The organism is Gilliamella sp. HK2 (genome assembly GCF_001690265.1).
In the GTDB taxonomy this organism is placed as follows: Bacteria; Pseudomonadota; Gammaproteobacteria; order Enterobacterales; family Orbaceae; genus Gilliamella; species Gilliamella apicola_C.
The window spans coordinates 1-57,671 of the sequence record NZ_LZGV01000061.1 but is presented as its reverse complement, the minus strand read 5'-3'; the positions used below and the strand labels follow the sequence as shown (position 1 = coordinate 57,671).

The window sequence follows — 57,671 nt, the reverse complement described above, 5'->3', positions numbered from 1 at the left end:
TTAAACTGTTACCTTTACTGTTGGCTAAACCATTCATCTAATTTTTGTTTTAAAGGCTCTAATCCCATGCGCTTAGGCGAGGAAAATGGCGCAACGATAATATCCCCTTGAAAAGGCAAAATGGCTTCTTTAACCATGTTAACTTGTTTTTTTTGTGCTCCAGAAGCAAGTTTATCGGCCTTAGTAAGTAATAACATGACAGGAATATTAACTGAAACCGCCCATTGAATCATCTGTTGGTCTAAATCTTTTAACGGATGCCTTATATCCATTAGGACAACTAACCCTTTCAGACTTTCACGTTTTTGTAGATATTCCCCTAAAGATTTTTGCCATTTACGTTTTATGGCTTCGGGAACTTGTGCATAACCATAACCTGGCAGATCAACTAAACGGCAATTTTCTTCAACCTCAAAAAGATTAATTAACTGAGTTCTTCCCGGTGTTTTACTTGTTCTGGCTAGCGTTTTTTGATTGGTTAATGTGTTAAGTGCACTGGATTTACCCGCATTAGATCTGCCAGCAAATGCCACCTCAACACCACTATCACTTGGTAAATGAGAAATATCAGGCGCGCTTAAAATAAAATGAGTTTTTGCGTAATTTAATGGTCGAATTGTTGTCATAAAAAATACCTTTAAGCGCACAACGGCACTTAATTGATTAAAATGCCGTTACTGTATAGAAAAACTCAAGCATTGACAACTTTTTCGACTGCTTTTGTCAAACGTGCCATCCCTTCTTTTATCTCATCTTCGGATATAATCAGCGATGGGGTAAAACGTAACACATTTGAGCCTGCATTTAAAATCATCACTTTAAACTCGGCCGCAACATTTAACAAATCACGGGCTTTATTATGAAATTCAGGTTGTAACTCAACACCTAATAATAAGCCTTTACCTCGATATTCTCGGAACAATTTGAATTTATCATTGATTTGCTCAAGTTCTTTAATAAATAAAGCTCGTCGAATTTGCACGCCTTCAAGCACTTCAGGAGAATTGATAATATCAAATGCTTCACAGGCCACAGCGCAGGCCAAAGGGTTACCGCCATAAGTTGTACCATGTACGCCAGGATGCATAACAGAAGCAATTTCATTCGTTGTTAACATAGCACTAATTGGAAACCCACCACCTAATGCCTTAGCAGAGGTTAAAATATCAGGTTTTACATCATATTGCTGGTAAGTATATAAACGCCCTGTTCTCCCCATGCCACATTGAACCTCATCAAATACAAGTAGCGCTTGATATTCATCACACAGCTTGCGTACCCCTTGTAAAAATTCAGGTGTTGCTGAGGCTAAACCGCCTTCACCTTGTACGGGCTCTAAAACAACAGCACAAGTATGGTCATCCATTACAGCCTTAACAGCATCCAAATCATTAAAAGGCACATGAATAATATCAGCAGGTTTTGGACCAAAGCCATCAGAATATTTAGCTTGCCCGCCAACCGACACAGTAAAAAATGTACGTCCATGAAATGATTGATAAAAGGCAATAATCTTAGTTTTATAAGGATTGTATTTTTGTATTGCGTAATAACGCGCTAATTTAAACGCCGCTTCATTAGCTTCTGCGCCTGAATTTGCAAAAAAAACACGATCAGCAAATGTGTTATCAATCAGTTTTTGCGCCAACTTTAACGAGGGTTCATTAGTAAAAACATTACTCACATGCCATAGCTTTTCACTTTGCACTTGTAGCGCTTTGACGAGTCTAGGATGACAATGCCCCAGCGCATTTACAGCTATCCCCCCCGCAAAATCTATATATTCTTCACCATGCTGATCCCAAACGCGACTACCGAAACCTTTTACAGGGATAAAATTTGCTGGTGCATAAACAGGTAAAATAACTTTATCGAATAATTCACGGGTCATTTTTGGCTGCATGATTGAATCCTCATTTATTATTAAAGTAGTTTATGTCATTTTAAGTGAATTAATCGCGGTGTAAAGTAAATAATTATTCATTTATTTTATATTAATATTCATTTAATGGCGATTTTAATTTAAAACTTCTACAATTATTTTCTTCTTATCTACAATTATTTTCAGGTATAATCAGCCATCGTTTGCTAATTGTATTTAAAAGAGATAAAAATGAGTCGTGTTATTTATTGCCATTATTTAAAAAAAGAAGCAGAAGGTTTAGATTTCCAACTATACCCAGGAGAGCTTGGCAAACGTATTTTTAATGAAATATCCAAACAAGCATGGCAAGAATGGCTTAAAAAACAAACTATGCTAATTAACGAACATAAACTCAATATGATGAATTCTGAGCACCGCAAAAAAATTGAAGCAGAAATGGTTAAGTTTCTATTTGAAGGCGGAGAGATTCTGATTGATGGATATAAACCCCAAAATTGAGATACAAAATGAAAAAAAATAAAAAAATCATTGCGTTATTCATTATTACAAGCCTTTTAACTGGTTGCCCGAGCCGAAAATCGAATAATAATGATTATTACGCTAAAGATACTAATGCTTTCAATATTCTAATTAGCCAGTATGCCAATAACATTGAACAAATCTGGGGGCCAAAAGAAGTCCTTATTGCAGGTCCTAAAGACTATGTTCAATATGAAGATAATCTGCAAACACGTGTTCATATTAACTTTGTTTCGGGGGTGATCACAATCGAAACGCTGTCTGATTCACCAATAAATAATTTGAAAGAAGCGATAGTTTCAACATTACTGATGTCAGAGCCCGTCGATATTATTCGTCGTGATAAAATTAGCCGAGATTTATCCCAAGATCCATTTTTATACAATCAGGTATTAGATCAAGAGCACCAACCTATCCGTTGGAGTGGTAGAGCCAACAGCTTTGCTGATTATGTATTAGCGAATAATTTGAAACAGCGCAAATCAGGCTCACATCAAATTACTTATGTTGAAATTAAACTGGTTCCTAACCACATCAATCAACGAGCACGAAAATTTTTACCACTTGTCTCTGAAGCGTCTAATCGCCATTTGATTGATGAACGTTTGATTTTAGCTATTATGGAAGTTGAATCAGCATTTAACCCATATGCGGTTAGCCGCACTGATGCACTGGGACTCATGCAAGTACAACAACATACCGCTGGTCGTGATATTTTTAAATTACGTGGCAAATCAGGAGAGCCAAGTCGAAAATTCTTGCTCGATCCTCGTAATAACGTTGACATGGGAACGGCCTATTTATCCTTGCTAAAAACCAAATATCTAGCAGGAATTAATAACCCAACATCATTGCGATATGCCATGATTACATCCTATAACGGTGGGGCTGGTAGTGTATTGTCTACTTTTGATAAAGATCGCAACAAAGCTATCCGTATTATAAACTCAATGACACCACAACAAGTTTATCAAAAATTAGTCACTTCTCATGTTTCTCAAGAATCACGCAACTATCTGATCAAGGTCAGTAGGATTTTAGAAAACAGATAAACACAATAGCATTCCCTCTTTACACATAAACAATTTATACGTAAACAATAAAGAGGGAGGCTTAATGCTAAAAATACCAAACGTCCCCAAAACAAGGCATTTTAGATCTTAAAAACACTTCAGAAAAAGCATTGATTTTATTAAAGTTTTTATTTTTATAAAAATCAACATTTTTACCTAAAAGGCTAACGCTGCGCCTTATTCGGCGTTAGAATGTGCTATCGACTGAACAAGATGCAGTTTTTTTAGAAACAATTCAGTGCCGTTGTCTTAAAACTCAGCAACAGAGCTGAATAGCCATAAGCTATATTCTACAACCATACGCAACCGTGCTAAATTTCGCCATCTCCTGCTCAAATGTTATCATCAACCGTTAATTTTATTTGCAAACGGCAGCCGCTCCAAAGCAAAGCTATTGCAAAAAAACATGCCAAAACAGCAAAAAAAATAGTTAAAAAATAACGTAAAATCAGTTAATTACCATAAAAACAAAAAACTTCAATAAAATCAATTACTTTTCTGAACCATTTTTAAGCGGTTATGTTTATTTTTAAAATAACTAAGATTACGATACGGTTAATCACCGATAAACACTTCATATAAAAAAGATAATAATTTGATAGGTTGTTTTCGTTTTGCATCTTTGTCTATTTATCGGTATAGTGACACCATTTTTATTGCTTGGTTATAAATCATAAAGACAATTTCATGTCTATTTATCAAAAATTTGTTATTATTGTTATTGTTGGAATGTTACAAATTCATTATTTGTATGCGGACGATAATAAGCAACTGCAATCTTTACGCCACTCTATCGAGGAGCAAGAAAAGCGTTTAGCCCAGCAAAAAAAAGAACGGTCAAAGCTTGTCAATGCACTTAAAGAGCAAGAAACCGAAATAGCTAAACTGCTAACTTCTGTGGAAAAAAATGATTTATCATTGAGAAAGCTTGATCAAGAGATTAATAGTTTAGTTAAGCAAATTGAGCAATTAACGATAAAACAAAAACAGCAACGGAGCGTATTAGCCAAACAACTTGAGAGTGCTTTTAAACTAGGTAATATGACAGGGTTAGAACTGATTTTTTCCAGCGAGAAAAGTGAGCGTAATAATCGTATAATGACTTACTATGCTTATATTAATGAAGCAAGGCAACAGCAAATCCAAGCTCTTGAAAATACGCAAGCTCAATTGACTGAAAAGCGTGCACAGTTAGAAAAAAAGCAATCTTCGCATAAAACATTACAAAGTAAGCAGAAAGAACAACAAGCAAAACTTGAAAAAAATCGAGAAAATCGACAAAGTACGATAACCGATCTTGATTCAGCGATGCAAGTTAATCAACAAAAATTAATGGACTTGCGTAATAATGAAGCTAAGTTACAAGCTAAAATTGCCCAGGCAAAGCAAGAAAGCAAGCGCATAGCAGAAGAAGAAATAAAACAAGCAAAAAATATTGAAGAAAAACAAAAAAATAAAAGTTACATCCCTAATCCTGACGAGCAAGCTTTAATGGCGCGTGTTAGTGGTATAGGAAAACCTCAACACCAATTTAATTGGCCAGTTAGTGGTAGTGTTGCACACAAGTTTGGTGAGCGGCTACAAGGGGAATTGTATTGGAAAGGAATGGTGATTAATGCTAAAGATGGTACTCAAGTTAAAGCCATTGCTGATGGTCGAGTTATTTTAGCCAGTTGGCTACAAGGTTATGGTTTTGTTGTAGCACTTGAGCATGGTAAAGGTGATATGAGTTTATATGGTTATAATCAACGCATGTTAGTTGAGGTGGGCGATAGGATCCTCCATGGGCAAGCTATAGCGCTAGTAGGATCCAGTGGCGGTCAACGCACCCCAGCGTTATATTTTGAAATTCGCCGTGATGGTAAGGCGCTTGATCCAAGTGGATGGTTAAAATAGTGCGTTGTTTTATAACTATTTTTATTATGATTGTCTTTGCGCTAAATACACACTCTGTTTGGGCGGCTAAGCTTGCGCTTGTTATTGATGATTTTGGTTATCGTCAGCATAATGAAGAGCAAGTTATTAGGCTTTCGCCTAATATCACTGTTGCTGTGTTACCTAACTCACCAAATGCTGCGCGTATAGCTAATATTGCTCACCAACATGGTAATGATGTAATAATTCATTTACCTATGGCACCACTTAGCAAACAGCGACTAGAAAAAGACACTTTATTTCCATCAATGGACGAAACGCAAATAAGTCGGATTGTAAATAATGCAATTGAGCGTGTGCCACATGCTATTGGTTTTAATAACCATATGGGCAGTTTGATGACAGCAGATCTTAACGGAATGACTAATGTGATGAAGGCATTAAGCGCGCATCCAATGTTTTTTTTAGATAGCAAAACAATTGGCCGAACACAAATAAAAAAGGCTGCTAGTTATTATGATGTTCCAGTGCTAGCGCGTGATGTATTTTTAGATGATGAACAAACTGAGCGAGCAATTAGCCGGCAATTTGATTTAGCCGTCAAATTAGCGCGTAAAAAAGGCGTTGCTATTGTTATTGGGCACCCACATCCACAAACGATTAATGTATTAAAAGCAAAACTTGCTAAGTTACCTGCGGATATTGAATTAGTTAAAGTTGGTAAATTAGTTACATCATCGCCTAATGCAACGCATTATCCAGCTAAATACCAAAGAATATTGAAAAATATTGCGGATAAATGCCAGAATATTATTGATAAATGCAAAGAACGATTTGAAGAATTATCAACCCATGCTACCGAGAATGAATAATCACGGTTTCTTTTCTAACGTTCGATGGCGAATTTGTACTTGTTTATTTTGTGCCTTAAAAAATTCAGCTAATTGTTCAACAATAAAGACCGAACGGTGTTGCCCTCCTGTACAGCCAATAGCAATGGTTAGATAACTGCGGTTATTTTTTTCTAACAGCGGTAGCCATTGATTTAAGTAATTAGCAGTTTGAGAGATGAAATTTGAGACTTCTTCATACCTTAATAAATAGTCTTTAACAGGTTTGTCTAATCCTGTTAGTGGACGCAAACTAACTTCCCAATGAGGGTTAGGTAAAAACCTAACATCAAACACAAAATCCGCATCAACAGGTAAACCATGTTTGAAGCCAAATGATTCAAAAATGATCGTTAATTCTCGTTCTTTTTTACCTAAAATACGCGATCTTAATATATCAGATAGTTCATGAACCGAAAGATTATCGGTATTAATAACTAGGCTTGCATGCGATTTTAACGGCTCTAGATATTTTTCTTCTAAATCGATGGCTTCTTCAAGAGAATATTGTTGATTAGTTAATGGGTGCGTACGTCGAGTTTCGCTATAGCGCCGAATTAAGGTATTTGGGCTACAATCAAAAAAAATAATTTCGGGTGTAACTGATGCGGGTAAGCGTTGAAAGATATCACTATTAAAATCAAATTGTTCAGGTAAATTTCGGATATCAATGCTAACAGCAACAGGGGTATTATTGTCTTTTAGTGAATTGGCTAATTGAGGTAATAAAACAACGGGGATATTATCAACACAATAAAATCCCATATCTTCAAGCGCTCGCAAGGCAACGGATTTGCCAGAACCAGAGCGACCACTTACTATCAGTAAAATCACAATATTAACTCCGATATCATTGATGCATTAAGTATATACTGTTTACTTATTAATATGCAATTTTGAGTATACATAATATAGTGAATAATTAATATTCAGTTTTAATTTTACTAATCAATTGTTTTAGTGCTTGACCTCGGTGCGATATTTGGCTTTTCTGTTCTTTGGTTAGTTGTGCCGCTGTACAACCCAATTCAGGCACATAAAAAAGCGGATCGTAACCAAATCCACCGTCGCCTTGTGCTTCAGTTAAGATTAAACCATGCCATTTTCCTAAGCAGATAATTGGTGTTGGATCATTTTCGTGGCGCATAAACACCAGTGCACAATAAAAGTAGGCAGTACGTTTTTCTTTGGGAACATTGTTTAATGCATCCAATAATTTTTGATTATTGCTTTGATCATTACCGTGTTCACCAGCATAACGCGCAGAATAAATTCCTGGTTGACCGCCAAGAGCATCTACCGATAAGCCAGAGTCATCAGCAATGGCCGGCAGTCCTGTTAATTTAGCGGTATGCCGTGCTTTTAAAATAGCATTTTCAATAAATGTTAAACCTGTTTCGTTAGCATCAGGTACATTAAATTGGCTTTGTGCAACAATATCAAAACCGGCATCAGCGAGTAACCGTTGCAATTCATTGACCTTGCCTTGATTATTAGTTGCTAACACAATTTTTTGCATTTTGACTTCCTTTATATTACTTGTTTATTCATTATTGACTTAAGCTAGTTGCAGCCCACGCTGGCTAATTTTATGTTGAATTTTCAAAAATCAGGTTCGCAACTAAATGTCATACTTTCACCTGTTTTAGGGTGATTAATCGTCAACAATTGAGCATGTAATAGTAGCCTTTTTGACATCGCAAAAGCATCAGGATGAGCATAGAATTTATCACCTAAAATGGGATGGCCGATGGCTTGCATGTGAACACGTAATTGGTGCGATCTGCCTGTAAATGGGAATAATTTTATGCGAGTTGTGTTGTCTGGATTTCTGGCTATCACTTGATATTCAGTTAACGCAGGTTTGCCATTTTCTAAATCAACCATTTGCCTTGGACGATTAGGCCAATCACAAATTAATGGTAACTCAACACGACCAACATCTTGCTCAAGATGTCCATGTACGACCGCGATATAAATTTTTTTAGGGATACGTTCTCGAAACTGTTTTTTTATTTCGCGATCAGCTAATTTTGACAGTGCAGCAACCATGATACCGCTGGTTGCCATATCAAGCCGGTGAACGGATTCGACATAGCTATATTTTTGTTGTAAACGATGAATAATGCTATCAATAAATTGTGGTTTATTGCCTGAAACTGACAAAATACCGGGTTGTTTATTGACAACCACGATATGGTCATCTTGATATAAAATGGACAGCCAAGGTTCGATAGGCGGGTGATATTCTAAAAGCATTTATATGTGACAATTCGTAAAATAAAATTGCCACACATTCTAACAAACTCAACAAAAAGTGCCAGTTTTATAAATAAAGTTACTTATTCCAAATTGAACCTTTTGGCGATGGAAATATCTGTGAAATTAATACAGCTAAACCAAAAATCAGGTAACAAGCAAAAATAATAATCATCCATTGTGACATTTCAATAGTTAAAAATGTCCAAATTTTATCGGCACAAGAGCCATAAGCTTTAAACATGCTAGGAAACAACGAGTCTAAGGGAAACCACGAAGGGAATTGAGCGTTAATTGAACAAGTATCACTTAAATTAGGTTCAAATTGTAAATGGGCATGAAATGTTGCTAGCAAAAAGCCTTTATAGGCGCTAACCATCCAAATTAAAATACCGATTAATCGAACAATAATGTTACGAGGAGCAATGAGCCCAACAATGCTAGCTAGCATAATGCCCAAAATAGCACAACGTTGGTAAATACAGAGTGTACAAGGTGCAAGCCCTAAGCTATGTTGAAAATAAAGTGCGGTTATTTCAAAAGCAAGCGTGGAAAAGAACAATAAGAACCAAGCAAATCTACCTTTTGAGTATTGATTAAGCAGTGATAACATACTATTTTATTCCTCCATATTCCGTTATAATCTTTCTTCTTTAATTATACTGAATATAATCTATCTTATTTTTTAATTACGATAGTGTAGTTTATTTTTTTATAATGTAAACGACTTTATTTATTGATAGCGGATTAATCATTTTCTATGGACTCAACAGTTCCACAAACAAAATTACAAGTCTCATTTGTTACTATTTCAGAAGAAAATGCGACACAGCGTATTGATAATTTTTTAATCACCTATTTAAAAGGTGTGCCAAAAAGTATGATTTATCGCATTTTAAGAAAAGGTGAAGTGCGTGTTAATAAAAAACGGATCAAACCTGAATATAAATTAAATATTGGCGATGAAATTCGTATCCCACCGGTTCGAATGACAGAAAAAGCCATGCCAGAAATTTCAACCAAGCTAAATAAAGTCGCCGATTTAGAAAAAGCGATTATCTATGAAGATGATGTCTTATTGGCGATTAACAAACCATCCGGTATTGCCGTACATGGTGGCAGTGGTTTAAGTTTTGGGGTAATTGAAGCATTACGAGCTTTAAGACCTGAAGCAAAGTTTTTAGAACTAGTGCATCGCATTGATCGCGAAACTTCAGGGGTGCTATTAATTGCTAAAAAACGTTCCGCATTAAAATCCTTACACGAACAATTACGCCTTAAACAAATGCAGAAAAACTATTTAGCTTTGGTTAAAGGTAATTGGCCTTCTGACTGCAAAGTCATACAAGCGCCATTGCTCAAAAATGTGTTAAAAAGCGGTGAGCGAGTCGTGAAAGTCGATAAAGACGGTAAGCCATCAGAAACACGTTTTAAAGTTGAAGAGCGGTTTGATTTTGCAACTTTAATAAAAGCAAGCCCCGTTACTGGGCGAACACATCAAATCCGCATTCATACACAATATGCTAACCATCCAATTGCTTTTGATGACCGCTATGGCGATAGACAATTTGATGCATTGTTAGCAGGAACAAAGCTTAATCGATTATTTTTACATGCAGCAAGTGTTAAATTTATTCATCCTAAAAGCTTACAAGAAATGCTATTAAATGCACCAATGGATGATACTTTACAGGCTTGTTTAGTCTATCTTAGAAAAGATAAATATAAGCGAACCGATTCTTAAAATAAACAAGGTAGTAAGTGCGAATGAAAGATATTAATTTATACTTAATTAGACATGGCCAAACGGAATGGAACATTAAAGATCAGATGCAAGGATCTCAAAATTCACCGTTAACCGAACAAGGCATTTTGGGTGCTAAAATAACAGGACAATATTTAAAAGATATTCCTTTTATGCAAGCGTACTCAAGCACACAACAACGTGCGATGGAAACACGCGATTATATTGTTAAAGAAAATAATCTTACTATTCCCACTTTTGAGCTTGCCGATCTACGTGAAATGGATTTTGGCATTTGGGAAGGTAAACATGTCCCTCTGTTGAAAAAGACGTTTCCTGAATTTACGACTTATTTAACTGATCCAGCTAATTTCGACGCTTCAGTTAATCAAGGTGAAAATTATCTTGATATACTAACGCGTATGAAGCAAGGATTAAACACCATTGTTCAAAGCGCGACTCAAGATACGGGTAATATTTTGGTTGTGTCACATGGGACAGTATTACGAATTTTACTTTGTGTGTTAAATGGTGGCGATTGGCGTTTACATCGTGATGAAAATTATTTTCCTCGAATGCTAAATACTAGCATTAGCTTGGTTAATTATAAACAAAGCCATGAGCATCCTGAAGGGGCATTTACGGTAAAATTCTTCAATAATGTAGATCATTTGTCTTAAAAAATAACCTGATTTATCATTTTCTCGACTAATATTATTACAAAAATTAGTCGAGATATGATCATTAAAGCTTGTTATCGTTTATAAACAGCATAACGTTTTTGCAACTGTTTTAATTGATTAATTCTTGCATCGATTTTAGAAATCATTGTTTGATTGCCTTTGGTTTGATTTTTCGCATTTTGTAGTAATTGTATTGATTGTTGGAATTGACCTTCTAATGCAAGTAACTCTGCTTTAGCACTCATTTCTTGAGCCCTTGAACGTGATCCACCATAAGCTGTAACAAGTAAATCCCAACCATTGGTATCATCATTATGGTCAAAAGTGTAACGATGCAATAAAGTGACAGCTTGTTGATAATTTCTATTTTTTATATATGCATTAGCAAGATTCAATTGCAAAGCTGAGCTGTCTGGGGCTTTTTTTAATGCGGCTTGTAAGCGAGTAATGGCTGCATCGTTATTGTTGAGCGCCAAATCAATATCAGTCATTAAATCAATATACCAAATATTATTTGGATCGCGGTCTAATAAGGGTTGTAACTGCTGTTTTGCTTTTTGGTTATTACCACTCAAGTTGTCAGCTAATGCGTTACCATAAATAACAGCTGTTTTAGTTTGTTCGTTATTGATCTTTTTGTAATCTTCAAGTAATCGTTTAGCAGCATTTTTATTTTTAGTTATTAAGATTGCTAATCGCGCTTTTGCTAAATAATAATTTAATGATGGCGATACACTTTTTTTACTGTATTGCATTGAGCGATTGCGAATATCCGTTAATCGACTATTGGGTAATGGGTGAGTAAGTAATATTTCAGGCGCTTTACTACTAAAACGGCTTTGATCAGCCAGCTTTTGTAAAAACTCCGATGAAGCATAAGGATCAAATCCTGCTTTGGCAAGCGTTCTTAAACCGACACGATCAGCTTCTTGCTCATTACTTTGTGTAAAACTAATCATATTTTGAGTTGAGCCTGCCATGGTGCTTGTCATCGCGGCCATGCCAGCTTCCGGATTCGCTAATGTTAGCAATAAAGAGCCTAACGTTGCCCCCCAAACATAAGGACTATTTCGACTTTGATTTTCCATCGCTCTGGCTAAATGCCGTTGGGTGACATGACCAATTTCATGAGCCATTACTGACGCTAGTTGGCTTTCATTATCAGTATCTAATATTAATCGTGAGTGAATAACAACATTTCCCCCAAAAAAGGCAAATGCATTTAGCACATCACTTTTCATAATATAAAAATGGAAAGGCGTTTTTACTGATTCTGATTTAGAGACTAATTTCTTACCTAAATCATTAATATATTGGCTTAAAACAGGGTCGTTTATAATTGGAGCATCGGCTCGCAACATTCGCATATAATAATCGCCCATTTCCATTTCTTGGCCAATACTTAATGTTGTAGCAGCAGCGGTACCTATATCGGGTAGGTTAATATTATCAGCATAAACAATGGACGTGCTTTGTAATAATAACGAGGTAGATAGTGCAAATGCGATGGCTTTTTTTAACATTATTTCAACCCATTGATGTAAGATTTTTATTGATTTATTTTAGCCGAAAAAAAGAACAATATCACTTTGAATTTATACTCAACATTTTCTTTGTTAAGTATTTGTGGATGTTTATTTTTGAAAATTAAAAGTAGTTTTGTAAAAAAATCACCTTACGCTAGTCGTTAATTAGTATTGGCTTTATGGCAGCTAAATAATAACAATACAACAGTAATAAGCTAATTACTGTTGTATTGAGGGTAATGATTCCCAATTTTATTATGTTTTATAACTAGTTATCAAGTTATCTTAATGTTAAGCTAGCTTGCAACGAGTTTTGATAAATTCAATAATATTATCAACTTTTACCATTTCTTTATCGCCACCAGCACGGTGTTTATATTCCACTTCGCCATTATCAAGATTACGCTCACCAATGACAATGGTATGAGGTATACCGATCAATTCAGCATCAGCAAACATAACACCAGGACGTTCTTTACGATCATCAAAAAGCACTTCAATGCCAGCGGCTTGCAAATCTGCGTAAAGCTTTTCGGCTGTCGCTTGCACTTTTTCTGATTTGTGCATATTCATTGGAATGATCACAACACTAAATGGCGCAATAGCTTCTGGCCAAATAATACCTCGATCATCATGGCATTGTTCAATAGCTGCCGCTACAATACGACTAACCCCAATACCATAGCATCCCATAATCATCACATGGTTTTGCCCATCTTCGCCTTGCACTGTCGCTTTCATAGCTTGTGAATATTTTGTGCCAAGTTGGAATATATGCCCAACTTCAATGCCACGTTTGATTTGTAATGTACCTTTGCCATCAGGACTCATATCGCCTTCAACCACATTACGGATATCTTCAATACGTGGTAGGGAAACATCACGCTCCCAATTAATGTTAAAATAGTGTTTGTGATCAATATTAGCGCCTGCGCCAAAATCGCTCATAACAGCAACATCACGATCGATAATAATTGGCATGTTTAAATTAATTGGACCTAATGAACCAGGACCGGCGTTAACTAAAGCACGAATTTCTTCTTCGGTTGCAAATTCAAGGGGTGAAGCAACGATATCAATTTTTTCCGCTTTGATTTCGTTTAAAGTATGATCGCCTCGAACTAATAATGCCACTAACTGATGACCGCTTTCTTTAGTTGCTTTTACCATTAGGGTTTTTACCGTTTTTTCAATTGGCAAATTAAACTGCTGAACTAATTCATCAATCGTTTTTGCATTGGGAGTATCAACTAGTTCCATCGCTTTAGTTGGCTCTGCACGTTGTTGTGTTGGTGCTAAAGCTTGCGCCATTTCAATATTAGCGGCATAATCTGACTCTGTTGAGAAAACAATATCATCTTCCCCACTATCCGCTAGCACTTGGAATTCATGAGACCAATTACCACCAATCGATCCAGTATCAGCACGTACTGCTCTAAAGTTTAAGCCTGCGCGTGTAAAAATAGCGCTATAGGCTTTATACATATCATCATAAGTTTCTTGTAATGATTCTTGTGAAGTATGGAAAGAATAAGCATCTTTCATAATAAATTCACGCGAACGCATCACCCCAAAGCGAGGACGAACTTCGTCACGGAATTTAGTTTGAATTTGATACACATTAAGAGGTAATTGTTTATATGAGCTAACTTCATTACGCAGTAAATCAGTAATCACTTCTTCATGAGTGGGACCTAATACAAAGTCACGGTCGCCACGATCTTTGATTCGTAATAGCTCAGGTCCATATTGTTCCCAACGACCGCTTTCTTGCCAAATATCAGCAGGCTGTACAACTGGCATTAATACTTCTATTGCGCCAGCTTTATTCATCTCTTCACGGACAATATTTTCTACTTTTTTAAGTACACGGTAACCAGTGGGAAGCCAAGTATATAACCCTGCGGCAACTTTACGGATCATACCGGCACGTAACATTAATTGATGGCTAATGACTTCTGCATCAGCAGGGGTTTCTTTTAACGTAGAAAGAAGATATTTACTGGTTCGCATACATTTATCCTAAAAAATAATTGATGTATTAAATATAATAAAAATGTAGGCTAGTTTAGCAGTACCTTGCATAACACTAAAGTAATTTATTGGCAATTATTGATAGTCAAAAACATTTATAATAAATTAGCCAATATAAACAATACAATAAAATCAATATGAAGAAATTAAATTTATCGCACTTCGTTACCGCCGTTTTTGTAATTTTGGTACTATACCAACCAATTAAATTGATTACCTATTATTTAGTTGATTTTAGTTATGACAAAATAATGGAATATATGTGGATTTATGATGACATGTGCTATTACTCTGGTGAATCAGATAGTGGTGAGTATGATTACAGTAAAGATTGTTCTATTTGCAATCAAATAAGCCCATATAAAAACAATGACATGTATATCCAAAAAGAAGGTAATGGCTATATTGTTGGCCGTGATATGATGAAAAAAATTTATTTGAAGAAAAAACCTGATTATATTTCTTTTGAGCGATTTACAGGAGGTGAGCTGTATGTAAAGGATCTAGAAACAGGTATAACATGTACTTTTTATTCATACGAATAATTTAATAAGAAAGTAAGTGGTTATGAAAATAATGAAACTAAAAAAATTAAAAATATCGCATATTATTTATCTGCTATTAGTCTTTGCTATACTCTATTATCCTGTGAAAATAACCAAATATCATTTAATGGATTTAAGTTATGATGAAATTTTAGATTTTGGCTGGCGAGGAGACGGGTGTAAAACTAAAGATGGTGATTGGGTAGATTCTATCAATTGTCCTTGTGGCACAGGATTGATAGAACCAGATGATTCTTATAAAATTAGTAAAGAAGGGTATTTTTATGACAATGATAAACTCTTTGGAAAAGCAACCCTCAAAAAAAAGCCAAGTTATTTTTCTGACGGTGGAATTTTAACAGGTGGTGAGTTAGAAATTGAGCATTTAGAGACAGGAATAACCTGTTATTATGACTCTGTTTTAGATTAATCGGTCATTGTGCCAATTTGATAATTAATACTTTGTAAAAAACGCTCAGTCGCTTACATTTCATGATTAAAATAATCGCCTAAAGACACACTTTCAGTAATGACCAACCCCCCCATTTTGATAAGCCGATATTTTCCAACCCACTATTAACTTTAGGTACTAAGCACAGTTAAACGTTTGATCTCAACAGATAACATTTTCCAAAATATTTGATTATCACCCTTAACTTTCCTTTTTAATTTGCTTTCAGTTGTCACTAGTTTCGAACTTTTTGAATCAAAATTGATACTTTATTTATTTTTAATTTTACTAAGCATCAAAATAGATACCTGCATAATGTTGATTATATTTAATATTTTTTTATTTATGTGATAACGATCACTTTAGAAAGGTCGTTAAATTGATATCATATGTGCAGAATATTAATTAAGGAGTAGTACCCAATGAGTAAGTTAATGAATAACGAAAATGTTATCAGTTCAAGCAATAAATCAACATTACCAAAATGGCGAAAAAGCGACACACTATGGATGCTTAGTCTTTATGGTACCGCAATTGGTGCTGGAGTGCTTTTTCTACCCATTAATGCAGGTGTTGGTGGATTGATTCCATTATTAGTTATGTTGATTCTTGCCTTTCCAATGACATTTTTTGCCCACCGAGCTTTATGTAGATTTGTTCTATCAGGAAAAAACAGTAATGGCGATATTACTGTTGTTGTAGAAGAGTCTTTTGGGCGCACCGCAGGAATTTGGATAACGGTGCTGTATTTTTTTGCCATTTACCCAATATTATTGGTATATAGTGTTGGTATTACCAATACAGTAGACAGTTTTATGGTTAATCAACTAGGTATGCAGCCAATACCCCGTGCTTTGCTTTCGTTTGTTTTAGTTGCATTCTTAATGTCAATTGTTCATTTTGGTGAAGAGCTGATTGTTAAAGTGATGTCCGTTTTAGTTTTCCCTTTTATTGCGGTTTTAATGATGCTAGCTTTATTTTTAATCCCTGAATGGAATAGCAGTAATTTATCCTTTAGCCTTAATAGTGAAGGTGGACATAGTATATTAATGACACTTTGGCTGGTTATTCCCGTTATGGTCTTTGCGTTTAATCACTCTCCCATTATTTCCTCATTAGCTGTTGCTAAACGTAAAGAATATGGCAATATTTATGCAGAACCGAAATGTACTAAAATTATTGCTGCCAGTAACATAATGATGGTTGTGACTGTTATGTTTTTTGTTTTTAGTTGTGCTCTGTGCTTATCGCCAGCTGAACTTTTAGAAGCAAAAACACAAAATATCTCGACTTTATCTTATTTAGCTAATCGATTTAATTCGCCAGTTATTGAATACATTGGGCCGCCAATTGCTTTTATTGCCATGGCTAAATCGTTTTTAGGTCACTATCTTGGTGGTAAAGAAGGCTTTAACGGTCTTGTGCAAAAAATATTACGTAGCCGCAATAAAACGATTTCAGAAAAGAAACTTGATAAACTAGCCATTGCATTTATGTTTGTAACAGCGTGGGGAATTGCAACAATTAATCCAAGCATTTTAGCGCTTATTGAATCACTTGGTGGACCTATTTTAGCTATATTATTGTTCTTAATGCCTATGTATGCAATTCATCAAATTCCAGCATTGGCAAAATATCGTGGAAAATTAAGTAATGTCTTTATTGTGGTTATGGGATTAGTTGCAATTTCTGCGGCTATCTATAATTTATTATAAAAATGACCTAATAGGTAATAATCACCTATTTAATTAATGTACGTATGAAATCCATCGACATTCGTCGGTGGACAAAATAGTCTGTAGGTTATCCTACTAGTAAAATAAACAACGGGTACAATAAGCATTAACCACTAATGAGAATTAAAAACTTATTTTCGTAATCCCAAACGTGAGGTTATTTGTCGATACCTTTGTTTAGCATTTTATTAGCAAAGATAAATTTACAAAAATATAACTATGCCTATGATATTTATTTATACTTGGCATTAAAAAGGAAAATTATGAGTTCAGTATTTGAAATATTTAAAATTGGTATTGGGCCTTCAAGTTCACATACAGTAGGACCAATGAGAGCGGGTAAAGCTTTTATAGATCAATTAATTAATAAACAAATGATGTCATCAGTGACAAAAATTGTGGCTGATGTTTATGGATCTTTGTCGCTAACAGGTAAAGGGCATCAAACAGATATTGCTATTGTTATGGGATTAGCGGGTGAAAAGCCTGATACTGTAAATATTGATAATATCCCAAATTTTATCGAAACACTTAGCCAAACGCACCGTTTACCTATTTATAATCATTCCTACGAAATTGATTTCCCATTAGATAGTTGCATGGTATTTCATTCTAAATTTTTACCATTACATGAAAATGGTATGACTTTAAGTGCCTATAATGGTGATACCTTATTATTTCAAAAAACTTACTATTCTGTAGGTGGCGGTCAAATTGTTGAAGAAGAGCAATTTGGACAGCAAGAGCAAGATGCGGTAAAACTGCCTTACCCATTTATTTCGGCTCAAGAATTATTAAAACATTGTGAAGATAATGCCTTATCAATTTCTAGCGTTATGATGAAAAATGAGTTGCAATTGCATACTTATGAAGAAATCGAAAATTATTTTTCTCGCGTTGGACAAACTATTTTGGAATGTATTAATCGTGGAATGAATACTGAAGGTTTATTACCTGGACCGCTTAAAGTTCCGCGTCGGGCATTTTCGTTATATCGTCAATTATCCACCACTAAAGACAAAATTATTAGTGACCCAATGGTAATTATTGATTGGGTAAATATGTTTGCACTTGCCGTTAGTGAAGAAAACGCAGCGGGTGGACGGGTGGTCACTGCACCAACAAATGGTGCATGCGGCATTATACCCGCTGTGCTTGCTTATTATGATAAGTTTATTAATCCAGTTACTCCTGATATTTATATTCGATTTTTCCTAACTTGTGGTGCAATAGGACAACTTTATCAAATTAATGCATCTATTTCTGGTGCAGAAGTTGGATGCCAAGGGGAAGTTGGCGTAGCTTGTTCTATGGCTGCTGCTGGGCTTACTGAACTGTTAGGTGGTAATCCTGAGCAAGTTTGTATGGCAGCAGAAATAGCCATGGAACATAATTTAGGATTAACTTGTGATCCAGTTGCAGGTCAAGTGCAAGTACCTTGTATCGAACGTAATGCTATTGCCGCGGTAAAATCGATAAATGCAACAAGAATGGCTCTAAGGCGAACAACTGCGGCAAAAGTATCTTTAGATAAAGTGATTCAAACTATGTATGAAACAGGAAAAGATATGAATGCAAAATACCGAGAAACATCACGCGGGGGGCTTGCCATCACCGTTCATTGTAGTTAAGTTGAAATTATTTGTTGTGTCAAATTCGCCGATTATACAATCGGCGAAACCTTAAATTATATTTCTTTGAATTATATTTTTTTAAATTATATTACTTTAAATTGTATTTTCTTAAATTGAACTTTCTTAAATTGCCTTTAATGTTTCCAGCGCATGGTATTGACTTTAGAACGCAAAAAATCATTCTCAACCAACACATCCACCTTTTCTTGTTTTATTGTACGGTATTTTCTTTTCCGCTTAAGTTGCTCCATTGATGTTTTATGAATCACTTCATTATAGGCAAGCAAATTATTCAGTTGATCCAGTTCATCTAACCCACGAAGAACCGCAATTAATGTTTGTAATGTAATGGATTCGCCTTGTTCAATGCGTTTTATGGTCGCAATACCGATTTGAGATTTGTTAGCCAGTTCTTGCTGAGATAAATTTTTTTCAATTCTTGCTATTTTTATTCTGCGACATAACATAGCAATCATTTCGGCAGTTTCATTCATAAAATATCTTTTAGGTATGATATGCCACAGTATGTGACATATCATCTACTGTTATTGAATTAATTGTTCGTTTTCATGAGCTTTGATTTGTTGCTTTTCTAAGCTTTCTAAGATCTTTTTATGAATGCCATTAAAGCCACCATTACTCATAATTAAAATGGCATCGGTTGGGCGAGCTGTTTTGGTTATCATTTCAACAAGTAAATCAATATCACCCGTCCAGTGAGCAGGTTGGATACAAGCATCAACAACATCAGCAACTAACCAAGGCAATTGTTCTGGTTGAAAGATAAAGATTTCGTCAGCACGACCTAGTGATGGTGCTAGTTCATCTTTAGATACGCCTAGCTTCATGGTATTTGAGCGAGGTTCAAGAACAGCTAAAATGCGACGATTTGCACCAATTTTACTACGTAATGCCTCTAATGTTGCTAAAATTGCAGTTGGATGATGAGCAAAGTCGTCGTAGATTTCGATGTTATTTATTTCACCATAGAGTTCTAGCCGCCTTTTGGCATTGATAAATGAACTTAATGCTGAACAAGCATCGGCTGGATCAATGCCTACATTATGTGCTGCGGCGATTGCCATTAATGCATTATGCATATTATGTTCGCCCACTAAGGAATATTCCACTTCGCCTACTTTTGCATTGTTATAGTAAACTGCAAAACGACTTGCGTCGTTATTTATGCGCTGTGCTAACCAGCCTGTTTCAGACTCAGTAAAGACTTGCTCGCTCCAGCAACCTTTCGCCAATACTTGTTTTAAATTTACATCTTCTTGTGGTGAAATAATTAACCCTTTACTTGGCACTAAACGAACCAAATGGTGGAATTGTTTTTGAATTGAGCTAAGATCATCAAAAATATCGGCATGATCAAATTCTAAATTGTTCATGATAAGTGTTTTAGGGCAATAATGCATGAACTTGGAACGTTTATCGAAGAATGAACAATCGTATTCATCAGCTTCAATCACAAAAAAATTCCCGTCTCCTAATCGGGCTGATACATCAAAATTACCCGGTACACCACCAATAACAAAACCTTGTTTATAATTTAATTTTTCTAAAATCCAATTGACCATACCCGCAGTTGTGGTTTTGCCATGTGTTCCAGCAACCGCAATAACCCAGCGATCGCGCAAAACGTTATCATGTAACCACTGTGGCGCAGAAATATAAGGAATGTTATTATCTAAGACATATTCAACACAAGGGTTACCTCTAGATAAGGCATTGCCGATGATGACTAAATCGGGTGTAGAGGCGAGTTGTGATGGATCATATCCTTCAATAATATCAATGTGCTCTTTTTGTAACAGTGTACTCATTGGTGGATAAACATTTTTATCTGAACCTGTTACTTTATGGCCTAGCGAGCGAGCTATTAATGCAATCCCAGCCATAAACGTACCACAAATTCCAAGAATATGAATATGCATTTTGAATCCTTAACGTTGCGTAAATTTTATGTTGATGATGTTAGATAACCATCGTAATTAGATGTAAATTAAGCACAATTGTCAAATTATAATCCATTCTAATTGCTTAGGCGATAGGCCATAGATATTTTATCAGTAATTGTGGAGCTTGGTTACCCCGAAATTCATCTACATCCAAATGATAAACTAATTCTACTTTTTTTACCGACTGATCAGGCCATTGTTGTCGATTGACATTAAAACAAACGCCTTCAATAAATGGGCCACCATTTTGTGGCTCTAATACTAATTTAAGGTGTTTGTCTGCAATTAACCGTTGTTGATGAATAACAAATACGCCATCAAAAATAGGCGTATCAAACCCTTCGCCCCAAGGGCCAGATTTTTTTAACAATTTGGCGGTTGCGTAAGTAAAGTCTTGGCTATCTATTTCACCGTCTGTTTCAATAACATGTTCTAGTAAATCAGGATCGACTTGTGTGTTTAAAAGTGCTTGAAAACAACGTGTAAAATGCGCTAAATCTTTTTCGTGAATAGTTAAACCAACTGCCATTGAGTGCCCACCAAAGCTAACGATTAAATCAGGATGTCGCTGATTTAATTCATCAAGTAGATCGCGCAAATGAACGCCTTTAATTGAACGTCCAGAGCCTTTTAAAAAACCATCTTGGGTTGAAGCAAACGATATAACTGGTCGATGATATTTATCTTTTAAACGAGAAGATAATATACCAATAATACCTTGATGCCACTGTTGATGATAAAACACCAGTGCGTTAGGAATTGATATATTTTGCTCTTCAATTTCTTGAATAAACAATAAAGCTTCTTTATGCATTGTTTGTTCAATCAATTTTCTATCACAATTGAGATTATCAAGATCTACTGCTTTATTAATTGCTAAATCATAATTATCACAAAGTAATAATTCAACGCCTAAAGTCATATTATCCATTCTTCCCGCGGCATTTAATCGAGGCGCTATATAATAAGCTAAATCGGTTGATGTAATCGAAGCAGGATCTTTCTTAGCTATATGCAATAAGGCTTTAATACCTTCGCTACAATAACCAGATCGAATTCTGTTTATACCTTGGTGAACTAAAATACGATTATTATGATCAAGTTTAACCACATCAGCAACCGTACCTAAAGCAACTAAATCTAATAAATTCGTCACATTATATTCGGTTAACTTATTGTCCATGAACCAATTTTCTTGCCGTAATTTGGCTCGTAAAGCGAGCATGAAGTAAAAAGCCACACCCACTCCAGCTAAATGCTTAGAAGGAAACACGCAATTAGGTAAATTAGGATTGATTATAGCATCTGCATCAGGTAATCGTTCTGGGCACAAATGGTGATCAGTAATAATCACTGGCAAATTTGACTGCTTGGCAAAATCGACAGCTTCAACAGCAGAAATACCGTTGTCCACAGTAATAATGAGTTGCGCATTTTTTAATAGCGCTTTTTTTACAATTGAAATACTTAGCCCATATCCATCATCAAAACGATCCGGAATGATATAATCAACAAATTGGCACCCCATATTTTTAAGGGCTTTAACGGTTAAAGCAGTACTAGTAGCACCATCAGTGTCAAAATCGCCAACAATCATGATCCGTTGATTATTCTTCATTGCCAAATAAAGAATTTCAACGGCTTTGTTAATGCCATCTAATGTGTCGTAATTGTGCAAATTGCGTGTGGTATAGTCGAGCTCTTGCATACTAGTCACCCCACGTAATGCATAAACTCGCTGTAATAATAATGGAATATCCTCGGAAAATTCTGGAGATCCATCAGGTAATTTGCGATGTCTTAATTTATTTTTTTTCATATTTTGTATGCTAGCACATTAGCGCTAACATTGAGTTTAATATTATATTTCAACAGCGGTAATTAGTTATTTACTTGTTTTTTTTATCTAAAACTTCAAGTAATTTATCTGCTGGTACATAACCAGAAACAAGCTCGCCATTAGGTAAAATAATTGCTGGTGTACCGCTAATTCCAAGTCGCTTCCCAACATTAAATTGTTGGGTAACGTAAGGAATCATACTACTAGCTGGTGAAATTTTATTGCCTTTATAAGCATTTTCAAACGCGGCTTTACGATCTTTCATGCTCCAAATAGATTGCATATTTTTACCAACATCACTTTTATCTCCTGCTCGAGGAAAGGCAAAATAGTGCACCGAAATACCTGCTTCTAAATATTTATCAATATTTTCGTGCAATAATTTACAGTAATGACAAGTGTAATCAGTAAAAACAGAAATGACATATCGTTCATTAGGCGCTTTGTAAACAATGGCATCTTTTGCAATTGTTTGCATTAGTTTAAGGTTATTACTGTTAGCAATATTTTCAAGATTGTCACCTTGAACATTATAAATAGGACCTTGAGTTAAATATTTGCCATCTTCTGTAACATAAAAAATACCATCAGGCGTAGAAACGCTTTTAAACCCTTGTATTGGGCTATTAGTAATTTTTAACTCTTTATTGTCGTAACCTAACTTATTTAAAGTTTTTGTTATATCAGCATTACTCGCTAATACTGAGGTTGAAATTAAAGCTAAAGCTAAACCTAATTTTTTCATTCAATTACCCTTATTTTTTTGAGTATTACGCTCGAGGATGATGTTTACTATGTAACTGTTTTAATCTTTCAGTTGCCACATGCGTATAAATTTGCGTCGTTGATAAACTACTGTGCCCAAGCAACATTTGCACAACACGCAAATCAGCACCGTGATTAAGCAGATGCGTTGCAAAGGCATGACGAAGCACATGAGGTGAAAGTGCTTCAATATTGATACCTGTTAATACGGCATAATATTTAATTCTATGCCAAAAGGTCTGACGTGTCATTTTTTTTCCTAATCGACTAGGAAAAAGAACATCAACAGGCCCTGTTTTTAGAAGATCATTTCTGCCATATTTAAAATAATATTCAAGCCAATAAACCGCTTCTTCACCCAGCGGTACTAAACGTTCCTTATTGCCTTTACCTATCACTCTTACAACACCTTGCCGTAGGCTAACATCACTAATTTCTAAATTCACTAATTCAGATACACGTAAACCGGTTGCATAAAGTACTTCAAGCATTGCTTTATCTCGAAGTTCAATCGGATCGTCTATGCTTGGCGATTCAAGTAATGCCTCCACTTGTGATTCGGTTAAATCTTTAGGTAATTTTTTGGGAAGCTTGGGGGATGATAATACCGCTGAAGGATCATCTGCACGATAGTTTTCTTGATATAAATATTGAAAAAAACGTTTAGTTGCACTAAGTAATCTTGCAGAACTACTTGCTTTATACCCATCTTGCACCCGTTGCATTAAAAATGCTTGTAGATTAACTGTTTGAGCAGACAAAAATGTGACATTTTGTTGTTGTAAAAACTGACTTAATGCCAGCAAATCTAACTTATAAGACGCAATGGTATTTTCAGCTAAATTCCTTTCTAACCATAAAGAATCTAAAAAATGTTCTATTAATATTTTATTTTGGGGCGGGGTGTCGTGATTCGACATCAATATCATCTCTACATTACATTTATTCTGACATTATATACTAACTGCCAATAAGTTGTAGATTTTGTCTATTTGTTATCTTTTAAACAGAGGTAGTTTATGATTTTTTTATTAATTACTATATACTGCACTTTTAGTTGTTTTTTGTACTATTTATATTAAAAGGCATTATGTTAAAACGAACTATTAATATTTTTATTGCGCTATTTGCAATCTCTATTATTGCCATGGAAACTTACATTTATTGGCATACTAAATTTCGTCCTTGGCAACCCGAATCTTCAATAGGGCGATTAATTTATTATTATAGTTTCTTTACAGTTTTATCAAATTTAATGTTAGCATTGAGTTGTTTTTGGCTAGCTATCAATCCTAACTGTCATCGATACAGTTTTAAAGTTATTCGTTTGAATGGATTGGCGGGTGTGATGATAACGACTATTGTATATAACCTAGTGTTAAGAAGCATCCATACACCGCCACCTAATGTATTATTGAAAATTGCGAATGAAAGTTTACATGTGATTATTCCTGTTTTGGGATTATTGAGCTGGTTTATTTTTGGACCATTTCGACGAATTAATTTAAAAGTCATTATGGGGGCGTCATTGTCAATGATTGGCTATGGTGTTTATATTTTTATTCGAGGCTACTATACCAATCTGTATCCATATCCTTTTATTAATGTTGTAAAGATTGGTTATTCCCAAGCACTATTTGCTGTAAGTAAGTTTTTTTTATTATTTTTGGGAATTGCCTTTTTATGTTGGTTGATTGATTACTTAAGGAGTAAAAATGAAACTGTATATTTATGAACATTGCCCTTTTTGTGTAAGAGCTAGAATGATTTTTGGTTTAAAAAACGTGCCAGTTGAACTACAGGTATTGCTTAGTGATGATTTTCAATCGCCAGAGCGTATGATTGGTGAAAAGATGGTGCCGATTTTACAGAAAGACGATGGCAGTTATCTGCCTGAAAGTTTAGATATTGTTGATTATGTCGATAACAATTATGGTGGCAATCCCATTTTAATTGGCGATAGATCAGCAAATATAGCTGAACTCATAAAGCAACTACAGCGATATGATTATAAGTTAGTGTGTCCACGATATATAAAATTAGGTTTAGCCGAGTTTGCGACACAAAGTGCTATTGATTATTTTGTTACTAGTAAAAAGGAAAAAATGGGATCATTTGATCAATGTATGGCACAAACCGATGCACTAGCCGCTGAGGTATTAACTGTGTTAAATAAACTTGAATTGCTAATTATTTCACCAGAAGCATGTAATGGACAATTATCTTTAGATGATATCTGTCTGTTCCCCGTTTTACGAAATTTGACGTGTGTTAAAAGTCTAGTTTTTCCACCTAAGATTAAGGCCTATATTCAATCAATGGCAAAACTCAGTAAGGTTGATTTATTTTTCAGTAAAGCAATTTGATGATTTGTTATGTGTGGTAGGCTATTTTGATTTGATATTAAACCATATTAGTAAAACCATCTTAATAAAACTATAGCAACAGATTTATCGCTACATAACTTGCAATCATAGTAAAAGAGAACAGTAAAAATAGGAATAAAAACTGTTCTCTTTTTAGTTTGCTAATAACTTATTGCAATTAATTATTTTAAATGATTATGTTAATTACCTAATTTAACATCAATCACTTCAATATTATCTTTACCACCATAGATATCATACCAAGGAGTAGCATATTGTTTTAATATTTTGTTAAGATGCTCAACATTTTCGCGGCCAGTTTGATCTAACCAACGTTTTAATCCCTCTTTTCCACCATTTGCATAGGCTGCAACACCTTCAAACCATGTTGCTCGCCCACCAAGAATGCCACTATATTTAGCGCCATTTTCGCCGGCAAAAATGAGCTCTTGATGGAAAGTTTTTGTTGGCACACCAGCGCTTAAATAAATAAAAGGTCGTGTTGCTGCATCGCTAGCTTGTTTAAAGTAATCTGCGGCTTGCTTTTGAGTATAAACCACGACATTGTTGTCGTTAAAGCCTTCGACGTTTTTAAAAAGTACAGGAACTTCGACTTTTAAAATATCGATGTAATATTGTTCTTTAGTAAACTCTTTAATGGTATTAATGACTTTTTGTGGTTTGATTTTTGCAAATTCAGGGCTTTTATCATCGGTTATCACATTATCATAAACAATAGGTTCAACAAAAACAGGAATATCCGCAGCTCTTGCTTCATTACCTAAACGCTCTAAAAATGAGTGCTTTTTATCTAAAATATCTTGAGGATCATCTGGATTATAATAAACCAATACTTTTGCAGCATCAGCCCCTTTTTTTATTAAGCGTTGTAATGAATCCTCGGGCAAAATATCGGGTAGGCGACCTGGTGTATTGGCATCATATCCCGTTTTTTCATATGACATGATTAATCCAGCATTGCTATTTTTTGCCGCCATGCCTTTAAAACCATATTCTTCATCTAACAAAATTGCGCTAACATATTTAGTTAATTCTTGAGAAACAAGCTCCTTAAATTCATACACCATATCAATATGATAACGATCTTTACCAACCGCAGATTCCATCATCTTAACCATTGAACCGCGTTGATCAATCGCTAATGCAGCAATCACGCCATCTTGGTTTGATAGCTGTTGCATACGTGTGAATTTACCACGAGAAATACATTTTCTAGCCATTTTATAGCCTCCATTTAGTTAGTTTTTTTATTATATTGCTTTTTTTTGGTTGTTTATTAATCATTTGTGCTAGTTAAAGCGATATCCTTAATTTAAGCCAATACCATTGTTATCTAATGACATTATGATTGAACTTAAGTTACCACTTGAGTAAATATCGCCTTTAAAAAATAGTTGACTGATTTTCAGCCTATATCAGTATGCTGCATATGTTTATAACAACCCCTTTTTATCACAACACCACCAATTTATTTTTTTCAAATTTCAATGAAAGGCTATGTTCAAGTATAAATTATTAAACAATGAATATTATTTAATAGAATTGTGAAACCACTCATATTTTTCAAAAATAATTCGTTTAGAATGAAAAGCAATTATGTTTTAACTTTAAAATTTATTTAGGAGAAAAAAATGAAGGCAGCAGTAATTAAGCAAGAATGCGATGGTCAAGTTGAAATTAAAGATATTCCAGTTCGCCCATTAGAAGCGGGAGAAGCATTAGTTGACGTTGAATATTGTGGTCTTTGTCATACTGATATCCATGTAGCATCGGGTGATTTTGGCAAAAAACCAGGCCGAGTTATTGGTCATGAGGGTGTGGGAATAGTGACTAAAATTGCTCCTGATGTAAAGAGCCTTAAAATTGGTGATAGAGTTAGTATTGCTTGGTTTCATGCTGGATGTGGTACTTGTGAATATTGTATTTCTGGTCATGAAACATTTTGTCGTAATGCGTTAAATTCTGGATACAGTGTTGATGGCGGTATGGCAGAGCAGTGTATTGTTAAAGCAGATTATGCGGTTAAAGTACCGGAAGGATTAGATCCCGCACAGGCAACAAGTATTACTTGCGCCGGCGTTACAACCTACAAAGGCATTAAAGTTGCCGATACCAAACCTGGGCAATGGCTTGCTGTATTTGGCATTGGAGGTTTAGGAACACTGGCTATTGAGTATGGTAAAAAAGTGTTTAACAATAAAGTGGTTGCAATTAGTAATAGCGATAGTCAATTAGAATTGTGTAAAAAGTTGGGGGCAGATTTAGTCATTAATCCTAAAAAAGTGGATGATGTAGGTGCTTATATTAAAGCGCACACTGAAGGCGGTGTACATGGTGCTGTTGTGACCTCAGTGACGAAAACAGCTTTCAATCAGGCTATTCATTCAGTACGCCCTTTAGGACGTGTTGTTGCCTTAGGTTTGCCTTCGGAAACTATGGACTTGAGTATTCCAAAAACAGTGCTTGATGGTATTCAAGTTTTAGGTTCACTGGTTGGTACTCGTGAAGATTTAGCCGAGGCATTTCGTTTCAGTGCTGAGGGTAAAGTAATACCAATGGTTGAAAAAAGACCATTGGAAGATATCAATGATATGATCGACGAAATGAAAGCAGGTAAAATTCGTGGACGTATGGTTGTGGATATGAAAATGAAGAAATAGAAATCACTTTTCAGTAATCTAGAGAATAAGAAGTCAGCTTCTAGCTGGCTTTTTATTTATGTTATCATTTTTATTTTTAGTGTTTTTAATGAGTTAAAATTAATCCTTCTTGTATTTTATAAATAAATCCCTATTATAAACAAATTTTGCTTATTGATAGATTCAAGGGGATCTTTATGTCAGATCACAATTTAGAAAATAACTTGCGGAAAGATCTTGGTTTAGTTTCTGCATTATCCCTGGTTGTTGGGATGGTTTTAGGCGCTGGTGCATTTATGAAACCACCTTCAGTATTGGAAGTTACTGGCGATTATCATTATGCTTTATTAGCTTGGATTATTGGTGGTGCTATTTCCATTTGTGGTGGATTAACGCTTTGTGAATTAGGCGTCATGTTCCCAAAAACTGGGGGCATGCTTGTTTATTTAGAAAAAATCTATGGCGCTAAAATCGCTCACCTTTATGGTTGGATGATGACAGTTATCTTTTCTCCAGCGTTAATTGGTGCATTAGTCGGTTATTTTAGTTCAGTATTTTGCTCATTATTTGAGATTGAAGACTCATATAAAATGGCGGTAGGTGCAGGAGCATTAGGCTTTATTGCCTTTATTAATGCAATTGGTGTCAAAGAGGCAGGATATTTACAAACCATTGCAACGGCTTGTAAATTGATTCCGATATTACTACTGGCGGTATTTGGTCTTTGGAAAGGCAATGGGCAAGTCGCATTATTTGGTGCTAGTGGTCAAGGTATTGAAACATTTGCGCCTTTTGCTGTTGCTATCTTAGCTACATTATTTGCTTATGATGGTTGGGCACAGGTTGCATCGGTTGCAGGTGAAATTCATAATCCATCTAAAGTATTACCAAAAGCAATCATTTTTGGGATTATCTTTTTAGTGATTGTTTATGCTTGTATCAATATAGCATTCTTTAAAATCTTTCCTGTCAACGAAATGGTTTCATTAGGGCACGATGCCGCCGCGGTTGCTTCACAGCGAATGTTTGGGCATTCAGGAGGTAACTTAGTTGCTGTTGGTATTATGATCTCGATTTTGGGTGGTATTAATGGTTATATCATGACATTATCGCGTACTATTTTTAGCATGGCAGAGCGTGGAACTATTGTTGGTGCACGTTATTTAAGTACAATAGATGAGGATAGCCGTTCTCCTGTTAATGCCATTTCAGTCCTTGTTATTTTTGCATTTTTATATTCGGTTTTGTTAGATGCCGATCGTTTATCTGAAATTTCTATGTTTTCGATTTGGGTATTTTATTTACTAACCTTTGTTGGTGTTATGATAGCCAGAAAAAAATACCCTAATATACCAAGATCTTACAAAGTCATTGGCTATCCAATTATCCCTATTTTAGCCATATTGGGCGCTGTTTATGTGATTTATGGTATGCTAGTTTATCAAACAGAAAATGGGCTAGCATCAATTGTGCTGACGTTAGTTGGTTTACCAATGTACTATTATTATCAACGAAAGAACAAACATAGCGAACTTTCAGTCGGTGAGGTGAAAAAGTACCGTGTAAAAACACAATATACCATTGCTATAGTAGCAATAAGTGTTGTTGCTATATTAATTATTTATGGAAGCATAATTAGTAAATAGCAACCTTATTTCTGGTTAGATGATTTATTTAAGGTTATTTATTTAAAGGAATTGCTTACTCATGTTTTTTAGTCGGTATAAAAGCAACAATAGATGTTTTTTAACTGAAAAGTGTGACTAAAAATAAGTTAAAATTAAGCCATAATGTCTTTGTTGTAAAATAGGGCTTAATTAAATGATGGGCTTTCTTAAAGATGCCTTTTCTGTGTTTTATATAGCCACTAATATAAATAGTGGCTATAGATACTTTAACTAATCCTTTGAATCAATTTTGGGTTTAGCTATGTAATTATAAATAACCAATATAGCAAAGATAGCAATAATAATGCTCATTATGATATCTTTGTTAAACCACTTAGCCATATTACCTAAGATAATTCCAACACCGCAAAAATCGACATCAGAGAAAGTCGTATTTGCAAAACCCAAAGATCCTAGCACAGGCAGTAGCATAACCGGCAAGAATGTGACTAATAGACCATTAGCAAATGCTCCGAGCATTGCCCCACGGCGTCCTCCCATTGCATTACCAAATACCCCCGCTGTTGCACCACAAAAGAAATGAGGAACAACGCCTGGTAATATCAGAACCAGATTTAATTGCCCTAAAACAAATAATCCAATTAATCCACCAAGAAAACTAAATAAAAAGCCGACGAGAACAGCATTTGGCGCATATGGAAAGACAACAGGACAATCAAGAGCGGGTTTTGCATTAGGTACCAATTTTTCTGAGAAGCCTGTAAATGCTGGCACAATTTCAGCGAGAATTAATCGCACACCTTGTAGAATGATAAACACTCCAGCAGCAAATGTAATGGCCTCTATAATCGCATAAACTAAATAATTATCACCTTTACTTAGATTAGTTTCGACATAATCAGAGCCAGCAAATATAGCTAGAATGAGATAAATAATCATCATAGTTAATGAAATTGAAATTGAGCTATCGCGTAAGAAACTTAGGTTTTTAGGTAAATTCATCTCTTCAGTTGAGCGTGAGTTTTTACCTACAACTTGTCCAAGCCAGCCAGCTAGCACATAACCTAAAGTACCAAAATGGCCAAATGCGACATCATCATTACCCGTAATTTTACGCATATGCGGTTGTGCCAAAGCAGGGAAAAAAGCCATGATAAGGCCAAGCACTAACGATCCAGTAAATACCAGTTGCCAGCCTTTAAATCCTGCAACGGTTAAAATAATACTAATCATACAGGCCATATAAAAGGTATGATGTCCTGTCAAAAAGATAAATTTTAAACGTGTAAAACGTGCAACTACGATATTAGCGACCATACCAAATGCCATAATTAATGCCGTTGCTGCACCATATTCATTTAATGCCATAGAAACTATAGCTTCATTATTAGGAATAATACCTTGTAATTTAAAAGCTTGCTCAAACATCATGCCGAGTGGCGTAATTGCACTGATAAGCACGCTTGCACCACCGCTTAATACCAAAAAACCTAAAATTGTTTTCACGGTTCCTTTTACGGTATCAGCAAATGATTTATGTTGGGCTATTAACCCAACCATGGCAATTAAACCCACCAATACGGCAGGTACTTTTAAAATATCAACAATAAATTTTACGATTTCCTGAATCATAGCAACACCTCATAGGTTGTTAATTCTTAGCAAGATGCTCAGCAAGTTTGGATTCTAGATCGTTGATATCAATAATATTGCTTAGTACCACTAATTTATCTGCCGGGATACCCGAACTGGCCGCTAAATCTTTGGTCATAACAAAAATATCGGCTTGATCGGGTGAGATAGATGCAAGATCGGCATGTGTTACTTCGGCATCAACATTTAATTTCTTAAGCACTTTTTTGATATTCATTTCAACCATAAAACTACTACCTAGACCTTGACCACAAACAGCCATAATTTTCATATTATTTATCCTTTTATAAAGTTTAATTAAATTTAATAACGATTGGTTACAGTTAAAATCTGATCGCAATGTTGAGCATTAAAAATGGCTTGCATATCATTTGATTCACCAAATAAGGTTGCCAATTGCGTTAATATTTCAATATGACTAGAACTATCAATTGCTGCTAATAACGTAATTAAATAAACTGGATCATTATCTGCCGAATTGAAATTTACCCCTTGTTTGACTAATAACATTGATAAGCCTAATTGGTTTACACCATGCTCTGGTCTGGCATGTGGCATTGCAATGCCAGGCGCTAACACATAATAAGGTCCAAGTGATTCGTGTAATTCAAAAATTTTTTCAATATAATTAGGAGAAATCGTATTGTTTGCTAATAATGGTGATGCGCAAAGCTGTATAGCTTCTTTCCAATCATTTACAGAATCAACAATATTCACAGTTTGCTGTGTTAAATAGTTAGCGAGCATTTTCTCTCCATTAAAATTCTGATAATTTATTGAAAAATTAGCATATAAATTAAAAATAGCCACAACTAAAATAATAGAAATGTGATAGCGCTATCATATTTGCATAAATTTTTATTTATTTTGTGATGTAGATAACATTTCTAATAAATTCATTAAAAATAATTATGTTGATAGAATAATATTATTAAAAAATTGAGTTTTAAAAGGTGGCTCACAATATTCATATTAATGGATAAGTCACTCATCACTGGCTTGCAGTTGTCAAAATTAGTCTTTTTTAAACGAACGGTTAGATTAAATTCAATTAGGATGAAATATGCAAAGCGCAAAAAAACGGAGGAATACAGGGCAGGTTACTTTATTTGACGTAGCGAAATATGCCGGTGTGGGCTCTATGACCGTGTCACGCGCCTTACGCACGCCAGAACGTGTTTCTGTTAAACTTCGCAAAAAGATTCAAATTGCTATCGATGCGTTAGGATATAAACCCAATGTTACCGCTAGCCAGTTAGCCTCGGCGTCATCTAGCCCAGTTATTGCAGTTATAACAACCAAAAACCACGATCATTCTGCGCAAATTTTGCTTGATGTGTTACAAGCAAATTTAATTAAACAAGGTTATACAATATTGTTTATTGAATCTGAGCATTATTATAACCGTGAACTAAAATTGTTAGATTCTTTACACAACCATAATCTCGAAGCAATATTGTTATTTTATGTCGAAAATGACGTTATTATTGAGAATGTTAATCTTAATAAAACGATACCTATTATGAATATTGGTAAGCAATATGATACAGCGGCAGATCTTTATATAGCGTTAGATAATAGTTTAGCAATGTATATGCTAACCGAACATATAATAAAAAAAGGCTATCAAAATATTGGGTTACTGTGTGCCAACCAACAAAATTATCTCTTTCAACAGCGTTTACATGGTTGGCATAAGGCGATGTTGGATTATCATCTACCTACCCATCGAGTTATCAATGCTGCCAAGCCCGCTAATTTTAGTACAGGTAGCTTATTACTGCCTGACATATTATTGAATTGGCCTGAAATCGATGCCTTAATTTGCACTACTGATGAATTAGCCTGTGGTGTGCTTTATGAGTGCCAACGACGGCATATCCGTGTGCCACATCAATTAGCAGTGAGTGGATTTGGTGATAACGAGTTTTGCCAAGTGAGTTTTCCACCTTTAACAACAGTCTCCTTACCTGCTGTAAAAATAGGGGAACATTTGGCGATGCAACTATTAAGTAAGTTAAAAGCTCAAACTCATTGCCATAAACCAGATTTATCAACGTTCGCCCCTATACTTCGTTTAAGAAACAGTACTTAGTTGCATTGAGTGCCAAGTTATATTAAATCCTAGGTTATATTAAATACTTAGCTGTCATGATATTTTGCATATACATCCAATCGACTAGTTAGCAAGGCTTAAAATAATGAAGCATGCATAGCAATCCCCAAACTGTGGTGGTGTGAAGTAGCGAGTATAAATTACCTTTCTATTTTCTTCACTTCACCGAGTTTAAAATTACACCTCATGTTTCAATCCAGAAAATAGCCAGAAAAACTTCAATAAAATCAATGTCTTTCCTGAATGATTTTTAAACTATAAAATCCTCAATCGCTAAATCACTAATCGGTTACTGATGGTTATGATTTAGCGCCAGAATATACCACGACAGCCATGCATGAAGTCAGAGATTTAGCACAAAGCCTACCCAAATCGAATGTGATAACAGTCGCTTATTTTATCCACAAAAAGCAAAACGCCAAAAATCACACAGCCCTCAAAATAAGCCATTTTGCACTGAAAAATCAGTCAGAAAAGCCATTGATTTTATTTAATTTTTTGTTGTAAAAATAAAAATACAAAATCAAAATGGCTAGCTTTTTATAAAACTATAGCGATAAAAGGGAAAGTAGATTTTTTAATATGTCAGAAAGGAGATGGTCGGCGAGAGAGGATTCGAACCTCCGACCCACTGGTCCCAAACCAGTTGCGCTACCAAGCTGCGCTACTCGCCGTTAGGAAGCGCATAATACTGCGCTTCCTGAAAAGTGTCAATACTTATAGTAAAAAATATATAGCAAAAAATAGGCTTGAGATTTTTATTTTGCTAACGGTGCTGGTGTTTTACCAATACGTTGATAAAATTCAACAACAAAATCCTCGTAACGTTTGTTAGCAACCGCCTCACGAATTTCAGCCATTAAGCGTTGATAATAACGTAAATTATGAATGGTATTTAAACGTGCACCTAAAATCTCACCACATTTATCTAAGTGATGAAGATACGATTTAGTGTAATTTTTACACGTATAGCAATCACAATGAGGATCAAGTGGTGTTGTGTCATCTTTATATTTAGCATTACGAATTTTAATCACACCATTGGTAACAAATAAGTGACCATTGCGGGCATTGCGGGTTGGCATCACACAGTCGAACATGTCAATACCACGACGCACGCCTTCGACTAAATCTTCAGGTTTCCCCACCCCCATTAAATAACGGGGTTTATCAGCGGGTAATTGTGGGCAAGTGCCTTCTAATATACGGTGCATATCAGCCTTGGGTTCACCAACCGCTAACCCGCCAACCGCGTAACCGTCAAAGCCTATTTCAGTTAATCCTTTAATTGAAATATCCCGTAATTCTTGATGAATACCACCTTGCACAATACCAAATAGTGCATTTTTGTTGCCTAATTCATCAAAGCGTTGTCGGCTGCGTTTAGCCCAACGTAAAGACATTTCCATTGATTTTTTGACATAATCCCAATCAGCAGGAAAGGGGGCACATTCATCAAAAATCATTACAATATCAGAACCCAGGTCGTATTGAATTTCCATTGAAATTTCAGGCGATAAGAAAATCGAATCGCCATTAATTGGATTACGAAAATGAACACCTTCTTCTTTGATTTTTCGAATATCGCCTAAACTAAAAACTTGAAACCCACCTGAATCGGTTAAAATAGGTCCTTTCCATTGCATAAAGTCGTGCAAATCACCATGTTTACGCATGATTTCTTGCCCAGGCCTTAGCCATAAGTGAAACGTATTGCCGAGTAATATTTGCGCACCTGTTGCAGCAACTTCTTCTGGTGTCATACCTTTTACCGTGCCATAAGTGCCTACAGGCATAAACGCTGGGGTTTCAACAGTGTATTCAACTCCACGGCGATCGAATTTCATTCGCCCACGACGAGCTAACCCGTCAGTATTATCTAGTTCAAATTTCATTTTTTGTTAACCTCTTGCGACCAAATAAACAGTTTGGCGCGAATTATTGTTATAATGCGTAATCGCATCATTAATTTGCGGAACCTAGTTTATCTTGCTTGACTAAAATAAACAATATTTGAAGGGGCTTTGAATCGTTTGAAACGTATTATTCTACTATTGTCAGGTTGGTCGATGTTTTTTCTCACTGGGTGTCAAATTCAAAGTAAAGCTTACCCCAAAGTGATTACTTCCGATCGGATTCAATTGTTATCTGAAAATGATATTTTTTCAATTAGTCAGATGGCTTGCCTTGAAACAGATAAGCGGGCAGTCATTCCTCCTGATTACCATGCTTTAAGCCAAAGACTCAATAAAATTGCTAAAACCCTGCCTAGCAAGGCTAATAATATTGAGATAAATTATCAAGTTTATATTAATACTGAACCTAATGCATGGTCTACCGCTAATGGTTGTATACGTGTAAATAGTGGTTTGATGAAATTATTGAATGATAATGAGTTACAGGCAGTACTTGCCCATGAGCAGGCTCATATCGCACTTAAACATGCTATTAGCTTGTTTAAGCAAGCGCCTTATATCGAATTGACTGATAAAATTGGCGAACTTGTTGTTATTGCTAAAGAAGACGTAGCTCAACAATATGAAATTGAAGCTGATAACTATGCTTTTGATTTATTAATAAGTAAAAACATAGATCCGATGAGTTTAGTTGACATGCTAGCCAAATTGCCTATTCACTCAACCAATAAACCAACATCACATCCTTCAAGAATAAAACGAATAAAGAATATTATTGCTAGGCTAAAGCGGTAAAAAGTGGTAAATAACTATTTGTGCGATCAGTTAAATAATAGCCAACTAGGTTTGCACTTAGCTCAATTTTATTTGGCTATTTATTTAACCGCTTTTTAAGATTTATTATCACGAAGCCGAAATAAACATAGCATCACCGTAGCTAAAAAAACGATAGTTTTCTTTAACTGCATGCTGATAAGCATTCATGGTATTTTCGTAACCAGCAAAAGCAGAAACAAGCATAATCAAAGTTGATTCCGGTAGGTGAAAATTTGTGATAAGTGAGTCAATAACCTTAAACTGATAGCCTGGATAAATAAAAATTTGGGTATCGTCAAAAAAAGGAGCGATTTTTCCTGTCTTTTGTGCGGCACTTTCTAAAGCACGAACCGATGTAGTCCCTACTGCGATCACTTTATTGTTTCTGGCTTTGCATGCTAATACGGCATCGACAACCGAATCGGGGACTTGAGCATATTCTGAATGCATAATATGTGCCTCAATATTTTCAACTCTAACAGGCTGAAATGTTCCCGCTCCAACATGTAAAGTAACAAAAGCCATTTCAACGCCTTTTTGTTTTAATTTTTCTAATAAAGGTTTATCGAAATGAAGACCTGCTGTAGGTGCGGCAACCGCGCCAGGCACTTTACTATAGACTGTTTGATAAACTTCACGATCCTGTTCGTTGTCAGGACGATCGATGTAAGGTGGTAAAGGAATATGACCAATTTTATTCAAAATACTGAGCACATCATCAGGGAATTGTAATTCAAATAAAGCATCGTGGCGGGCTATCATGGTCACATTAATGTGTTCATTTTCACCTAATATTAACTCAGTTCCTTCTTTTGGTGATTTTGAGGCTTTAATATGCGCAAGAGCACGATTACCATCTAGTAATCTTTCGATTAATATTTCTATTTTACCTCCAGATGTTTTTTTCCCATACAAACGAGCAGGAATCACTTTAGTGTTATTAAAAATCAATAAATCACCTGGATTAATTTTATCGATAATATCAGTAAATACCTGATCTTCAATTTTACCTGTACGACTATCAAGAGATAGCAGTCGACATGCACTTCTGGTTGCTGAAGGGTGTTTGGCAATGAGCTCTTTTGGAAGCGAGAAGTCAAAATCTGATAGCTGCATAATTGTATTCCTCAAAAAATGAGGCATTAGTCTAAAGCTCTCATTATGTCTAAGCAAGTAATTATTTGTTGATTATTATAATAGTTGCGTTAAAATTCAAACGGTCTAACAGATGTTAGCCGATTACAAGTTATATTTAAATATAAGGAAAATAATATGAAAAAACATCAAAAAACATTGCTAGTTGCACTTCCTTTAGTTGCTGCAATGTCGCTAGTTGGTTGTAAAAACATGGGCGCAGATGACTTAGCTAGTCTTGGCATGAAAGGTTTAAAAGCTGCTACTCTAAGTGATAATGATGTGAAAGCATTAAGTCAACAATCATGTGCTCAAATGGATGCCGAATCTAGAATTGCACCTAAAAATAGTGCTTATACTAAACGATTAAATAAAATCGCTAAATCACTCGGTAATAATTTAAATGGAACACCTATTAACTATAAAGTATACATCACAAAAGATGTTAATGCATGGGCAATGGCTAATGGTTGTGTTCGTGTTTACAGTGGTTTAATGGACATGATGACTGATAACGAAATTCAAGGTGTTTTAGGTCACGAATTAGGTCACGTTGCTTTAGGTCATAGTAAAAAAGCTATACAAGTAGCTTATGCAACAGAAATGGCACTTGATGCAGCAGCATCATCAGGTAATGCAAAAATAGCTTCATTATCTAAATCTAAATTAGGTGCTTTAGCATCAGCAGTGATTAATGCTCAGTTCTCACAAAAACAAGAACAAGATGCGGATAACTATTCTTTCGATTATTTAGTTAAGAAGAAAATCAATCCAGCTGGTCTTGCAACGGCATTTGATAAGTTAGGTGGTGGTGATGCTTCAATCTTAAGTAGCCATCCGTCTTCAACAGCGCGTGCAGATAATATTCGTAAAAAACTTGCAGAGTTAAAAAAATAAGTTCTGTGATTGCATTATGAAAGCGTCATCCATGGCGCTTTTTTTATATCTAATTGATTGTTTTTGATAGCAATAATTTGGTGATGAATTTATTGTAAAATCCATCAACCAACAAGCAAAGGTTTAACAATGACTTTTTTATTGTTTATAAGAAGATAAGAATTTAGCAAATCGTCCAATTGCATCTTCAAGGTCGCCTAAATATGGTAAAGCAACAATTCTAACGTGATCTGGCTTATGCCAATTAAAACCGGTTCCTTGTACAAGTAACACTTTTTCCTGTAACAAAAAGTCTAATACCAATTTTTGATCATTATGGATGTTAAATTTTTTCTGATCTAATTTGGGAAATAAATACAAAGCACCTTGTGGCTTAGTACATGAAACACCCGGAATATCGTTCAGTAGGCGCCACGCCAACATACATTGCTCATATAATCGACCACCTGGCACAATAAATTCATTGATACTTTGATACCCACCAAGAGCCCCTTGAATCGCATGTTGTAATGGTACATTGGCGCATAAGCGCATGGAAGCAAGCATATTTAGACCTTCAATATAGCCTTTTACGTGATGCTTAGGACCACAAAGTGCCATCCATCCTTGTCTAAATCCCGCAACTCGATATGTTTTTGATAAACCGCTCATCGTAATAACAAATAAATCAGGCGCCAATGCAGCAATTGAATGATGTACGGCATCATCATATAAAATTTTGTCGTAAATTTCATCAGCGAAAATAATCAGATTATTTTGACGGGCGATTTCAGCAACCTCAAGCAATATTTCTTTACTATAAACAGCACCAGTTGGGTTATTGGGATTGATAATTACAATACCTTTTGTTCTAGGTGTAATTTTTTGTTTGATATCATCTAAATCTGGTGACCAATTTGCTTCTTCATCGCACAAGTAATGAACCGCATTTCCGCCCGATAAACTTACTGCCGCAGTCCATAGTGGATAGTCAGGCATAGGTACCAGAATTTCATCACCACTATTAAGCAATGCTTGCATAGACTGGACGATTAATTCCGATACGCCGTTGCCAATGTAAATATCTTCAACATCTAAACTGTTAATACCTCTGGCTTGATAATGTTGCATAATTGCTTTGCGGGCAGAGTAAAGGCCTTTTGAGTCACAATATCCTTGTGAAGAAGGTAAATTTCTAATGACATCAACTAACAATTCATCAGGAGCTGCAAAGCCAAAAGGGGCGGGATTTCCAATATTAAGTTTAAGGATTGTTTGACCTTCTTCTTCTAGCCTTTTAGCATGCTCAAGAATTGGTCCACGAATATCGTAACAAACGTGATCCAATTTGTTTGATTTTTGGAAATTTACCATAATATCGCCCTTTCTTTTTTATTGTGATCGTTTTTTAATGTAATGAAAAAAACAATCTACTCCTATTTAGATAATTTTTGAAGATGCTATTATAACTAGCTCAATAAATATTATTTAACTGTCTGAATTTTGTGCGGAGAGAGTTATGAAAACCATTTTAACCGTCATTGGTAAAGATCAAACCGGCATTATTGCCGGTATTAGTCAGAAATTATATGAATTAGATATTAATATTTTAGATGTCAGCCAAACAATTATGGATGAGTATTTTACGATGATTATGTTGCTTGACTTATCTAAAATCAATGTGGCCTTTGATGAGGTAAAAACGACATTGACGCAAACCGGTGAAAAACTAAAAGTTAAAGTCAACATTCAACGAGAAGAAATTTTTGATGCTATGCATCGTTTGTAATATCAATTCTCTATTTTTGTATAAAAGGATAGTACTAATGGAAACAAAACAGATCCTCGAAACCATTAAAATGATTGAGGAAGAAAAGCTTGATATTCGCACAATAACCATGGGTATTTCTCTCCTTGATTGTATTGATAGCGATGGCGAGAAAGCACGTCAAAAAATTTATAACAAAATTACGCTGTTAGCTAAACATTTGGTAAAAGTCGGTGAGGAGATTACCTCAGAATTTGGCATTCCCATTATCAATAAGCGTATTTCTGTCACACCCATATCGTTAATTGCTGGTGCAAGCGATGATAAAGATTATGTTGCATTTGCCAAAACACTTGATGAAGCCGCTAAAGCTGTTGGTGTTAACTTTATTGGCGGATTTTCAGCACTGGTACAAAAAGGTTATCACAAAGGTGATGAAATTTTAATTAATTCAATTCCACAAGCACTTGCACAAACAGAACGCGTTTGCGCATCAGTGAATGTTGGTTCTACACAAACAGGAATCAATATGGATGCAGTCAAGCAAATGGGGCATATTATTAAACAAGCAGCACAATTAACTGCCGATAACAGCAGTATGGCATGTGCGAAGTTAGTTGTATTTGCCAATGCCGTTGAAGATAATCCATTTATGGCAGGCGCTTTTCATGGCGTAGGTGAAGCTGATTGCGTCATCAATGTGGGTGTGAGTGGCCCAGGTGTTGTTAAGCGTGCGCTTGAAAAAGTCAAAGGGCAACCTTTTGACGTTGTTGCTGAAACCATAAAAAAAACAGCATTTAAAATTACTCGTATGGGGCAACTCGTTGGTAAAGAGGCTTCTGAGCGCTTAGGCGTTAAATTTGGCATCGTCGATTTATCGTTAGCTCCAACCCCTGCAATTGGTGATTCAGTTGCCCATATTTTAGAAGAAATGGGGCTAGAAGCAGTTGGCACTCATGGTACAACCGCAGCATTAGCTATGCTCAATGATGCAGTAAAAAAAGGCGGCGTCATGGCATGTGGTCATGTGGGTGGTTTAAGCGGAGCCTTTATTCCTGTTTCAGAAGATGCGGGTATGATTGATGCGGTAAATAATGGCGCTCTGAATCTTGAAAAACTAGAAGCAATGACTTGTGTTTGTTCTGTTGGACTAGATATGATTGCTATTCCAGGCGATACGCCAGCTGAAACTATTTCGGCAATCATTGCTGATGAAGCAGCAATAGGGGTGATTAATCATAAAACAACAGCAGTTCGAATTATTCCTGCTGTCGGTTTAAAAGTAGGCGATAACATTGAATTTGGTGGCTTACTAGGTCATGCGCCCATCATGCCAGTAAATAACTTTAGCTCATGTGATTTTATTCGCCGTGGTGGAAGAATACCTGCTCCAATTCATTCATTTAAAAACTAATAGATTAATTTTAAATAATTGATACCCCTACTCTGCCTGCACTAAAGCTGGCAGAGTATTAAACTTTTAATGCCAAACTTACTTAGCAATGGCAAAACGCGTTTCTTCAATAACCTCTTCATTATTTCTAGATTCATTCCTTTTTCCTTCCATCTATCAATTTGAATGTATGGTAGCGCATTTCAGCGCTTCGTTTAGCAATACGCTCTTTACGCTTTACCGTAAGGTTAAGCTTTTATTCGCCACCTGATGCTCCACGCCTATTAACAGTTAAGATATAGCGATTATCATTAATACCCAAAGGCTTTAATTAGCCTTGCAATAAATCCATTATCTAAAAATTTTTTTACCGTTTGCGGCGAGCTATTTTTTAACAAATCGTGGCTATTGAACTCTCCCTATGATGCGCAATTTCATGGATATTATTTGGCATCAAATCCATTCGTCTCTTTTATCTTAATTCCCTACAATTGATGATATTAAATTAATGCTGCTTTAATTCGAGCAATAGCAAATACGCAATATTTTAGATGTTTGCTAATCACATAATGAGGGAGGATGAAATGGGAAATGAATCTAACAATCACATGTTTTTTGAAGATTTGATTCTTTTAGATAAAAACTTTCAAGATACTAATCAATTTTTTGATTTTACTTTTCCTATTTTAAAAAGTGGTGGTTATGTAAATCATTCCTTTTTAGACGCAATTAAACAACGAGAGTCTTTATTCCCTACCGCATTACCAACAGAACCTTATGTGGTAGCAATGCCACATACCGATGTTGAACATGTTATTAGGCCATTTATCTTCTTTATTCGAGCTAAAGGAACAATTCCATGGTATGAAATGGCAAACAATGACAACTTATTAAAAGCTAATTTTGTTTTTTTACTCGGCTTTAATCAAAAAAATGGGCATATTGATTTATTGCAAACATTGATGTCTTGCTTTGTAAATCCCGTTTTTTTGAAAGCACTTTATCACGCAAAAACAACGCATGAAGTTTTTACATTATTGACATCGAATATAAATTTATAAGGAGGCATTATGAAAAAAGTTATTGTTGCATGTGGCAGTGGAGTGGCTACATCACAAACCGTTGCCAGCAAGGTTACTCGTTTATTAAAAGAACGGAATCTTGATGAGATAAAAGTAGAAGTTGTGGATCTGAAATCTGTCGATACTCACATCAAAAATAGTGCAGCTTACATTGCAATAACTAAAATTGAAAAACAGTATCCTATTCCCGTCATCAATGGTATTGCCTTTCTAACAGGAATAAATATGGAAGCGGAATTACAAAAAATTATCGATGCCTGTAAATAGGAGCACAAATATGGATTTTCTCGGAACAATTGTAAATTATATTTTAAATTTAGGTGCGCCAGTTTTTGTGCCGTTCATTATGTTAATTGCGGGTTTAATTGTGCGCATGAAATTTAGCGACGCCGCTTCAGCAGCAATTACGTTGGGTGTTGCATTTGTTGGCATGAGTATGTTGATTGGCTTTATGGTTAGTGCTATTGGTTCAGCTGCACAAACCATGATGGAACGAACAGGGATTGAACTAAGCATTATTGATGGCGGCTGGACTACCATGGCAAACGTATCTTGGGCTTGGCCGTATGCTTTTCTTATGTTCCCTTTGCAAGTGGGTATTAATATTTTAATGTTAGTACTAAAAAAAACCGATACCTTTAATGCTGACTTATGGAATGTGTGGGGGAAAATTTTTACCGCTTTTATTGTCACCGCTGTCGCCACGCCAATCTTAGGATCGATTATGGCTTTGGTCTTTGCTTTTATTACAGCTACTTTTCAGATCATATTAGAGCTTAATTCTGGTGATATTAATCAACATCGAATAGAAAAACTAACGGGTATTCCAGGTGTAACTTGTACTCATAGGATGCTATTTTTCAGTGCAATTTATTATCCATTTGATTTGCTTCTGCGCAAAATACCGATGTTAAATAAACCGATGGATGCAGCAGCATTACGTTCAAAAATTGGCGTTTTTGCTGAAAATCATGTAATTGGTTTTTTATTAGGAGCAACTTTTGGGATTATTGCTGGTTATGATGTTGCAGCTATCTTAATGCTTGGTGTGCAAGCTGCAACTGCGCTTATGTTATTCCCAATGATTTCTAAGTTATTTATGCAAGCACTATCACCAATTTCTGAAGCAATTAGTGATTATATGAATAAACGTTTTGCTGGACGTAAATTATTTGTTGGTTTGGATTGGCCGTTTATGGGTGGTTCAAGCGAAATTTGGTTTACCGTAATAGTTGCGATTCCTTTTACCTTAATTTGGGCCGTTATTTTACCTGGTAATAAAATTCTTCCTTTTGCGGGTATTATCAATGTGGCACTTATTGTTCCTGCTTATATCTTAACTAAAGGTAACACATTAAGAATGGTGATTTTAGCCATTATTGGAGTTCCTTTCTTCTTATTTGTTGGAACTCAATTTGCACCAATCATTACTGATTTAGGATTAACAACTAAAGCGATTGATATTCCTGCTAATCAGTTAATTTCAAATAGTTCTATTGATGCTCCTATCTTTACTTATACATTTTCATTTATTTGGCAATGTTTGCAAGGCTATTTTGTTCCATTAATTTTAGCTATTTATTGGTGTATAGGTTATTTCTTTTATGCACGAGAATTGCGCAAAGAAGCTATACAAGACATAGCGAAATAATGAATAAATGGACGCTAACGTATTCGTTGAACATATTTTAAAGTACACCTGATGGTAATGTTAGTTACCATCAGACAATGAACAATAAGGTAGTTATGATATGGTTATCGATAAGCGAATTCATGCCATTTTAAAAACATTAGTTCATAATCCCAATATTAGTGGCGTTGAACTTCAATCTAAATTTGGGCTAACTCGTAAACAGCTTAGTTATACTATTAAAAAAATTAATGATTTCCTTGAGTCATCTCATCTTGAACTAATTAAACGGTTTAAAACTGGTAAATTTAGTGTTCCAAAATTAGTTATCGAAACATTTAGAAATGAGCCAATCTCTCTTGATATTGGTCGTTATATTTATTCTGAAGATGAGCGAATTCATTTACTGCTATTTTTTTTATTAATTAGGACAGAGAGGCTTTCATTAATGCATCTGTCCTCGTCTCTTACTGTTAGCCAAAATACGGTGATCAATGATATTAAAAAAATACAAGCCGTAATTGTTCAGTATCATTTACAAATCAATTATGACCGTGAAAATGGTTATCGTATTGTCGGCAGTGAAATTGACAAACGTTATTTATTGCTAAAATTAATTCGTAGAATTATTAATATGCCCATAGCCGATAAAATTTTTAGAGAAAACGAGGCTATTACCCAAGATCGCTTAGAACAAGTAGGGCTGGTTTTTAGCGAAATAGAGAAAAAATTAAAAATTGTTTTTACTGATGAGCAATTGCAAGAGCTGACTTACTTTATTTGTTTTATGTTACAACGCATAGAAACAGATAAAAAAATTGAGCTTTTGCCAGACAACTATACTGAAGTAGCCAATAGTCGTGATTTTCAATTATTGAAAAAACTCATTGAACGATTCGGTATTTGTGATCTTAATGAGCAAATTTTTTTAATGGTGTTAGTTCAAAGTTCTAATATACAAACGCTATCTGATAAATATTTTCATTTAGATGCGGTGTTATTAGAAAGTGTTGTTGAAGTTGTTGATAGTTTCGAACAAATTAGTTGCATTACCTTTCAAGATAAAAGTGAGCTCATTGAGCGTATCTATCAGCATTGGAAACCTGCTTATTACCGTATTCGGTATCACATTACCAATATTAATAGTGTGTATGACATCGTATTGCAAGAGTTTGGTCATTTACATGAAATGGTAAGAAAAGTCATTTTCCCTTTCGAAAAAATTTTACATTGTAATATACCCGATGAAGAGGTCGCTTTTATTACCGTATTATTTGGTGGTTGGTTAACTCGCGAAGGTTTAATTAATCAAATTAAAACTAAAAAAGTAGCGATTTTTGTTTGTGAAAATAGTGCAACGGTTTCAACTTATCTTTATTTGACGTTACAAATACTACTTCCTGAATTGCATTTTTCTGATGCTATGTCTAAACGTGAGTTTGAGAAATATAACCACTATTACGATATTATTTTTTCAACTTCACATTTACTTACTGATAAATTGTTATTTATTGTTAATCCTTCACTCAATAATTTCCATAAAAATGCTTTTCGTAATCAAGTTATTCGGGCTTTACAAGGTATTGATCCTAGCATAATTCAGGTTGAAGAGCTTATGTTAATTATCGAAAAATACAGCTTTATCAAAGATCAAAAAGCATTACAAAAAGAATTAACCACTTATCTTTATAACGATGAAGTGCATGATAACCCTGTGCGAATAACGCACCAAGAGCCTCCTTCACTTGCTGATTTAATGGAAAAAGAGCATATCAATATTACACAAAAAAGGGATATAACATGGGAAAGTGCATTGGCTTTAGCTGCACAACCGCTGTTAAACGACCAATCCATAGAAAGTTGCTACCTTGAAAGAATGGTTAACAAAATCCAATTTGAACAACCTTACATTATGCTGGTAGATGGGCTAATTATTGCTCATGCAGGTATTGATGATGGTGTGAATAAAGTCGCTATGTCATTACTTAAGCTATCGGAAAGAATCAATATTTGCGGTTATATGCAGGCTGATTTAATTGTTGTTTTAGCAACAAATAATCCACAAAAACACCTTAAAGCACTTGCCCAATTAAATGAATTATTAGAATTTCACGAAGGCGCAACGCGCATACGAAATGCCAAAAATAGCAATGAAATTTGGGAGTTGTTTGCCAATTATCAATGAATATCTTGTCAAAATAGGAGTTACACAATGTTAGAGATACAAAAACAATATGTGGTCGACATGGCTAAAAAATCGAGTGAGTGGGGACTTTGTAAACATAAAGCAGGTAATTCTAGCGTTCGTGATAAAGAGTCAGGATATGTTCTTGTCACGCCAACAACAATTGATAAAAAGTTGTTAACAATTCGGGATATTGTTGTGATGGATCTTGATGCTAACGTTATTGAAGCCGATTCAGGATTAAGACCAACCAGTGAATGTTTAATGCATCTTGAGATTTATAAAGTTCGCCCTGATGTTTTTGCTATTTCACACACGCATTCTATTTTTGCAACATCATTTGCTGTATTAGCAAAACCTATTCCAGCCGTTGTTTATGAGTGTGCAATTCTTAATTTAAAAGATGCTGTGATCCCTGTTGCACCCTATGGGAGACCGGGTACACCAGACCTTTCAAATAGCGTTATAGAACCCATAAAACGAGCTGATGCCATTTTAATGGAAAAGCATGGTGCTATTGCCGTAGACAAAGATCCTTATGAAGCTGTATTAAAAGCTGCATATATTGAAGAAATGGCTGAAATATACTATCACGCTTTACTGATTAATGGCGGTAAAGATCCGGGTGGATTTCCGTCAGAGGAGTTACAGCGTTGGGCCTATCCTTCACAAATTAAATTTAAAAAATAATTTTTAGTCTATTTATTTTAATACGTTAATTGTAGGAAAACGCCGAGTTGTTTACACTTCATGGTTAAAATAATCCTCTAAAAACTCATAAGGCGTTTTCCCTGAAATCGCTTTATGCGGTTTAACGGTATTATAAAAATTAATAAAGCGTTTCAGTTTTTGTTTTCTATCTTGTGAATCGCTAAATATATGCTGATTATACCACATCGCAATTCAAAGTTCGTATCACTCTTTCGGCTTTCCCATTCGTTTGTGGGCAGGCGGGTTTGGTGAATTTTTGATTAATACGATGGCTATGGGACGTTTTAACAAATAAGTGTTCACTTTGTAAATACCCCAAACTTAGTACACAACTTACGTAGAAAATTAAGCTGCCTGTTTTAATGTTTTATATTCGAGCGGTGTCATGTTATTTAATGCCTCATGCGGTCTTTCGGTGTTATAAATCGTTAACCATTCTTCGGTTATTCTCCTTGCTTGTGCTAAGTTGTTAAAAAGATATAAATCGAGTACTTCAGTACGATAGGTGCGATTAAATCGTTCAATGTACCCGTTTTGATATGGGCTACCGGGCGCTATATAATCAATGGCTATATCATGTGATTTAGCCCAGTTTATAAAGGTTTTTCCTGTAAATTCTGGTCCATTATCGACGTGTATTTTTAATGGATAGCCATGGTATTCAGCCAGTTTATCTAAGTAACGGGTAACTCTCCCTGCCGGTAAGCTTACTGCAATATCAATACCTAACGCCTCACGATTAAAGTCATCGATGACATTGAATGTCCTAAAGCGACGTTGATTACAGCTACTATCACTCATAAAATCCATTGACCAACATTCACCTTGTTTATTAGGAACCAATAGCTTTTCTGGTGTTCGTTGGGGGATACGTTTTTTACGTTTAGCTCTAATATTAAGTTTTAACTCACAATACACCCGATAAACACGCTTATGATTCCATTTATAGCCGAGCTTTCTGATACGATTAAAGCATTTAGGAAAGCCCCAGCGTAAATGCCGGTCTGTGATAGCATTCAACACCGAAACAATCACCGAATCATCCTGTAACTTAGGTTGATAATAGTAAGCACAACAGCTTAAGCCAACAATGGCACAACTCATAGCAATAGTAACTGAATGATTTTGTTGTAGTTGCTGTGCCCACGTTTTACGTGCCTTTGTCGGCACTAAAGCTTTTTTATGATTTCTTCCTGAAGCTGAGATTTTAAGCTCAGTTCGGCAAACATCTGCTTAAGCTTGCGGTTTTCAGCCTCCAGCTCCTTTAAGCGTTTGATATCCGACGTTTCCATACCGCCGTATTTTTCTCGCCATTTATAGAAAGTTGAATTACCCATGCCCTATTTACGGCACAGCTCTTTAACGGGAATACCTGCTTCAGCTTCTTTTAAAATAGCGACGATTTGATGTTCAGTCATTTTTTTCATAATTAAATCCTCTTTACTTTTATCATAGAGAATTTTCTACTTTTTTGCTGTACTATTTTAGGGGATAGTTACACATTGTAACAATAAAAAATACTAAACAATATATTAAGGTAGCCGTTCAATGAGATATTTATATTTTTTCCTTACATTACTCTTTGTGTCATTTTTAGCCACTGGAGGGATCTTTGTCAAATTAAGTGAATTAGGACCTATTAGTACAGGTTTTTATAGGGTACTGTTTAGCATTCCAATACTATATCCTTTTTTTAAAATAGAAAAAAGGAATAAAGTGATCTGTAAAGATAAACTTTTACTCTATATTTCTGGAGGATTTCTAGCAGGGGATTTAATACTGTGGAATATATCTTTCTCATATACGACAGTCGCAAATGCAAATTTATTAGCAAATTTAGTCCCTTTTAGTATAGTGCCGGCCTGCTATTTTTTATATAAAGAAAAAATATCAAAAAAATTTTTACTAGGATTGTTTTTAGCTTTATTAGGGCTTTTTATCCTGATCACCGGTAAACAAAATACTAACGAAGGAAATGTCTTTGGTGATTTTCTTGCATTTATGACATCTATTTTTTATGCCTTATTTTTACTCATTGTTTACAAAGTAAGAACTAGAGTATCTAGCGTACAAGTTATGTATTATAGTGCCTTTGGCTCAGTTGTTGTCCTTTTATTAGCCAGTTTAATTATGGAGGGAGTTAGTTACCCTACAAGTTGGAGAGAACTATGGCCTCTTATTGGGTTAGCTATTTTTTCCCAAATACTAGGGCAAGGTGGCCTTAGCTATATTCTAGGAAAAATATCTGCTAGCCTTGCATCAATATTAGTTCTTATGCAGCCTGTTATTTCCGCATTATATGCTTATATTCTTTTTCATGAAAATCTATCTCTCCAAGAGATTCTAGGAATATTTATTGTTATAGTCGGGATTTTCTTTGCTAAAAATAAATGACTTTTTTATCCTTTTTTAAGACTGAATTCGGTACAATTTAGAATTCAGTTTTTACTTTTTGTAGTTGCTAAAGCGGATGGAAAATTAGTTACAACTTTCCATCAAAAATAATTCAAAGAATTAGGGTGTATTGATCTTTCGTGATTGTTTTTTAGACGGCATGATGTGAGTTATAATAATTCTGCAAAAAACAACCCTAACTCGATTCATCATGCCAAGAACAATGCTAACAGATAAACGGTGGGAAAAGCTACTACAAATAATGAAAAATACCGGCCGAGTTTATAATAAATCCGAGCATCGGATGACGTTTGAAGGGATCCTTTTCCGAATGAGAACCGGTATTCCTTGGCGAGATTTGCCAGAAGAATTTGGTGGATGGAGCACCGTCTATAGGCGATTTAATTTGTGGTCTAAAAAGGAATATTAGTTGATATTTTCAAACATTTATCACAACTAGAGGATTTTGAATGGGTGTTCCTAGATGGCTCGATTATCAGGGCTCATCAACATAGTACAGGCGCTGCAACGGAGCATTCCGAGCAAATAGGTCAGAGCTGTGGCGGTCATTCAACTAAAATTCATCTTGCGGTTGATAGTGGTGGTTTGCCTATTTTTTTTGAGCTTTCTGAAGGACAACGACATGATATCACTTATGCAGAAAACCTAGTTGAAAAGCTCGATGAAGTGAATACAGTGATAGCCGATAAAGGTTATGACAGCGAGCCTTTTCGGTGCTTTGTTCGTCAAAAAGGCGGACGAACGGTGATTGCTAAACGTAATTATGGTAAGAATATAGATAAAAGCAGTATGGATAGGTGCCTTTATCGCTATCGTCATTTAGTCGAGAATGCCTTTGCTAGAATCAAGCAATATCGTTCAATATCAACTAGATACGATAAGTTAGAAAGGAATTATGCCAGTATGGTATCACTGGCATTTATGTTAATGTGGCTGCCAATGTATTGTTGAGTAATTTATGTACAGCAAAGATCAACAGCCCCTAGTCAATTAATAGAAAAATAGTGAATCAGTAAAAAATTTTATATTAAAAAATTAGACGTTGTTTGAATACTTAGACATTTTATCAATGATACTTAGAATATTATTTTATCGATATTGTGATGATGATGTCCGCCGATGATATCGGCGGATTTATTGTTTTATTGGGTTTGGATATATTCATTCATATATTTTAAGATATACGCCATTGAAGCCGCTCCCGGATCCATGTGACCAATTGCGCGTTCACCTAAATTTTTAGTTCGTCCAAATACAGCGATCATCTGTTTCGTTTTTTCTGCGCCTTCCATAGCAGATTGTGCGATTTTAGGTAGCGCATCGATTAACTTCGTAGATGTTAATTGACTTGCGGTTGTTGCGCTAGCGGCTAAGGCATCAACCATAGTCTTATCCCCTGGTTTGGCTTTTCCGCGTTGATACACTGCCTGCCAACCTTCGTTAAGGAGTTTTGATAATACATCAGAATCAAACTCTGTTACGCCTGTAATACTTTTTCCGCCCGCTCTAAATAAAGTACCAAAAATAGCGCCAGAAGCTCCGCCCATACTTATCATTAATTTTGTACCAATTTGCGTAAAAAAATCACCTATATTAGTTGGTTGAAATTTTTCGTCTTGTAGTAGCACCATGATAGCTGTAAATCCACGTTTCATACCGATGCCGTGATCGCCATCGCCGACTAATTGATCTAAAGCGGTTAATGTTGGTTCACTTTCGATCATTTTTTGGGCGGTAAATAACATCATTTTACGAACTTGTAATAAATTCATTCTATTTTCTCCATCCTAGTGTTTGGCAAGGTAAATCATAAAGATGTTGTAATTCTTCATCTAATTTCATTAAGCTAATTGAAAAACCAGACATTTCAAGGGATGTACAAAAATGGCCAACAACGACATCGTGGCTGATTATGCCGCGTGTATCCAGCTCAATACCGACTTTACGTGTTACAATGAACAGTTCGGCATTACTCAGTGCGCCTAAATTATTAATTAATACACACACGCGGTCGCCTTTTTTAAACGGTAAATCATTACACAGGCTGTCTATCATCTCTTTAACAACTTCATCAGATGATGTTATAGCTTGTCGACGCAACCCTGCTTCACCATGAATACCAATACCAATTTCAATTTCGTTATCATCTAATTCAAAATTGAAATGATTTGATTGAGGTAATGCGCATCCATCTAGGGCGACACCGATGGTACGAACATTGTTGTTTGCTTTCGATACAACTTGGTAGAGATTTTCAAGGTCGTATTTTTCAAATTGTGCGGCAGCGCCAGCAATTTTGTATAAAAACATAATACCAGCGACGCCACGGCGATCAGAAATCTTAGATAATGGTGCCGAAGCAATATCATCAGTTGCTCGAATCGTTTTGATAACAATATTTTCTTCTGCTAATATTTCAGCTGCAATATCAAAGTTCATGCCATCACCAGAATAGTTGCCATATAAAAAAAGGACGCCTTTCCCTTTTTCTATAGCTTTGGTCACTTCAATAATTTGATCGGGCGATGGCGATGTAAAAACTTCTCCAAGTGCACAGCCATCAATACCTCCTTTACCGATAAAACCAGCAAAAGTCGGCTCGTGACCTGTACCACCGCCTGATACAATGACAACTTGATCATTGGCAATATGGTTACCATAAACAGCACAATGCTCTGAAATTGCTGTTAGCTTTCCCTGATAAGCATAGATCAACCCTTGCATGACTTCTTGCCTTACATTATTGGGATCATTAAGCAGTTTTTTGGGGTTGCGCATTCTTTATTTCCTCTCTATTAATTATTGTTAACATTATTTATTGTAGGAAAAATTAATAACTCAAACGAATACAATTAATGACAAATAATATCCTACTTATTGCGCATCATCGGGATGATTTAGTTGATCTTTATGAGAGCTAGAAATTTAGTTGTTTATTCTTGAAAGAACATAATAGCACCAATACATATTAATAACTTGTTTATAAAAGAATATTGCAGTTATAATTTGTAAAGTTTTCAAAAAAGCTGATATTTGAGTATAACCATCATCAAGAATTATCTATGAATACAGAATCTTATCTTCAACGTTTTAGTGGCATTGCACGGCTTTATGGACAATCAGCTTTACAATGCTTTTCGCAAGCGCATATTTGTGTGATTGGTATTGGCGGCGTGGGTTCTTGGGTTGCTGAATCGCTAGTGCGTAGTGGCATTGGTCAAATCACCTTAATTGATATGGATGATGTTTGCGTTACAAATACTAACCGCCAAATTCATGCATTAAAATCCAATATCGGTAAAGCAAAGACATCGGTTATGGCTGAGCGAATTTTACAAATCAATCCTGAATGTGTTGTGAATGAAATTGATGATTTCATTAATGGAGATAATGTCAGTGAATATTTGGGTACAAAACAATCACCGCGTTATCACTATATTATTGATGCTATCGATAGTGTAAATGATAAAGCGGCTGTACTTGCATATTGTAAGCGACAGAAATTAAAGGTGATTACCATCGGTGGAGCTGGTGGGCAAAAAGATCCTACTCAAATTAAAATTGCTGATTTAGCAAAAACAATTCAAGACCCATTAGCCGCTAAATTACGCGAAAAATTGAAAAATCATTATAAACTTAATAAGGACAGTAAAGGTAAATTTGCCATTCCATGTGTTTATTCTACCGAACAACTAACTTATCCAGCTAAAAATGGGCAAATATGTTTTACCAAAAGTGACGCAGACGGCCCTAAAAAAATGGACTGCGAATCAGGATTTGGGGCAATTACCACAGTCACAGCAACTTTTGGTTTTGTTGCTGTGAGTTATGTATTAAATAGATTATGTCATTTATGATTTATATTTTGAACTAAGCAAACAGCTTCTTTTTTATATATGAGTTACTTTCAATAACAACTATTTTTTATTAGAAATAGTTGTTTATCTGTTGCTATTTTTATTATTCAATTTTTTTCTCTTCTTAAAAATCATTGTTCTATTATTAAACTACTTTTTTGTTTAATATCTTATTGTATAAATTAAAAATCTGATTTAGGATAGTGCTAATTTCGTTTTGTTATTATGCTTAAGCATTAAATAGTTTCAAGGAAGACGCCAAACGATCCCGATTTATTTTTTAATTTCAAGGAGAAATCTATGGCAGTAACTAATATGAATGAGTTAAATGAGTTAATGGCTCGAGTGAAAAAAGCACAGGAGACTTATTCAACTTATACTCAAGAGCAAGTCGACAAAATCTTTGTAGCAGCCGCAACAGCCGCAGCGGCAGCACGTATCCCACTAGCACAACAGGCAGTTGCTGAGTCAGGAATGGGAATTGTTGAAGATAAAGTCATAAAGAACCTTTTTGCTGCAGAGTATATTTTAAACAAATTCCGTCACGATAAAACTTGTGGTATAGTGGCTGAAAATGAACCATTTGGTACTATTACTATAGCAGAACCACTTGGTATTATTTGTGGAATTGTTCCAACCACTAACCCTACTTCAACTGCGATTTTTAAATCATTAATTAGTTTAAAAACTCGTAACGCAATTGTATTTTCCCCTCATCCTCGAGCAAAAAAATCAACGATTGAAGCAGCTAGAATTGTATTAGATGCCGCAATTAAAGCTGGTGCACCAAAAGACATTATTGGTTGGATTGATGAACCATCCATTGAGTTATCAAATGCGTTAATGCATCACGATGATGTCTCGGCTATTTTAGCAACAGGTGGTCCGGGTATGGTAAAAGCAGCTTACAGCTCAGGCAAACCAGCATTAGGGGTTGGAGCGGGTAATACGCCAGTTGTTATTGACGAAACAGCAGATTTAAAACGTGCTGTGGCTTCTGTTCTTATGTCTAAGACATTCGATAATGGTATGATTTGTGCTTCAGAACAAGCAATTGTTGTGGTTGATTCTGTATATGATGAAGTGCGCAGTTTATTAACCCAATATGGCGCATATGTATTAAACGCTAAAGAAACAAAAGCAGTACAAGGTATTATCTTAAACGATAAAGGCGCGTTAAATGCTAATATTGTTGGTCAACCAGCGACCAAAATTGCTGAAATGGCCGGCTTCAAAGTTCCAGCTGGTTCGAAAGTACTTGTTGGCGAAGTGAATAAGGTTGACTTGTCTGAACCATTTGCTCATGAAAAACTTTCGCCAACACTTGCTATGTTTAAAGCTAAAGATTTTTCAGAAGCGGTTGATAAAGCGGAAAAATTAGTTGAAATGGGTGGGATGGGGCATACTTCTGTGCTTTATACTGATCAAGATAGCAACCGTGAACGTATTGCTTATTTTGGTAGTAAAATGAAAACTTGCCGTATTTTAATTAACCAACCAGCAGCTCATGGCGGTATTGGTGATTTGTATAACTTTGATTTGGCGCCATCTTTAACATTAGGGTGTGGCTCTTGGGGCGGTAACTCGGTATCTGAAAATGTTGGACCGAAGCATTTAATCAATAAGAAAACAATCGCTAAGAGAGCAGAAAATATGTTATGGCACAAATTACCAAGTTCTATCTATTTTAAACGTGGCTCGCTTCAAGTTGCTTTAAATGAAGTGATTGAGCAAGGCGCAAAACGTGTATTTTTGGTAACCGATAAATTTTTATTTAACAACGGTTACTCAAAACAAATCACTGATCAATTAGAAGCACAAGGTGTTATTTGTGAAACTTTCTTTGATGTTGAAGCTGATCCCACTTTAAGCGTTGTTCGTAAGGGTACGGACTCAATGCAATCATTCCAACCAGATATGATTATTGCGCTAGGTGGCGGTTCGCCAATGGATGCGGCTAAAATTATGTGGGTTTTATATGAGCACCCTGAAACAAAATTTGAAGAATTAGCATTACGTTTTATGGATATTCGTAAACGTGCTTGCCATTTCCCAAATATGGGTCAAAAAGCAAAATTAATTTGTGTCACAACAACATCGGGTACAGGCTCTGAAGTAACGCCATTTGCTGTTGTTACTGATGACGCAACTGGTCAAAAATATCCATTAGCGGATTATGCAATTACTCCGCATATGGCTATTGTTGATGCTAATTTAGTTATGAACATGCCAAGATCACTTTGTGCCGCCGGTGGTTATGATGCGGTTACTCATGCTTTAGAAGCTTATGTATCTGTGATGGCTAGTGAGTTTTCTGATGGGCAAGCGTTGCAAGCGCTAAGCATGCTTAAAACGTACCTACCTGCAAGTTATAGAGAAGGGGCTAAAAATCCAATAGCACGTGAGAAAGTGCATAGTGCTGCCACATTAGCTGGTGTTGCATTTGCTCAAGCATTTTTAGGTGTTTGTCACTCTATGGCACACAAAATTGGTGCTGCATTCCATATTCCTCATGGTGTGGCTAATGCAATGTTAATTAGCAATGTGGTGCGGTTTAATGCAACGGATAAACCAACTAAACAAGGTACTTTTAGTCAATATGGTTATCCTAAAGCCATTAGCCGTTATGCAGAAATCGCTGATCATTTAGGTTTAACCTTAGCTACTGACAAAGATGAAAAGAAAGTCGAGAAATTAATTGGTTGGTTAGATCAACTAAGAAAAGATCTTGATATTCCATTTTCTATTAAAGAATTTGGCGTGGATGAAAATACTTTCTTAGCACAAGTTGATCAACTAGCGATTGATGCTTTTGATGACCAATGTACAGGTGCAAACCCACGTTATCCTTTAATTGCAGAATTAAAACAAATTTTGCTTGATACCTATTATGGACGTGCATATCAAGACAATGGCGATATTAGCGAAGATGTTGCTATCAATACCGCCGCTAAAGGTGTACAAACGTCTAAAAAAAAACTAACTTCAAAAAATTAATATAAATTAATTTATTGATTTATTGATTAAAAAAAGACCTGAAATAGCTCGTATTTCAGGTCTTTTTTATGTTTTTGATTTTTTTTTAATCAAACAAAATAAAATTTGTTTTTTTTGCTTGCAAGGTTGAGTGTTCTAGTACATAATGCGCAGCACTTAGGCCGGCTTAGCTCAGTAGGTAGAGCAACTGACTTGTAATCAGTAGGTCGCCAGTTCGATTCCGGCAGCCGGCACCATTTTCCTAAGTAGACAAATTTATAAAGATTCGGGGTGGGGTTCCCGAGCGGCCAAAGGGAGCAGACTGTAAATCTGCCGTGTCACACTTCGAAGGTTCGAATCCTTCCCCCACCACCATCATCTAATATTAGCAATAGCTAATTGAAGCATTTAGGTAGCCGAGTTTGAACATGCGGGCATCGTATAATGGCTATTACCTCAGCCTTCCAAGCTGATGATGCGGGTTCGATTCCCGCTGCCCGCTCCAATTGCTGATATAGCTCAGTTGGTAGAGCGCACCCTTGGTAAGGGTGAGGTCGGCAGTTCAAATCTGCCTATCAGCACCATTCTTGTTATTCTCCTAAACTTCTAAAAATATCAAATTTGACTGCTTTTAATGCTTGTCACTAGATAGCTTTATCTGTTATTATTCAGAGCTAATTTTAAGTTAGTATTATGTTGATATTAAATATGATACTTGGTTAATGTGGTGAATCGCCACCGATTTGTATTACATTTGAGGGACAATCGATGTCTAAAGAAAAATTTGAACGTACAAAACCCCACGTTAACGTTGGTACAATCGGCCACGTTGACCATGGTAAAACAACTTTAACTGCAGCAATTACTTCTGTTCTTGCTAAAAAATACGGCGGTCAAGCTCGTGCATTCGATCAAATCGATAACGCACCAGAAGAAAAAGCACGTGGTATCACCATCAATACTTCACACGTTGAATACGATACACCAACTCGCCACTATGCGCACGTAGACTGCCCAGGCCATGCTGACTATGTTAAAAACATGATCACTGGTGCGGCACAAATGG

At 35.5% G+C, this 57,671-nt stretch carries 53 protein-coding genes, 5 tRNA genes and 1 pseudogene (1 of these 59 running past the window's edge); 33 read left to right on the top strand and 26 right to left on the bottom strand.

What is annotated here, in order from left to right:
* From A9G45_RS05340 to A9G45_RS05330, 3 genes are all read right to left on the bottom strand, one after another.
* Window position 1, bottom strand: partial view of a serine/threonine protein kinase gene (locus A9G45_RS05340; protein WP_065566562.1) — a 1-nt sliver only. 986 nt of this gene lie to the left of the window's left edge; just 1 of its 987 coding nucleotides falls inside the window; only part of the start codon is in view: it crosses the left edge, with 1 base visible at window position 1; its stop codon lies off the left edge, out of view.
* Between the two features lie 13 nt (window positions 2–14).
* Entirely contained in the window at window positions 15–626 is a 612-nt protein-coding gene (gene yihA, locus A9G45_RS05335; protein ID WP_065566540.1) for a ribosome biogenesis GTP-binding protein YihA/YsxC, read from the bottom strand.
* A gap of 65 nt (window positions 627–691) precedes the next feature.
* Entirely contained in the window at window positions 692–1,903 is a 1,212-nt protein-coding gene (locus A9G45_RS05330) for an aspartate aminotransferase family protein (RefSeq protein WP_065566539.1), read from the bottom strand.
* A 210-nt stretch (window positions 1,904–2,113) separates the two neighbouring features.
* Between A9G45_RS05330 and A9G45_RS05325 the strand changes: the two genes are divergently transcribed.
* The 4 genes from A9G45_RS05325 (at window position 2,114) to A9G45_RS05310 (ending at window position 6,224) form a co-directional block, all read left to right on the top strand.
* Window positions 2,114–2,383: an oxidative damage protection protein gene (locus A9G45_RS05325; protein ID WP_065566538.1), complete on the top strand. Its 270-nt coding sequence runs from the start codon at window positions 2,114–2,116 to the stop codon at window positions 2,381–2,383.
* Between the two features lie 8 nt (window positions 2,384–2,391).
* Window positions 2,392–3,456, top strand: coding sequence for a membrane-bound lytic murein transglycosylase MltC (gene mltC, locus A9G45_RS05320; RefSeq protein ID WP_065566537.1), 1,065 nt, complete (start codon window positions 2,392–2,394; stop codon window positions 3,454–3,456).
* 708 nt (window positions 3,457–4,164) lie between these two features.
* Complete coding sequence (gene envC / locus A9G45_RS05315) at window positions 4,165–5,373, top strand: murein hydrolase activator EnvC (RefSeq protein ID WP_065566536.1); 1,209 nt, start codon at window positions 4,165–4,167, stop codon at window positions 5,371–5,373.
* Window positions 5,373–6,224, top strand: a complete 852-nt coding sequence (locus A9G45_RS05310; protein WP_176701606.1) for a divergent polysaccharide deacetylase family protein — start codon at window positions 5,373–5,375, stop codon at window positions 6,222–6,224. The genes envC and A9G45_RS05310 overlap by 1 nt, the downstream gene beginning before the upstream one ends.
* Here A9G45_RS05310 and rapZ read toward each other — a convergent pair whose 3' ends face one another.
* The 4 genes from rapZ to dsbB form a co-directional block, all read right to left on the bottom strand.
* A complete protein-coding gene (gene rapZ / locus A9G45_RS05305; protein WP_065566534.1) occupies window positions 6,225–7,076 on the bottom strand; it encodes an RNase adapter RapZ in 852 nt (283 codons plus the stop codon).
* 88 nt (window positions 7,077–7,164) lie between these two features.
* Window positions 7,165–7,761, bottom strand: coding sequence for an XTP/dITP diphosphatase (locus A9G45_RS05300; RefSeq protein WP_065566533.1), 597 nt, complete (start codon window positions 7,759–7,761; stop codon window positions 7,165–7,167).
* 83 nt (window positions 7,762–7,844) lie between these two features.
* Window positions 7,845–8,501, bottom strand: coding sequence for a bifunctional tRNA pseudouridine(32) synthase/23S rRNA pseudouridine(746) synthase RluA (rluA, locus tag A9G45_RS05295; RefSeq protein WP_065566532.1), 657 nt, complete (start codon window positions 8,499–8,501; stop codon window positions 7,845–7,847).
* A gap of 79 nt (window positions 8,502–8,580) precedes the next feature.
* The gene (gene dsbB, locus A9G45_RS05290; protein ID WP_065566531.1) at window positions 8,581–9,114 is read right to left on the bottom strand and encodes a disulfide bond formation protein DsbB; all 534 of its coding nucleotides are present in this window, start codon (window positions 9,112–9,114) and stop codon (window positions 8,581–8,583) included.
* Window positions 9,115–9,261: 147 nt separating this feature from the next.
* Between dsbB and rluC the strand changes: the two genes are divergently transcribed.
* Both rluC and A9G45_RS05280 read left to right on the top strand, forming a co-directional pair.
* A complete protein-coding gene (rluC, locus tag A9G45_RS05285) occupies window positions 9,262–10,245 on the top strand; it encodes a 23S rRNA pseudouridine(955/2504/2580) synthase RluC (protein ID WP_065566530.1) in 984 nt (327 codons plus the stop codon).
* A gap of 23 nt (window positions 10,246–10,268) precedes the next feature.
* The gene (locus tag A9G45_RS05280; RefSeq protein ID WP_065566529.1) at window positions 10,269–10,925 is read left to right on the top strand and encodes a histidine phosphatase family protein; all 657 of its coding nucleotides are present in this window, start codon (window positions 10,269–10,271) and stop codon (window positions 10,923–10,925) included.
* A 74-nt stretch (window positions 10,926–10,999) separates the two neighbouring features.
* Here the strand turns inward: A9G45_RS05280 and A9G45_RS05275 are convergent, their stop codons facing one another.
* Complete coding sequence (locus A9G45_RS05275; protein ID WP_065566528.1) at window positions 11,000–12,451, bottom strand: beta-barrel assembly-enhancing protease; 1,452 nt, start codon at window positions 12,449–12,451, stop codon at window positions 11,000–11,002.
* Between the two features lie 294 nt (window positions 12,452–12,745).
* Window positions 12,746–14,467: a proline--tRNA ligase gene (gene proS / locus A9G45_RS05270; RefSeq protein ID WP_065566527.1), complete on the bottom strand. Its 1,722-nt coding sequence runs from the start codon at window positions 14,465–14,467 to the stop codon at window positions 12,746–12,748.
* 158 nt (window positions 14,468–14,625) lie between these two features.
* On the opposite strand from proS, the gene A9G45_RS05265 reads away from it, so the two are divergent.
* The 4 genes from A9G45_RS05265 (at window position 14,626) to A9G45_RS05250 (ending at window position 18,851) form a co-directional block, all read left to right on the top strand.
* Complete coding sequence (locus A9G45_RS05265; RefSeq protein ID WP_065566526.1) at window positions 14,626–15,033, top strand: hypothetical protein; 408 nt, start codon at window positions 14,626–14,628, stop codon at window positions 15,031–15,033.
* A 22-nt stretch (window positions 15,034–15,055) separates the two neighbouring features.
* Complete coding sequence (locus A9G45_RS05260; protein WP_065572375.1) at window positions 15,056–15,463, top strand: hypothetical protein; 408 nt, start codon at window positions 15,056–15,058, stop codon at window positions 15,461–15,463.
* A gap of 455 nt (window positions 15,464–15,918) precedes the next feature.
* Complete coding sequence (locus A9G45_RS05255; RefSeq protein WP_065566561.1) at window positions 15,919–17,199, top strand: serine/threonine transporter; 1,281 nt, start codon at window positions 15,919–15,921, stop codon at window positions 17,197–17,199.
* 284 nt (window positions 17,200–17,483) lie between these two features.
* Window positions 17,484–18,851: an L-serine ammonia-lyase gene (locus A9G45_RS05250; RefSeq protein ID WP_065566524.1), complete on the top strand. Its 1,368-nt coding sequence runs from the start codon at window positions 17,484–17,486 to the stop codon at window positions 18,849–18,851.
* A 137-nt stretch (window positions 18,852–18,988) separates the two neighbouring features.
* On the opposite strand, the gene A9G45_RS05245 is transcribed toward A9G45_RS05250, so the two are convergent.
* The 5 genes from A9G45_RS05245 to xerD all read right to left on the bottom strand — a co-directional run bounded on the left by A9G45_RS05245 (window position 18,989) and on the right by xerD (window position 24,343).
* Entirely contained in the window at window positions 18,989–19,348 is a 360-nt protein-coding gene (locus A9G45_RS05245; RefSeq protein ID WP_065566523.1) for a helix-turn-helix domain-containing protein, read from the bottom strand.
* A gap of 51 nt (window positions 19,349–19,399) precedes the next feature.
* Complete coding sequence (mpl, locus tag A9G45_RS05240) at window positions 19,400–20,794, bottom strand: UDP-N-acetylmuramate:L-alanyl-gamma-D-glutamyl-meso-diaminopimelate ligase (protein WP_065566522.1); 1,395 nt, start codon at window positions 20,792–20,794, stop codon at window positions 19,400–19,402.
* Window positions 20,795–20,900: 106 nt separating this feature from the next.
* A complete protein-coding gene (gene recJ / locus A9G45_RS05235; RefSeq protein WP_065566521.1) occupies window positions 20,901–22,637 on the bottom strand; it encodes a single-stranded-DNA-specific exonuclease RecJ in 1,737 nt (578 codons plus the stop codon).
* A 70-nt stretch (window positions 22,638–22,707) separates the two neighbouring features.
* Window positions 22,708–23,403: a bifunctional protein-disulfide isomerase/oxidoreductase DsbC gene (gene dsbC / locus A9G45_RS05230; protein WP_065566520.1), complete on the bottom strand. Its 696-nt coding sequence runs from the start codon at window positions 23,401–23,403 to the stop codon at window positions 22,708–22,710.
* A gap of 25 nt (window positions 23,404–23,428) precedes the next feature.
* Window positions 23,429–24,343 carry a site-specific tyrosine recombinase XerD gene (gene xerD / locus A9G45_RS05225; protein ID WP_065566519.1) on the bottom strand — a complete coding sequence of 305 codons (915 nt, stop codon included), beginning with the start codon at window positions 24,341–24,343 and terminating at the stop codon, window positions 23,429–23,431.
* A gap of 170 nt (window positions 24,344–24,513) precedes the next feature.
* Here xerD and A9G45_RS05220 point away from each other — a divergent pair, with 170 nt between their 5' ends.
* Both A9G45_RS05220 and grxB read left to right on the top strand, forming a co-directional pair.
* Window positions 24,514–25,158 carry a Pr6Pr family membrane protein gene (locus A9G45_RS05220; RefSeq protein ID WP_065566518.1) on the top strand — a complete coding sequence of 215 codons (645 nt, stop codon included), beginning with the start codon at window positions 24,514–24,516 and terminating at the stop codon, window positions 25,156–25,158.
* Complete coding sequence (grxB, locus tag A9G45_RS05215; RefSeq protein WP_065566517.1) at window positions 25,139–25,789, top strand: glutaredoxin 2; 651 nt, start codon at window positions 25,139–25,141, stop codon at window positions 25,787–25,789. Before A9G45_RS05220 ends, grxB begins: the two co-directional genes overlap by 20 nt.
* 200 nt (window positions 25,790–25,989) lie before the next feature.
* On the opposite strand, the gene A9G45_RS05210 is transcribed toward grxB, so the two are convergent.
* Window positions 25,990–27,030: a tagatose 1,6-diphosphate aldolase gene (locus A9G45_RS05210; protein ID WP_065566516.1), complete on the bottom strand. Its 1,041-nt coding sequence runs from the start codon at window positions 27,028–27,030 to the stop codon at window positions 25,990–25,992.
* A 411-nt stretch (window positions 27,031–27,441) separates the two neighbouring features.
* Here A9G45_RS05210 and adhP point away from each other — a divergent pair, with 411 nt between their 5' ends.
* A complete protein-coding gene (gene adhP, locus A9G45_RS05205) occupies window positions 27,442–28,470 on the top strand; it encodes an alcohol dehydrogenase AdhP (RefSeq protein ID WP_065566515.1) in 1,029 nt (342 codons plus the stop codon).
* Between the two features lie 176 nt (window positions 28,471–28,646).
* The gene (locus tag A9G45_RS05200; RefSeq protein ID WP_065566514.1) at window positions 28,647–30,095 is read left to right on the top strand and encodes an APC family permease; all 1,449 of its coding nucleotides are present in this window, start codon (window positions 28,647–28,649) and stop codon (window positions 30,093–30,095) included.
* A 252-nt stretch (window positions 30,096–30,347) separates the two neighbouring features.
* Here the strand turns inward: A9G45_RS05200 and A9G45_RS05195 are convergent, their stop codons facing one another.
* Genes A9G45_RS05195 through A9G45_RS05185 form a run of 3 tightly spaced genes read right to left on the bottom strand, consistent with a single transcriptional unit; the run spans window position 30,348 to window position 32,477 of the window.
* On the bottom strand, window positions 30,348–31,709 hold the full coding sequence (locus A9G45_RS05195) for a PTS ascorbate transporter subunit IIC (protein WP_065566513.1): 1,362 nt from the start codon (window positions 31,707–31,709) through the stop codon (window positions 30,348–30,350).
* Window positions 31,710–31,728: 19 nt separating this feature from the next.
* On the bottom strand, window positions 31,729–32,001 hold the full coding sequence (locus tag A9G45_RS05190) for a PTS sugar transporter subunit IIB (protein ID WP_065566512.1): 273 nt from the start codon (window positions 31,999–32,001) through the stop codon (window positions 31,729–31,731).
* Between the two features lie 32 nt (window positions 32,002–32,033).
* Window positions 32,034–32,477, bottom strand: a complete 444-nt coding sequence (locus A9G45_RS05185; protein WP_065566511.1) for a PTS sugar transporter subunit IIA — start codon at window positions 32,475–32,477, stop codon at window positions 32,034–32,036.
* Window positions 32,478–32,793: 316 nt separating this feature from the next.
* On the opposite strand from A9G45_RS05185, the gene A9G45_RS05180 reads away from it, so the two are divergent.
* Window positions 32,794–33,825: a LacI family DNA-binding transcriptional regulator gene (locus tag A9G45_RS05180; protein WP_065566510.1), complete on the top strand. Its 1,032-nt coding sequence runs from the start codon at window positions 32,794–32,796 to the stop codon at window positions 33,823–33,825.
* A gap of 618 nt (window positions 33,826–34,443) precedes the next feature.
* Here A9G45_RS05180 and A9G45_RS05175 read toward each other — a convergent pair.
* Together A9G45_RS05175 and tgt are read right to left on the bottom strand one after the other, a co-directional pair.
* Window positions 34,444–34,520: transfer RNA gene (locus A9G45_RS05175), tRNA-Pro, on the bottom strand.
* 84 nt (window positions 34,521–34,604) lie between these two features.
* Window positions 34,605–35,741 (bottom strand): tRNA guanosine(34) transglycosylase Tgt, encoded by a 1,137-nt coding sequence (tgt, locus tag A9G45_RS05170; protein ID WP_065566509.1) that lies wholly within the window; start codon window positions 35,739–35,741, stop codon window positions 34,605–34,607.
* Window positions 35,742–35,879: 138 nt separating this feature from the next.
* Here tgt and A9G45_RS05165 point away from each other — a divergent pair, with 138 nt between their 5' ends.
* Window positions 35,880–36,557, top strand: coding sequence for a M48 family metalloprotease (locus A9G45_RS05165; RefSeq protein WP_141673619.1), 678 nt, complete (start codon window positions 35,880–35,882; stop codon window positions 36,555–36,557).
* Between the two features lie 108 nt (window positions 36,558–36,665).
* Here A9G45_RS05165 and queA read toward each other — a convergent pair whose 3' ends face one another.
* Window positions 36,666–37,694, bottom strand: coding sequence for a tRNA preQ1(34) S-adenosylmethionine ribosyltransferase-isomerase QueA (gene queA, locus A9G45_RS05160; RefSeq protein WP_065566507.1), 1,029 nt, complete (start codon window positions 37,692–37,694; stop codon window positions 36,666–36,668).
* 156 nt (window positions 37,695–37,850) lie between these two features.
* Between queA and A9G45_RS05155 the strand changes: the two genes are divergently transcribed.
* Window positions 37,851–38,609 carry a M48 family metallopeptidase gene (locus tag A9G45_RS05155; RefSeq protein WP_065566506.1) on the top strand — a complete coding sequence of 253 codons (759 nt, stop codon included), beginning with the start codon at window positions 37,851–37,853 and terminating at the stop codon, window positions 38,607–38,609.
* 138 nt (window positions 38,610–38,747) lie between these two features.
* Here A9G45_RS05155 and A9G45_RS05150 read toward each other — a convergent pair whose 3' ends face one another.
* Window positions 38,748–39,962 carry a pyridoxal phosphate-dependent aminotransferase gene (locus A9G45_RS05150; protein ID WP_065566505.1) on the bottom strand — a complete coding sequence of 405 codons (1,215 nt, stop codon included), beginning with the start codon at window positions 39,960–39,962 and terminating at the stop codon, window positions 38,748–38,750.
* 145 nt (window positions 39,963–40,107) lie between these two features.
* On the opposite strand from A9G45_RS05150, the gene A9G45_RS05145 reads away from it, so the two are divergent.
* The 7 genes from A9G45_RS05145 (at window position 40,108) to A9G45_RS05115 (ending at window position 47,336) form a co-directional block, all read left to right on the top strand.
* A complete protein-coding gene (locus A9G45_RS05145) occupies window positions 40,108–40,377 on the top strand; it encodes an ACT domain-containing protein (protein WP_065566504.1) in 270 nt (89 codons plus the stop codon).
* A gap of 37 nt (window positions 40,378–40,414) precedes the next feature.
* Window positions 40,415–41,770 carry a PFL family protein gene (locus A9G45_RS05140; RefSeq protein ID WP_065566503.1) on the top strand — a complete coding sequence of 452 codons (1,356 nt, stop codon included), beginning with the start codon at window positions 40,415–40,417 and terminating at the stop codon, window positions 41,768–41,770.
* A 563-nt stretch (window positions 41,771–42,333) separates the two neighbouring features.
* Window positions 42,334–42,810, top strand: a complete 477-nt coding sequence (locus A9G45_RS05135) for a PTS sugar transporter subunit IIA (protein WP_065566502.1) — start codon at window positions 42,334–42,336, stop codon at window positions 42,808–42,810.
* A 9-nt stretch (window positions 42,811–42,819) separates the two neighbouring features.
* Window positions 42,820–43,098 carry a PTS sugar transporter subunit IIB gene (locus tag A9G45_RS05130; protein ID WP_065566501.1) on the top strand — a complete coding sequence of 93 codons (279 nt, stop codon included), beginning with the start codon at window positions 42,820–42,822 and terminating at the stop codon, window positions 43,096–43,098.
* 10 nt (window positions 43,099–43,108) lie between these two features.
* A complete protein-coding gene (locus A9G45_RS05125) occupies window positions 43,109–44,482 on the top strand; it encodes a PTS galactitol transporter subunit IIC (RefSeq protein WP_065566500.1) in 1,374 nt (457 codons plus the stop codon).
* A gap of 100 nt (window positions 44,483–44,582) precedes the next feature.
* Window positions 44,583–46,646 (top strand): BglG family transcription antiterminator, encoded by a 2,064-nt coding sequence (locus A9G45_RS05120; RefSeq protein ID WP_065566499.1) that lies wholly within the window; start codon window positions 44,583–44,585, stop codon window positions 46,644–46,646.
* A 27-nt stretch (window positions 46,647–46,673) separates the two neighbouring features.
* Window positions 46,674–47,336, top strand: coding sequence for a class II aldolase/adducin family protein (locus tag A9G45_RS05115; protein WP_065566498.1), 663 nt, complete (start codon window positions 46,674–46,676; stop codon window positions 47,334–47,336).
* 51 nt (window positions 47,337–47,387) lie between these two features.
* Here A9G45_RS05115 and A9G45_RS14095 read toward each other — a convergent pair whose 3' ends face one another.
* Window positions 47,388–47,543, bottom strand: coding sequence for an integrase core domain-containing protein (locus tag A9G45_RS14095; RefSeq protein ID WP_141673618.1), 156 nt, complete (start codon window positions 47,541–47,543; stop codon window positions 47,388–47,390).
* Window positions 47,544–47,702: 159 nt separating this feature from the next.
* Window positions 47,703–48,784: pseudogene (locus tag A9G45_RS05105) on the bottom strand (IS3 family transposase).
* A gap of 121 nt (window positions 48,785–48,905) precedes the next feature.
* On the opposite strand from A9G45_RS05105, the gene A9G45_RS05095 reads away from it, so the two are divergent.
* On the top strand, window positions 48,906–49,751 hold the full coding sequence (locus A9G45_RS05095) for a DMT family transporter (RefSeq protein WP_065566497.1): 846 nt from the start codon (window positions 48,906–48,908) through the stop codon (window positions 49,749–49,751).
* A gap of 211 nt (window positions 49,752–49,962) precedes the next feature.
* A protein-coding gene (locus tag A9G45_RS05090; RefSeq protein ID WP_141673617.1) for an IS5 family transposase occupies window positions 49,963–50,723 on the top strand; the annotation gives its coding sequence in 2 pieces (ribosomal slippage) (window positions 49,963–50,167 and window positions 50,167–50,723; 762 coding nt in all).
* A gap of 191 nt (window positions 50,724–50,914) precedes the next feature.
* Here the strand turns inward: A9G45_RS05090 and dhaL are convergent.
* Both dhaL and A9G45_RS05080 read right to left on the bottom strand, forming a co-directional pair.
* The gene (gene dhaL, locus A9G45_RS05085; RefSeq protein ID WP_065566496.1) at window positions 50,915–51,544 is read right to left on the bottom strand and encodes a dihydroxyacetone kinase subunit DhaL; all 630 of its coding nucleotides are present in this window, start codon (window positions 51,542–51,544) and stop codon (window positions 50,915–50,917) included.
* Between the two features lies 1 nt (window position 51,545).
* Window positions 51,546–52,550 carry a dihydroxyacetone kinase subunit DhaK gene (locus A9G45_RS05080; RefSeq protein WP_065566495.1) on the bottom strand — a complete coding sequence of 335 codons (1,005 nt, stop codon included), beginning with the start codon at window positions 52,548–52,550 and terminating at the stop codon, window positions 51,546–51,548.
* A 284-nt stretch (window positions 52,551–52,834) separates the two neighbouring features.
* Here A9G45_RS05080 and tcdA point away from each other — a divergent pair, with 284 nt between their 5' ends.
* From tcdA to A9G45_RS05045, 7 genes are all read left to right on the top strand, one after another.
* Entirely contained in the window at window positions 52,835–53,629 is a 795-nt protein-coding gene (tcdA, locus tag A9G45_RS05075) for a tRNA cyclic N6-threonylcarbamoyladenosine(37) synthase TcdA (RefSeq protein ID WP_065566494.1), read from the top strand.
* 300 nt (window positions 53,630–53,929) lie between these two features.
* The gene (adhE, locus tag A9G45_RS05070; protein ID WP_065566493.1) at window positions 53,930–56,626 is read left to right on the top strand and encodes a bifunctional acetaldehyde-CoA/alcohol dehydrogenase; all 2,697 of its coding nucleotides are present in this window, start codon (window positions 53,930–53,932) and stop codon (window positions 56,624–56,626) included.
* Between the two features lie 160 nt (window positions 56,627–56,786).
* Window positions 56,787–56,862: transfer RNA gene (locus A9G45_RS05065), tRNA-Thr, on the top strand.
* Window positions 56,863–56,895: 33 nt separating this feature from the next.
* Window positions 56,896–56,980 (top strand) — tRNA-Tyr (locus A9G45_RS05060).
* A 55-nt stretch (window positions 56,981–57,035) separates the two neighbouring features.
* A tRNA-Gly gene (locus A9G45_RS05055) sits at window positions 57,036–57,110 on the top strand.
* 3 nt (window positions 57,111–57,113) lie between these two features.
* Window positions 57,114–57,189 (top strand) — tRNA-Thr (locus A9G45_RS05050).
* A gap of 184 nt (window positions 57,190–57,373) precedes the next feature.
* Window positions 57,374–57,671 (top strand): GTP-binding protein (locus A9G45_RS05045; RefSeq protein WP_255307127.1); only part of this gene is annotated, 298 nt, incomplete at its 3' end.

What these genes read in the sequence shown, in the direction of transcription:
- yihA (WP_065566540.1), bottom strand. Translation starts at nt 626, where the DNA reads ATGACAACAATTCGACCATTAAATTACGCAAAAACTCATTTTATTTTA.
- A9G45_RS05330 (WP_065566539.1), bottom strand. Translation starts at nt 1,903, where the DNA reads ATGCAGCCAAAAATGACCCGTGAATTATTCGATAAAGTTATTTTACCT.
- A9G45_RS05325 (WP_065566538.1), top strand. Translation starts at nt 2,114, where the DNA reads ATGAGTCGTGTTATTTATTGCCATTATTTAAAAAAAGAAGCAGAAGGT.
- mltC (WP_065566537.1), top strand. Translation starts at nt 2,392, where the DNA reads ATGAAAAAAAATAAAAAAATCATTGCGTTATTCATTATTACAAGCCTT.
- envC (WP_065566536.1), top strand. Translation starts at nt 4,165, where the DNA reads ATGTCTATTTATCAAAAATTTGTTATTATTGTTATTGTTGGAATGTTA.
- A9G45_RS05300 (WP_065566533.1), bottom strand. Translation starts at nt 7,761, where the DNA reads ATGCAAAAAATTGTGTTAGCAACTAATAATCAAGGCAAGGTCAATGAA.
- rluA (WP_065566532.1), bottom strand. Translation starts at nt 8,501, where the DNA reads ATGCTTTTAGAATATCACCCGCCTATCGAACCTTGGCTGTCCATTTTA.
- dsbB (WP_065566531.1), bottom strand. Translation starts at nt 9,114, where the DNA reads ATGTTATCACTGCTTAATCAATACTCAAAAGGTAGATTTGCTTGGTTC.
- rluC (WP_065566530.1), top strand. Translation starts at nt 9,262, where the DNA reads ATGGACTCAACAGTTCCACAAACAAAATTACAAGTCTCATTTGTTACT.
- A9G45_RS05280 (WP_065566529.1), top strand. Translation starts at nt 10,269, where the DNA reads ATGAAAGATATTAATTTATACTTAATTAGACATGGCCAAACGGAATGG.
- A9G45_RS05275 (WP_065566528.1), bottom strand. Translation starts at nt 12,451, where the DNA reads ATGTTAAAAAAAGCCATCGCATTTGCACTATCTACCTCGTTATTATTA.
- proS (WP_065566527.1), bottom strand. Translation starts at nt 14,467, where the DNA reads ATGCGAACCAGTAAATATCTTCTTTCTACGTTAAAAGAAACCCCTGCT.
- A9G45_RS05265 (WP_065566526.1), top strand. Translation starts at nt 14,626, where the DNA reads ATGAAGAAATTAAATTTATCGCACTTCGTTACCGCCGTTTTTGTAATT.
- A9G45_RS05260 (WP_065572375.1), top strand. Translation starts at nt 15,056, where the DNA reads ATGAAAATAATGAAACTAAAAAAATTAAAAATATCGCATATTATTTAT.
- A9G45_RS05255 (WP_065566561.1), top strand. Translation starts at nt 15,919, where the DNA reads ATGAATAACGAAAATGTTATCAGTTCAAGCAATAAATCAACATTACCA.
- A9G45_RS05250 (WP_065566524.1), top strand. Translation starts at nt 17,484, where the DNA reads ATGAGTTCAGTATTTGAAATATTTAAAATTGGTATTGGGCCTTCAAGT.
- A9G45_RS05245 (WP_065566523.1), bottom strand. Translation starts at nt 19,348, where the DNA reads ATGAATGAAACTGCCGAAATGATTGCTATGTTATGTCGCAGAATAAAA.
- mpl (WP_065566522.1), bottom strand. Translation starts at nt 20,794, where the DNA reads ATGCATATTCATATTCTTGGAATTTGTGGTACGTTTATGGCTGGGATT.
- recJ (WP_065566521.1), bottom strand. Translation starts at nt 22,637, where the DNA reads ATGAAAAAAAATAAATTAAGACATCGCAAATTACCTGATGGATCTCCA.
- dsbC (WP_065566520.1), bottom strand. Translation starts at nt 23,403, where the DNA reads ATGAAAAAATTAGGTTTAGCTTTAGCTTTAATTTCAACCTCAGTATTA.
- xerD (WP_065566519.1), bottom strand. Translation starts at nt 24,343, where the DNA reads ATGTCGAATCACGACACCCCGCCCCAAAATAAAATATTAATAGAACAT.
- A9G45_RS05220 (WP_065566518.1), top strand. Translation starts at nt 24,514, where the DNA reads ATGTTAAAACGAACTATTAATATTTTTATTGCGCTATTTGCAATCTCT.
- grxB (WP_065566517.1), top strand. Translation starts at nt 25,139, where the DNA reads ATGAAACTGTATATTTATGAACATTGCCCTTTTTGTGTAAGAGCTAGA.
- A9G45_RS05210 (WP_065566516.1), bottom strand. Translation starts at nt 27,030, where the DNA reads ATGGCTAGAAAATGTATTTCTCGTGGTAAATTCACACGTATGCAACAG.
- adhP (WP_065566515.1), top strand. Translation starts at nt 27,442, where the DNA reads ATGAAGGCAGCAGTAATTAAGCAAGAATGCGATGGTCAAGTTGAAATT.
- A9G45_RS05200 (WP_065566514.1), top strand. Translation starts at nt 28,647, where the DNA reads ATGTCAGATCACAATTTAGAAAATAACTTGCGGAAAGATCTTGGTTTA.
- A9G45_RS05195 (WP_065566513.1), bottom strand. Translation starts at nt 31,709, where the DNA reads ATGATTCAGGAAATCGTAAAATTTATTGTTGATATTTTAAAAGTACCT.
- A9G45_RS05190 (WP_065566512.1), bottom strand. Translation starts at nt 32,001, where the DNA reads ATGAAAATTATGGCTGTTTGTGGTCAAGGTCTAGGTAGTAGTTTTATG.
- A9G45_RS05185 (WP_065566511.1), bottom strand. Translation starts at nt 32,477, where the DNA reads ATGCTCGCTAACTATTTAACACAGCAAACTGTGAATATTGTTGATTCT.
- A9G45_RS05180 (WP_065566510.1), top strand. Translation starts at nt 32,794, where the DNA reads ATGCAAAGCGCAAAAAAACGGAGGAATACAGGGCAGGTTACTTTATTT.
- tgt (WP_065566509.1), bottom strand. Translation starts at nt 35,741, where the DNA reads ATGAAATTTGAACTAGATAATACTGACGGGTTAGCTCGTCGTGGGCGA.
- queA (WP_065566507.1), bottom strand. Translation starts at nt 37,694, where the DNA reads ATGCAGCTATCAGATTTTGACTTCTCGCTTCCAAAAGAGCTCATTGCC.
- A9G45_RS05155 (WP_065566506.1), top strand. Translation starts at nt 37,851, where the DNA reads ATGAAAAAACATCAAAAAACATTGCTAGTTGCACTTCCTTTAGTTGCT.
- A9G45_RS05150 (WP_065566505.1), bottom strand. Translation starts at nt 39,962, where the DNA reads ATGGTAAATTTCCAAAAATCAAACAAATTGGATCACGTTTGTTACGAT.
- A9G45_RS05145 (WP_065566504.1), top strand. Translation starts at nt 40,108, where the DNA reads ATGAAAACCATTTTAACCGTCATTGGTAAAGATCAAACCGGCATTATT.
- A9G45_RS05140 (WP_065566503.1), top strand. Translation starts at nt 40,415, where the DNA reads ATGGAAACAAAACAGATCCTCGAAACCATTAAAATGATTGAGGAAGAA.
- A9G45_RS05135 (WP_065566502.1), top strand. Translation starts at nt 42,334, where the DNA reads ATGGGAAATGAATCTAACAATCACATGTTTTTTGAAGATTTGATTCTT.
- A9G45_RS05130 (WP_065566501.1), top strand. Translation starts at nt 42,820, where the DNA reads ATGAAAAAAGTTATTGTTGCATGTGGCAGTGGAGTGGCTACATCACAA.
- A9G45_RS05125 (WP_065566500.1), top strand. Translation starts at nt 43,109, where the DNA reads ATGGATTTTCTCGGAACAATTGTAAATTATATTTTAAATTTAGGTGCG.
- A9G45_RS05120 (WP_065566499.1), top strand. Translation starts at nt 44,583, where the DNA reads ATGGTTATCGATAAGCGAATTCATGCCATTTTAAAAACATTAGTTCAT.
- A9G45_RS05115 (WP_065566498.1), top strand. Translation starts at nt 46,674, where the DNA reads ATGTTAGAGATACAAAAACAATATGTGGTCGACATGGCTAAAAAATCG.
- A9G45_RS14095 (WP_141673618.1), bottom strand. Translation starts at nt 47,543, where the DNA reads ATGTGGTATAATCAGCATATATTTAGCGATTCACAAGATAGAAAACAA.
- A9G45_RS05095 (WP_065566497.1), top strand. Translation starts at nt 48,906, where the DNA reads ATGAGATATTTATATTTTTTCCTTACATTACTCTTTGTGTCATTTTTA.
- dhaL (WP_065566496.1), bottom strand. Translation starts at nt 51,544, where the DNA reads ATGAATTTATTACAAGTTCGTAAAATGATGTTATTTACCGCCCAAAAA.
- A9G45_RS05080 (WP_065566495.1), bottom strand. Translation starts at nt 52,550, where the DNA reads ATGCGCAACCCCAAAAAACTGCTTAATGATCCCAATAATGTAAGGCAA.
- tcdA (WP_065566494.1), top strand. Translation starts at nt 52,835, where the DNA reads ATGAATACAGAATCTTATCTTCAACGTTTTAGTGGCATTGCACGGCTT.
- adhE (WP_065566493.1), top strand. Translation starts at nt 53,930, where the DNA reads ATGGCAGTAACTAATATGAATGAGTTAAATGAGTTAATGGCTCGAGTG.